Annotated in this window: 57 protein-coding genes and 1 pseudogene (2 of these 58 only partly in view); 24 read left to right on the top strand and 34 right to left on the bottom strand. The window is 48.1% G+C overall.

Annotation, left to right across the window (positions count from 1 at the left end; translation table 11 throughout):
- From B2739_RS13175 to B2739_RS13155, 5 genes are all read left to right on the top strand, one after another.
- Window positions 1-15, top strand: part of the annotated coding region (locus B2739_RS13175; protein ID WP_331346302.1) for an HAD-IC family P-type ATPase (this coding region is incomplete at its 5' end). Its footprint begins 484 nt before the window's first position; 15 of its 499 annotated nt are in view.
- A 113-nt stretch (window positions 16-128) separates the two neighbouring features.
- Complete coding sequence (locus tag B2739_RS13170; RefSeq protein WP_011919289.1) at window positions 129-1,097, top strand: arsenic resistance protein; 969 nt, start codon at window positions 129-131, stop codon at window positions 1,095-1,097.
- Window positions 1,090-3,033 carry a cytochrome c/FTR1 family iron permease gene (locus B2739_RS13165; protein WP_331346301.1) on the top strand — a complete coding sequence of 648 codons (1,944 nt, stop codon included), beginning with the start codon at window positions 1,090-1,092 and terminating at the stop codon, window positions 3,031-3,033. The genes B2739_RS13170 and B2739_RS13165 overlap by 8 nt, the downstream gene beginning before the upstream one ends.
- Before the next feature lie 850 nt (window positions 3,034-3,883).
- Window positions 3,884-4,228: a hypothetical protein gene (locus B2739_RS13160; protein WP_331346300.1), complete on the top strand. Its 345-nt coding sequence runs from the start codon at window positions 3,884-3,886 to the stop codon at window positions 4,226-4,228.
- 177 nt (window positions 4,229-4,405) lie between these two features.
- A complete protein-coding gene (locus B2739_RS13155; protein WP_331346299.1) occupies window positions 4,406-4,804 on the top strand; it encodes a Rid family hydrolase in 399 nt (132 codons plus the stop codon).
- Window positions 4,805-4,903: 99 nt separating this feature from the next.
- Here the strand turns inward: B2739_RS13155 and B2739_RS13150 are convergent, their stop codons facing one another.
- The 6 genes and pseudogenes from B2739_RS13150 to B2739_RS13125 all read right to left on the bottom strand — a co-directional run.
- On the bottom strand, window positions 4,904-5,893 hold the full coding sequence (locus B2739_RS13150; protein WP_331346298.1) for a serine/threonine protein kinase: 990 nt from the start codon (window positions 5,891-5,893) through the stop codon (window positions 4,904-4,906).
- A 12-nt stretch (window positions 5,894-5,905) separates the two neighbouring features.
- Window positions 5,906-6,322: a hypothetical protein gene (locus B2739_RS13145; protein WP_331346297.1), complete on the bottom strand. Its 417-nt coding sequence runs from the start codon at window positions 6,320-6,322 to the stop codon at window positions 5,906-5,908.
- Window positions 6,323-6,324: 2 nt separating this feature from the next.
- A complete protein-coding gene (locus tag B2739_RS13140; protein ID WP_331346296.1) occupies window positions 6,325-8,424 on the bottom strand; it encodes a hypothetical protein in 2,100 nt (699 codons plus the stop codon).
- Between the two features lies 1 nt (window position 8,425).
- Entirely contained in the window at window positions 8,426-10,393 is a 1,968-nt protein-coding gene (locus tag B2739_RS13135; protein ID WP_331346295.1) for a hypothetical protein, read from the bottom strand.
- Window positions 10,390-11,871: a site-specific integrase gene (locus tag B2739_RS13130; protein ID WP_331346294.1), complete on the bottom strand. Its 1,482-nt coding sequence runs from the start codon at window positions 11,869-11,871 to the stop codon at window positions 10,390-10,392. Before B2739_RS13130 ends, B2739_RS13135 begins: the two co-directional genes overlap by 4 nt.
- Before the next feature lie 78 nt (window positions 11,872-11,949).
- Window positions 11,950-12,054: pseudogene (locus tag B2739_RS13125) on the bottom strand (stress response kinase A); the annotation flags it as partial.
- Between the two features lie 187 nt (window positions 12,055-12,241).
- On the opposite strand from B2739_RS13125, the gene B2739_RS13120 reads away from it, so the two are divergent.
- The 3 genes from B2739_RS13120 (at window position 12,242) to B2739_RS13110 (ending at window position 15,115) form a co-directional block, all read left to right on the top strand.
- Entirely contained in the window at window positions 12,242-13,003 is a 762-nt protein-coding gene (locus tag B2739_RS13120; RefSeq protein WP_331346293.1) for a ParA family protein, read from the top strand.
- A gap of 77 nt (window positions 13,004-13,080) precedes the next feature.
- The gene (locus B2739_RS13115; RefSeq protein ID WP_331346292.1) at window positions 13,081-13,551 is read left to right on the top strand and encodes a hypothetical protein; all 471 of its coding nucleotides are present in this window, start codon (window positions 13,081-13,083) and stop codon (window positions 13,549-13,551) included.
- A 490-nt stretch (window positions 13,552-14,041) separates the two neighbouring features.
- The gene (locus B2739_RS13110) at window positions 14,042-15,115 is read left to right on the top strand and encodes a hypothetical protein (RefSeq protein WP_331346291.1); all 1,074 of its coding nucleotides are present in this window, start codon (window positions 14,042-14,044) and stop codon (window positions 15,113-15,115) included.
- Window positions 15,116-15,209: 94 nt separating this feature from the next.
- Here B2739_RS13110 and B2739_RS13105 read toward each other — a convergent pair whose 3' ends face one another.
- From B2739_RS13105 to B2739_RS13085, 5 genes are all read right to left on the bottom strand, one after another.
- Window positions 15,210-15,923 carry a tRNA (adenine(22)-N(1))-methyltransferase gene (locus tag B2739_RS13105; RefSeq protein WP_331346290.1) on the bottom strand — a complete coding sequence of 238 codons (714 nt, stop codon included), beginning with the start codon at window positions 15,921-15,923 and terminating at the stop codon, window positions 15,210-15,212.
- Between the two features lie 597 nt (window positions 15,924-16,520).
- Entirely contained in the window at window positions 16,521-16,859 is a 339-nt protein-coding gene (locus tag B2739_RS13100; protein ID WP_331346289.1) for a hypothetical protein, read from the bottom strand.
- Between the two features lie 20 nt (window positions 16,860-16,879).
- Window positions 16,880-17,335 (bottom strand): DMP19 family protein, encoded by a 456-nt coding sequence (locus tag B2739_RS13095; protein WP_331346288.1) that lies wholly within the window; start codon window positions 17,333-17,335, stop codon window positions 16,880-16,882.
- A 127-nt stretch (window positions 17,336-17,462) separates the two neighbouring features.
- Window positions 17,463-18,014, bottom strand: a complete 552-nt coding sequence (locus B2739_RS13090) for a hypothetical protein (protein WP_331346287.1) — start codon at window positions 18,012-18,014, stop codon at window positions 17,463-17,465.
- A 229-nt stretch (window positions 18,015-18,243) separates the two neighbouring features.
- The gene (locus B2739_RS13085) at window positions 18,244-18,411 is read right to left on the bottom strand and encodes an Imm32 family immunity protein (RefSeq protein ID WP_331346286.1); all 168 of its coding nucleotides are present in this window, start codon (window positions 18,409-18,411) and stop codon (window positions 18,244-18,246) included.
- A gap of 610 nt (window positions 18,412-19,021) precedes the next feature.
- Here B2739_RS13085 and ahpC point away from each other — a divergent pair.
- Both ahpC and ahpF read left to right on the top strand, forming a co-directional pair.
- Window positions 19,022-19,585: an alkyl hydroperoxide reductase subunit C gene (gene ahpC, locus B2739_RS13080; RefSeq protein WP_331346285.1), complete on the top strand. Its 564-nt coding sequence runs from the start codon at window positions 19,022-19,024 to the stop codon at window positions 19,583-19,585.
- A gap of 148 nt (window positions 19,586-19,733) precedes the next feature.
- Window positions 19,734-21,287, top strand: coding sequence for an alkyl hydroperoxide reductase subunit F (gene ahpF / locus B2739_RS13075; RefSeq protein WP_331346284.1), 1,554 nt, complete (start codon window positions 19,734-19,736; stop codon window positions 21,285-21,287).
- Between the two features lie 80 nt (window positions 21,288-21,367).
- On the opposite strand, the gene B2739_RS13070 is transcribed toward ahpF, so the two are convergent.
- The 4 genes from B2739_RS13070 to B2739_RS13055 are packed head-to-tail and all read right to left on the bottom strand — an operon-like array spanning window position 21,368 to window position 23,677.
- Window positions 21,368-21,673 (bottom strand): ATP-binding protein, encoded by a 306-nt coding sequence (locus tag B2739_RS13070; RefSeq protein ID WP_331346283.1) that lies wholly within the window; start codon window positions 21,671-21,673, stop codon window positions 21,368-21,370.
- A gap of 11 nt (window positions 21,674-21,684) precedes the next feature.
- Complete coding sequence (locus B2739_RS13065; RefSeq protein WP_331346282.1) at window positions 21,685-22,848, bottom strand: histidine kinase dimerization/phospho-acceptor domain-containing protein; 1,164 nt, start codon at window positions 22,846-22,848, stop codon at window positions 21,685-21,687.
- Complete coding sequence (locus B2739_RS13060) at window positions 22,849-23,427, bottom strand: transporter substrate-binding domain-containing protein (RefSeq protein WP_331346281.1); 579 nt, start codon at window positions 23,425-23,427, stop codon at window positions 22,849-22,851.
- Window positions 23,402-23,677: a hypothetical protein gene (locus B2739_RS13055; RefSeq protein ID WP_331346280.1), complete on the bottom strand. Its 276-nt coding sequence runs from the start codon at window positions 23,675-23,677 to the stop codon at window positions 23,402-23,404. The genes B2739_RS13060 and B2739_RS13055 overlap by 26 nt, the downstream gene beginning before the upstream one ends.
- 341 nt (window positions 23,678-24,018) lie before the next feature.
- Between B2739_RS13055 and gdhA the strand changes: the two genes are divergently transcribed.
- The gene (gene gdhA, locus B2739_RS13050; protein WP_331346279.1) at window positions 24,019-25,365 is read left to right on the top strand and encodes an NADP-specific glutamate dehydrogenase; all 1,347 of its coding nucleotides are present in this window, start codon (window positions 24,019-24,021) and stop codon (window positions 25,363-25,365) included.
- 63 nt (window positions 25,366-25,428) lie between these two features.
- Here the strand turns inward: gdhA and B2739_RS13045 are convergent, their stop codons facing one another.
- Both B2739_RS13045 and B2739_RS13040 read right to left on the bottom strand, forming a co-directional pair.
- Window positions 25,429-26,058, bottom strand: coding sequence for an alpha/beta hydrolase (locus tag B2739_RS13045; RefSeq protein WP_331346278.1), 630 nt, complete (start codon window positions 26,056-26,058; stop codon window positions 25,429-25,431).
- Window positions 26,059-26,225: 167 nt separating this feature from the next.
- The gene (locus B2739_RS13040; RefSeq protein WP_331346277.1) at window positions 26,226-26,840 is read right to left on the bottom strand and encodes a LysE family translocator; all 615 of its coding nucleotides are present in this window, start codon (window positions 26,838-26,840) and stop codon (window positions 26,226-26,228) included.
- Between the two features lie 137 nt (window positions 26,841-26,977).
- Here B2739_RS13040 and B2739_RS13035 point away from each other — a divergent pair, with 137 nt between their 5' ends.
- On the top strand, window positions 26,978-27,316 hold the full coding sequence (locus tag B2739_RS13035) for a hypothetical protein (protein ID WP_049631781.1): 339 nt from the start codon (window positions 26,978-26,980) through the stop codon (window positions 27,314-27,316).
- Between the two features lie 433 nt (window positions 27,317-27,749).
- A complete protein-coding gene (locus tag B2739_RS13030; protein WP_331346276.1) occupies window positions 27,750-28,214 on the top strand; it encodes a nuclear transport factor 2 family protein in 465 nt (154 codons plus the stop codon).
- 154 nt (window positions 28,215-28,368) lie between these two features.
- Here B2739_RS13030 and panB read toward each other — a convergent pair whose 3' ends face one another.
- From panB to dksA, 9 genes are all read right to left on the bottom strand, one after another.
- Entirely contained in the window at window positions 28,369-29,208 is an 840-nt protein-coding gene (gene panB / locus B2739_RS13025; RefSeq protein WP_331346275.1) for a 3-methyl-2-oxobutanoate hydroxymethyltransferase, read from the bottom strand.
- A 38-nt stretch (window positions 29,209-29,246) separates the two neighbouring features.
- On the bottom strand, window positions 29,247-29,930 hold the full coding sequence (locus B2739_RS13020; RefSeq protein ID WP_049631784.1) for a deoxynucleoside kinase: 684 nt from the start codon (window positions 29,928-29,930) through the stop codon (window positions 29,247-29,249).
- Window positions 29,931-29,949: 19 nt separating this feature from the next.
- Window positions 29,950-30,450, bottom strand: coding sequence for a 2-amino-4-hydroxy-6-hydroxymethyldihydropteridine diphosphokinase (folK, locus tag B2739_RS13015; RefSeq protein WP_331346274.1), 501 nt, complete (start codon window positions 30,448-30,450; stop codon window positions 29,950-29,952).
- Between the two features lie 3 nt (window positions 30,451-30,453).
- Complete coding sequence (pcnB, locus tag B2739_RS13010) at window positions 30,454-31,836, bottom strand: polynucleotide adenylyltransferase PcnB (protein ID WP_331346273.1); 1,383 nt, start codon at window positions 31,834-31,836, stop codon at window positions 30,454-30,456.
- Window positions 31,837-32,667: 831 nt separating this feature from the next.
- The gene (locus tag B2739_RS13005) at window positions 32,668-34,077 is read right to left on the bottom strand and encodes a sigma-54 dependent transcriptional regulator (RefSeq protein ID WP_331346272.1); all 1,410 of its coding nucleotides are present in this window, start codon (window positions 34,075-34,077) and stop codon (window positions 32,668-32,670) included.
- 131 nt (window positions 34,078-34,208) lie between these two features.
- Window positions 34,209-37,178, bottom strand: a complete 2,970-nt coding sequence (locus tag B2739_RS13000; RefSeq protein WP_331346271.1) for an ATP-binding protein — start codon at window positions 37,176-37,178, stop codon at window positions 34,209-34,211.
- 72 nt (window positions 37,179-37,250) lie between these two features.
- Window positions 37,251-37,433: a hypothetical protein gene (locus tag B2739_RS12995; RefSeq protein WP_049631789.1), complete on the bottom strand. Its 183-nt coding sequence runs from the start codon at window positions 37,431-37,433 to the stop codon at window positions 37,251-37,253.
- Window positions 37,434-37,497: 64 nt separating this feature from the next.
- Window positions 37,498-38,445 (bottom strand): tRNA glutamyl-Q(34) synthetase GluQRS, encoded by a 948-nt coding sequence (gluQRS, locus tag B2739_RS12990; RefSeq protein WP_331346270.1) that lies wholly within the window; start codon window positions 38,443-38,445, stop codon window positions 37,498-37,500.
- 41 nt (window positions 38,446-38,486) lie between these two features.
- Window positions 38,487-38,930 carry an RNA polymerase-binding protein DksA gene (gene dksA, locus B2739_RS12985; RefSeq protein ID WP_007645291.1) on the bottom strand — a complete coding sequence of 148 codons (444 nt, stop codon included), beginning with the start codon at window positions 38,928-38,930 and terminating at the stop codon, window positions 38,487-38,489.
- A 269-nt stretch (window positions 38,931-39,199) separates the two neighbouring features.
- Between dksA and sfsA the strand changes: the two genes are divergently transcribed.
- On the top strand, window positions 39,200-39,910 hold the full coding sequence (gene sfsA, locus B2739_RS12980; protein WP_331346269.1) for a DNA/RNA nuclease SfsA: 711 nt from the start codon (window positions 39,200-39,202) through the stop codon (window positions 39,908-39,910).
- On the opposite strand, the gene B2739_RS12975 is transcribed toward sfsA, so the two are convergent.
- Window positions 39,873-40,817, bottom strand: coding sequence for a DMT family transporter (locus B2739_RS12975; RefSeq protein ID WP_331346268.1), 945 nt, complete (start codon window positions 40,815-40,817; stop codon window positions 39,873-39,875). The two genes, sfsA and B2739_RS12975, sit on opposite strands and share 38 nt — an antisense overlap.
- 124 nt (window positions 40,818-40,941) lie before the next feature.
- The gene (locus B2739_RS12970; protein WP_331346267.1) at window positions 40,942-41,487 is read right to left on the bottom strand and encodes a DUF4136 domain-containing protein; all 546 of its coding nucleotides are present in this window, start codon (window positions 41,485-41,487) and stop codon (window positions 40,942-40,944) included.
- A gap of 148 nt (window positions 41,488-41,635) precedes the next feature.
- Here B2739_RS12970 and B2739_RS12965 point away from each other — a divergent pair, with 148 nt between their 5' ends.
- From B2739_RS12965 to B2739_RS12955, 3 genes are all read left to right on the top strand, one after another.
- A complete protein-coding gene (locus tag B2739_RS12965; RefSeq protein ID WP_331346266.1) occupies window positions 41,636-42,454 on the top strand; it encodes an undecaprenyl-diphosphate phosphatase in 819 nt (272 codons plus the stop codon).
- Window positions 42,455-42,572: 118 nt separating this feature from the next.
- Window positions 42,573-42,839 carry a PepSY domain-containing protein gene (locus tag B2739_RS12960; RefSeq protein WP_331346265.1) on the top strand — a complete coding sequence of 89 codons (267 nt, stop codon included), beginning with the start codon at window positions 42,573-42,575 and terminating at the stop codon, window positions 42,837-42,839.
- Window positions 42,840-42,841: 2 nt separating this feature from the next.
- Entirely contained in the window at window positions 42,842-43,402 is a 561-nt protein-coding gene (locus tag B2739_RS12955) for a cytochrome b/b6 domain-containing protein (protein WP_331346264.1), read from the top strand.
- Between the two features lie 5 nt (window positions 43,403-43,407).
- Here the strand turns inward: B2739_RS12955 and B2739_RS12950 are convergent, their stop codons facing one another.
- The 5 genes from B2739_RS12950 to B2739_RS12930 all read right to left on the bottom strand — a co-directional run bounded on the left by B2739_RS12950 (window position 43,408) and on the right by B2739_RS12930 (window position 48,742).
- Window positions 43,408-43,785 carry a DUF971 domain-containing protein gene (locus tag B2739_RS12950; protein WP_331346263.1) on the bottom strand — a complete coding sequence of 126 codons (378 nt, stop codon included), beginning with the start codon at window positions 43,783-43,785 and terminating at the stop codon, window positions 43,408-43,410.
- A gap of 23 nt (window positions 43,786-43,808) precedes the next feature.
- On the bottom strand, window positions 43,809-45,131 hold the full coding sequence (gene hslU / locus B2739_RS12945) for an ATP-dependent protease ATPase subunit HslU (protein WP_331346262.1): 1,323 nt from the start codon (window positions 45,129-45,131) through the stop codon (window positions 43,809-43,811).
- 114 nt (window positions 45,132-45,245) lie between these two features.
- Entirely contained in the window at window positions 45,246-45,770 is a 525-nt protein-coding gene (gene hslV, locus B2739_RS12940; protein ID WP_331346261.1) for an ATP-dependent protease subunit HslV, read from the bottom strand.
- 98 nt (window positions 45,771-45,868) lie between these two features.
- Entirely contained in the window at window positions 45,869-46,414 is a 546-nt protein-coding gene (locus B2739_RS12935) for an SPOR domain-containing protein (RefSeq protein WP_331346260.1), read from the bottom strand.
- Window positions 46,415-46,513: 99 nt separating this feature from the next.
- Window positions 46,514-48,742: a primosomal protein N' gene (locus B2739_RS12930; protein WP_331346310.1), complete on the bottom strand. Its 2,229-nt coding sequence runs from the start codon at window positions 48,740-48,742 to the stop codon at window positions 46,514-46,516.
- Window positions 48,743-48,980: 238 nt separating this feature from the next.
- On the opposite strand from B2739_RS12930, the gene rpmE reads away from it, so the two are divergent.
- Together rpmE and B2739_RS12920 are read left to right on the top strand one after the other, a co-directional pair.
- Window positions 48,981-49,205, top strand: coding sequence for a 50S ribosomal protein L31 (gene rpmE / locus B2739_RS12925; protein ID WP_331346259.1), 225 nt, complete (start codon window positions 48,981-48,983; stop codon window positions 49,203-49,205).
- Between the two features lie 5 nt (window positions 49,206-49,210).
- Window positions 49,211-50,062, top strand: a complete 852-nt coding sequence (locus B2739_RS12920) for a thermonuclease family protein (protein ID WP_331346258.1) — start codon at window positions 49,211-49,213, stop codon at window positions 50,060-50,062.
- A 10-nt stretch (window positions 50,063-50,072) separates the two neighbouring features.
- Here the strand turns inward: B2739_RS12920 and B2739_RS12915 are convergent, their stop codons facing one another.
- Entirely contained in the window at window positions 50,073-52,538 is a 2,466-nt protein-coding gene (locus tag B2739_RS12915; RefSeq protein ID WP_331346257.1) for a penicillin-binding protein 1A, read from the bottom strand.
- Between the two features lie 103 nt (window positions 52,539-52,641).
- Between B2739_RS12915 and B2739_RS12910 the strand changes: the two genes are divergently transcribed.
- The 5 genes in view from B2739_RS12910 to B2739_RS12890 are tightly spaced (at most 36 nt apart) and all read left to right on the top strand, a layout consistent with a single transcriptional unit that may run on beyond the window.
- Window positions 52,642-53,709, top strand: a complete 1,068-nt coding sequence (locus B2739_RS12910) for a pilus assembly protein PilM (protein WP_331346256.1) — start codon at window positions 52,642-52,644, stop codon at window positions 53,707-53,709.
- Window positions 53,709-54,302 carry a PilN domain-containing protein gene (locus tag B2739_RS12905; protein ID WP_331346255.1) on the top strand — a complete coding sequence of 198 codons (594 nt, stop codon included), beginning with the start codon at window positions 53,709-53,711 and terminating at the stop codon, window positions 54,300-54,302. Before B2739_RS12910 ends, B2739_RS12905 begins: the two co-directional genes overlap by 1 nt.
- Window positions 54,303-54,920: a type 4a pilus biogenesis protein PilO gene (locus B2739_RS12900; protein WP_331346254.1), complete on the top strand. Its 618-nt coding sequence runs from the start codon at window positions 54,303-54,305 to the stop codon at window positions 54,918-54,920. It begins immediately after the preceding gene.
- On the top strand, window positions 54,917-55,444 hold the full coding sequence (locus tag B2739_RS12895; RefSeq protein ID WP_331346253.1) for a pilus assembly protein PilP: 528 nt from the start codon (window positions 54,917-54,919) through the stop codon (window positions 55,442-55,444). Before B2739_RS12900 ends, B2739_RS12895 begins: the two co-directional genes overlap by 4 nt.
- Window positions 55,445-55,480: 36 nt before the next feature.
- Window positions 55,481-57,280, top strand: the 5' portion of a protein-coding gene (locus tag B2739_RS12890; protein WP_331346252.1) for a type IV pilus secretin PilQ family protein. Its footprint extends 342 nt past the window's final position; 1,800 of the gene's 2,142 nt are visible here — the first part of the coding sequence; it begins with the start codon at window positions 55,481-55,483; its stop codon lies beyond the right edge, outside the window.

Raw genomic sequence — 57,280 nt, 5'->3', positions numbered from 1 at the left:
AGGATGAAGTTTTAAAAATAGCGAGTGGTGCATCGTACTAAACGTTGTGACCGAATCCTCACTAAAACGCTGGAATTGATTACCCTGTGTTATTTAATCCACGCACATTTGACACATGGAAATAAACGATGCAACACATTCGTGAAAAACTGGAAAATCAGCAGGTCACAATTTACTTTGTTGCGATCATCGTTGCCGCAGTAATTGCATTAATGGTGCCGGGCATGAGCGTGCTGGAGCGCGCAATCAATCCCGCTCTTGCGTTAATGTTATTTGTCACTTTTCTTCAGGTGCCTGTGGCCGATTTAGGTCGCGCCTTCACTCGAATTCGCTTCCTGAGCGCATTGCTGATCACTAATTTTATTACTGTTCCATTACTCGTTGCGTGCTTAATCCAGTTTTTACCCGATGACCCTATGATTAGATTGGGTGTCCTGTTTGTATTGCTCACTCCCTGCATCGACTACGTTGTCACCTTCTCACATTTGGGGCGTGCTGACGCCCGGTTATTGTTGGCAGCAACTCCGGCACTACTCATTGCTCAAATGCTTTTATTGCCCGCTTATCTCAAGATATTTTTGGGAGAGGCTGCGGCAAATCTCGTGCAAATCGGCCCATTTGTGCACGCTTTCATCTGGTTAATTGCAGTTCCACTCGCATTAGCAGCGCTAGTGCAATTATGGGCCGCACGAAACCCTGTTGGAGAAGGCGTTTCCAATGCACTCGGCTTACTACCCGTGCCAGCAACCGCGCTGGTGTTATTTATTGTTATCGCGGCCTTAATACCTCAACTTGAAACCGCTATCGGTGCAACATTAAAAGTTATACCTGTGTACGTAGCATTCGCGGTAATTGCTCCGCTACTCGGATGGATTGTTGCTCGCCTGTTGCGACTTGAAGCAGCTGCTGGCAGAGCTGTCGCATTCAGCGCGGGTACGCGTAATTCACTGGTCATATTGCCGTTGGCGTTGGCCGTACCGGGCGCTATTCCCGTATTGCCCGCCATTATCGTGACACAAACAATGGTGGAACTTTTAAGCGAGTTAATTTATATCCATCTAATCCCCAAACTTGGAGTCAACAATAAAAGTGAATAATCAAAAGAGTCTTCTTAAACGCATCGCTAGTATTGGCGCAATATGGTTTCTGTTTACAGGCTCCGCGTTTGCGCAAACTGCCACGTCGGGAGATGTAAAACAGCTATGGCAACTGCTTGATTATGTCGCGGTCGATTACAGTGGAGCTGTCGCCGAGGGGGCCATCATTAGCGAGGCGGAATACGCTGAGATGCTGGATTTCACGGAGAATGCAGGCACGTTATTACAATCTCTTCCCGAGCATGAATCCAAACCAATTATTGCCGAAAAGATTGCCGAGTTGCGCGCAGCTGTCCTGCGTAAAGAGGCAAGCATCGAAGTTTCCCGGCTTGCACATCAGGCAAATGCATCCCTGATAACTGCTTACCCGTTTCCCGTAGCTCCAGAAACTATTCCCAACCTTGCTCGCGGACAGACTCTTTATGCAGCGCAATGTGCTACATGCCATGGCGCGAACGGCAACGGTGATGGCCCGCTCGCTGAAGACCTAGAACCCAAACCGATTGCATTTACGGATGTAGAACGTGCACGCACGCGAAGCTTGATGGCTTTATATCAGGTGATTTCCCAAGGCGTGGAAGGTACATCAATGGTAAGTTTTAAAGCTCTACCTGAAGAAGATCGATGGGCGCTCGCATTTTATATCGGTACGCTTTCCTTCAATGAATCCATGCGCGAACAAGGTAAGCAGCTTTGGAACGATGATGGACAGATAAAGGGCCGCCTTGCGGATCTGACCATGCTGACTACAGTTACCGAAGTGGCACTGGCCGAAACAATCCCAGAAAATAAGGCTCGCTCTGTCACTGCCTACTTACGAAGTCACCCAAATGTTGTAGAAACAAATAAACCTGTTGGTTTGGCGTTATCCCGATTACGTCTTGCGGAAAGCCTGACTGCCGCGCGAGCCGGAGACCGGAATCTCGCGACACGTTTGAGCCTGTCTGCATACCTGGATGGATTCGAGCCGCTTGAGCCGATAGTAAATACCCGCAACGGATCTTTGTTGATTGCCGTGGAAACCGCGATGCTCACCTATCGCTCGGCAGTCGCAAAAGGAACCATTGAGCAAGCGGAGGCTGCGGCAGCTCAATTGGAACAACTTTTTGTGCAAGTTGATGAGCTGATGCAAGAAGCTAAAGCTGATCCTACAACAACGTTTGTTGGGGCGCTGACGATTCTTTTACGCGAAGGTATCGAAGCGTTGCTGATTGTTATCGGCATGATTACATTCTTGAAAAAGACGGACAGACCTGAAGTGCTCCGCCATGTCCACAGAGGATGGATAAGCGCTTTGCTTGCTGGCGTGCTGACGTGGGTCGTGGCAACTTATCTCATCGGCATTAGCGGTGCTAACCGTGAGGTGACTGAGGGGCTTGGATCTGTACTCGCAGCAGTCGTTCTGCTTAGCGTTGGGCTGTGGATGCACCAGAAAAGTAGCGCTGGCAAATGGCAAGATTATTTGAAAGAAAAATTATCTCTAGCAGTGTCGCAACGTTCGGCGTGGGCATTGTTTGCGCTGGCTTTTATCGCGGTGTATCGAGAGGTTTTTGAAACTGTTTTGTTTTATTCCGCACTGGCAGCGGATGGTAATAGCGGCGCATTGATAGCAGGTTTTTTCACAGCCTTATTATTATTGGTAGTAATTGCGTGGGTATTGCTGCGCACAAGTGCGCGTATGCCGCTGGGGACATTCTTCTCTGTCACATCCATATTAGTGGTAGTGCTTGCAGTAGTGTTAATTGGCAAGGGCGTGTCAGCTTTGCAAGAGGCCGGATGGATAGGCGTGACTCTCATTAACATCCCGCGCGTGGAATGGCTCGGACTTTATCCAACACTAGAGACATTTATCCCGCAAATAATCGTAGCCTTTGTCGCAGCAGGTGGCTTCGGTTGGAGCTCGTTTAAAACTCGTAACAAAACGATCAAAAATTAAAAATAATTAATTTAATCTGGGAATGGGATTGCGCTTTCTGCCAGTCTTTATAGGCTATGTGATCCCCACCGCAGATAAAAAGCAAATACATGCTGCAACACACCAAATTAGGGGGATTAGAACCAATACGTAGCAACATTAAAAAGAATTAATAGAATATTGGATAGCACAGCTCGACCTAAAGGTATAGGAGGAATATTACATTCTATCCTTATCGAAAAGATCATAGTTTGATGTCAATTAGCAGTGAATAAAATACCATGTTTCATTTGAACCAAGGACCGCTTTGGGCACAATTAAGACCTTCGCCGAGTTAAGCCTATAGATGCTATGGCGTCAATTACGCTTTATAACAAACCAAGCTTTTGCCACTAATTATTCCAGTTTCAGAGCCAGGCAAACCGTTCTAAAAAAGTTGAAGTCACTTACGGTTGTATATGCTTCAGTGCTATACCGGACTGTGCCAGTAAGTTGGTACTAAACCATAGTGGAAATTATCTATTTTTCTCAAATAAGTTGGTTGTAATGATCGGAGGAATTAATTGGATTAATCAGTCGGGCAGTATTAATATAAAAAAATATTTATTTTCGATTTTGGTTGTTAATCCAGGCTAAATCTATACGATTTGCCTGCTTTTTTAACCATCGATACTTTTACTCTACCGTCAAAGTTAATGCCAGCAAACTATCTTAGTTAACAATAGGTTACCCTCTTGAAACTAGGGAGACACTTTTATTAACTCCCCATTTTCTACGGGCCGGATCGTTTCAATTTTGGGGGAATCTTATAGTGCGGTATGCCGACTTAACCTACGAGCATTTTGTTGTATCCATAGAGTGGGTTGCGAAGATGAGCCAACCCTCAATGTGGAATCTTACTGATTCGGAGGTTACAACCTTGCTGGGATTAGGCAATGTGGAAACCTACATGGAACTTCAATTGAGAGCGACAAACAAGCAACTTTTCAGTCTGCCAAACGAAGTGGTTGAGCGAATTAGTCTATTGTTAAGTATTTGGAAAGATTTACAGTTATTAGCTCCTTGCGACAGACAGGATTTAGCATGCGATTTTTTTAGTAAACCTAATTCATCTCCAATGTTTAGTGGAAAATCTATAAAAAAGTATTTACTGGATATCAACCACATTGATGCATTTTACGCTGTTAAGCGCTACTTAATAGCATCTGGTTTTTAGGTGACTAAGCCGTCAATTAGTGCTTAATCTTAAAGTGTGAAAGGCTCCTCGAAAGGTTGTTTTCGTGTTAATGCAATTCCATTAGTCAATGAAAAAATTGCCAATAATATTCCCGATGAAGAACTTGTAGATGCTTGAAAGGTGGTCTGTTTTTACTCAAAAAAGCGAGCAATTAATATGAGTGAGATGAAAATAAAATCTCCTGGTTGGTCCCGCAACTTGCTTGAAGGCCTGCCGTATCTGTCTATTCGTAGAAGTGAAAATCTGCTTTTCGTGGCGGGGATAGTTGGACATTACCCCAACGGAGCGCAAGAGCCAGATTTCGAGCGCCAAGTGGAGTTGGCTTATGAAAATCTCAGGGAGCAATTAGCGGCAGAAAAATGTACATTTAAAGATGTTATTGATATTACTGTTTTTGTTACAGACGCCTTGCGCCAAATGATGATCGCTATGAAGATACAGCAGAAGTTATTTGGCCAACGCGTAGTCCCAAACTGGTCATCGTATAGTGTGTCTTGTATCGAGGGTCTTGGTTTTGATTTTGAGATAAAAGCTATCGCTCGAATTCCAGAGTGATGAGCATAGATTGTTGCTGCTAGCCATGAGGGAATGCTCGGATGTAAGTAGAAGGACAAATCCCCCATCTTTAAGCTACTGGCATTTATCCTTCATTTATCAATAATTTCCTGTAGGTCTGGCGAGTGGGGGTTCATGAAGATTCGCAAACTGCTCACGCAACTCAAGTATGTGTTCCGCCCAGTAGCGTTCGGTATTAAACCAAGGAAACGCCGAGGGGAATGCAGGGTCAGCCCAACGCTTTGCAATCCAAGCTGCGTAATTCATCATGCGAAGTGTTCTGAGGGGCTCTATCAGCACCAGTTCTGAGTCATCAAAGTCATGAAACATCTCGTAGCCTTCTAGCAATGAATCGAGTTGATTGGTTTGATCTTGGCGATCACCACTCAATAGCATCCATAAATCTTGCACAGCAGGTCCCATCCGGCAATCATCAAAGTCAACAAATATGCCTCGATCATCCCGCCAGAGTATGTTTCCTGGATGGCAATCAGCGTGAATTCGAATAGACTTGAATTCGCATTCACTGAATCGTTGATCTATTATTTTAATAATATCTATAGAAAGCGATTCGTAAGCTTGGCGAAGACTTTGTGGAATAAATTCATTGCTAAGCAAAAATTCCCGACTCTCAATACCATAGCTCTGAATATCGAGTTGGGGGCGATGGTTGAATGCCTTTATTGATCCAATCGCGTGTAATCTACCGAGAGAGCGACCAAGTAATTCTATTGTTTCCAAATTATCTAGTTCGGGAGCATGGCCTCCAATTCTAGGGAAAAGCGCGAATGTAAACTCTCCATCTTGATGTGCACTCACTCCGTTTGTTTGTAGCGGTGCAACTATCGGCCACTCGGCTGCTGCGAGTTCGTTACAAAAGTTGTGCTCATCTGTTATCTGATCGAATGACCATCGAGATGGTCTGTAGAATTTTGCAATAATAGGGGCGGAGTCAACAATTCCGATTTGAAATACACGGTTTTCATAAGAATTTAATGCGTTTAACCGACCATCGCATTGATATCCCAAGTTCTCTATTGCGTCGAGTACTCGTTCGGGTGAAAGGGAGCTGTAGGGATGGTCTGACATAAATTGAACTCATTAGTAAGGAATATCTGTGCTGTTCGGATCTACTTGGATATCTGACACTGCGCCAAATTGTGGAACCTCTCCGCCTAGCTTGCGAATTTCTTTTGCCATAGCTGCATTAAGATACAGTAGGGACATATAACGGCTACGGGCAATATCAAGATCGCGTTTGAGTAGTTCTATTTCAGCAGTTTGATTCGGGTTGTTCCGGACGCGTTTCTTTTCTATGGGGCGAGGTTGCTCGCCTGCTGCATCGATCTCTGCAATCAGCCTCTCAAAGCCTGGTCGACTACGAATGGAGCCGCGCTTTCGTCCTGCTTCGAGCGCCACTTGATCTTTGTTTATTGGCGACGATTTGGGGACATTTATAGGGGTGTTTTGCTTAAGGCGTTCAAGCGCAGCAAAATATTCCTTAACCGTATCGCTCATTTTCATACCTCTTCAACCAATGGTTGCAAATAAGTGTGAGTCACGAAGTCAATCTCTTTAGCAATCATTTTGTAGAGGCGGCTCTCGGGCGCAAGAACCTCCATATCAAAGCGAAGGCTTTCAATGTAAGTTTCCAATTTCTCCTGTTTTAAAATTGCGTCCTTGCAACCCTTGGTGCAGGGCAGGATCAGATCGACTGCGAAATGGGGACAACTGGTTTTGAGAACACACCCCCCCACTGGGGTCTCTCTGTAACTGAGTCGTCCTTGCTTCACTGCCTTTTCAGTTAGCTCGCGGCTCTCAAACATCTTAGGCAGAGTATCATTGTCTTTCGCACGTTGAATTTCCATACCGATAGCACCGTTGAGACGGCTTTCGGATTTAATGACCTGCTCGTGAAAGCGTACGCTTGTATTGAAAGCGACCGCATCTCGGAAAGATGTTAAAACGCTGCCGTTATCAATTGGTCTTCCGTTTTCATCAATTAGAAAATTTTGGGCGTAGCTGGAGTTCTCAGAGTAAAGTGCTGTCATCACTTCGGACAAGTGCTTAAACTGCGTTTTGAGTGTTGGCAGAGATACCATGCCCGAGCGACTCGCATAGACTGCCACGGAGCGTCGAAACTGATGTGACGAAAGTGGCCAGATTTTTCCCGCCGCGAAGTTGGTGTCCTCATCCCATGTTCGAAACGCATCAAATGTTTGCAGTTCCTCAAGATCCTCTTCTTCAATCACTAATTCAAGTAATTCGCAGACTTCTCGCCAGGATGATGATTGGAATGGAGCGGTCGCTATCGGTAACTCGTAGTGATGATGAGCGTCGGAATTGTTGATACCGTCTCCGATGAATAAAGGGATGTTGGTTGGCATTGCATCTGTAGCATGATTTCTGCGGAACCATTTGAGGCGAGCAAGTTGTTGCGCGATGCTGACAGCATACAAACCGTCCTCGGACGTCGCCCATACGAGAGGGCGACTGTAGTTCCCACTTTTCGAAAACTTTTGAAGATGGGACACAAGCACAGGCAAATCCCCAAATCCCTTGGCGGTCGAATTGACAATGGGTTCAAAGGGCATCACCTGAACTTCGGATGTTCGCATCCCAGAGTAGGCATGGATAAGAAATATACACAGGATTTGCAAGTGTGTGGTGTGTAAATCAATTGATCTGAAGTGGGTCAGCCCTGCTTGTTCGAAATAAGTGGTTAAGCCAAATTGTTCAAGTGTTTTGGATCTGCTAGTGCAATGTTTTTTTGCTTCGCTCCAATTAGGGAAGGACTTTTCAGGATAGAGTGCCGTGATACGCTTAACATTGTTTCCGTAGTCTGCGGAATTGTTCGCGTACAGTCTTGGATCGACATTCACTGCCTTAAGGAAGTCCTCAAGGCCGAGCAGATAGGGCTCAACGGCAATCAGATGTTTCTTTGAGCCGATTATGATCTCAGTGAAAATGCGCGTGGGTATCAGCGGATACTGTTCACGACAATCTTGTGACGCACGGTAGTGCTTTTGGAGAAGCAATAACACTTCGTACAAATCATCCTCTGGTACGAGTCGAGGTACTTCATAATCGATCGTAGGGGCTTCATTCCAGAAGGCAGAGTCTTTCAGGAGTGCCAACAATATGTAATGAAAGGAAAATCCTTGAGCCGCATGTACTATTGAACTGCGCAATGCCACCTGAAACCGTGCCTCATTTTGAGCTTGAGCGAGCGGTATATTCAACGAATGGGCCATTTTGGCAAGTGCTCGCAAAACACTCATCACTTGATGCAAGTACCTCACTCCTCGCGAGCGTCCCGCATTAGCCGTAGTTTCGAACATGCAAAGAAAGAAGAGCGTCTTTATCTCATGTGTGATGTTGTATGCCAGCTCATCCATTGAGCCACGCGTCTTGGTATCCCACCAAGTATGAAAATTGTAAGTGCTCGTCGCACCGTAAATGCGACAGTCCCACGTAGAATCTCTAAACCGGCTAATCACATTTCCCTTTTTATCGCGAGAAATAACATACTCTGGGTCAACACCGAGTTGTGTTAGTCGCTCGGTCGAGTCAGGAGCGCGGAGTGGATTGAGATGCTCAATCTGAAGTTGAAAAGCCATCTTAGATGCCCTCCATTTCAAGTAAAGCGTTGATCTTGGCGTTCCAGTATAGGTCTCGCTCACCTCCTTCAAACCGGATCAGCGCGTCTTGCATGCGCTCGGAAATTTCTCCGTTCAAGTTTGAAATCTCCTCTGTTATTTGTTGGATGCGGTTAAGGTACGGGGCGAACTTTCGAAAATGATCATCAATATTAATGGAGCTGAGACGACTTTGAATTTCTACCCAAAGTTTGATGGTTAGTAGGCGCACTAGGTCTTCGACATTGGAATGCAGCCCGAAATAAATGCAAAATATGCAGGTAACAGGCGCGCTACAACGCGGCACAATACCAAGCTCCTCATAACCCTCGATCAACTTCGGTTCTGCCTCATGAGCGTCACAAGTACCTGAGTGTATTCGGTCACCACTTTCGATAATTCGCACGGGTCTAATACTCTTATGCCGCAGTTCCGCAGCCTTTGCTTGGGCTTCGAAGTAGTCGCCCATAACTTTTGCAGCTTCTTCGCGATTTTTGAATGCATAGTGCCGTTCAATTGTTTGTGGGGTGGCAGATTGCATCCCCGCAACCAACTGAATATTGCCGCCTGAGTCTTCCAAAAGATTCACAGTTCTGTGCTTGCGCGCAGGCCGCGTCGCAAGCGTGGGAGCGTTTTTAGGCCAAAGTGGCAGCTGAGTAATAGAGGCGCATGATAGTAGTGTGTAAGGGGCGCTGGTATTATTTCTTCCTAATAGAAAGAGCCCCTGTGTGGGGGCCGTTTCCAGCTGCTGAGCCATCCAGGTCCGTAGCCTAAGATATTGTTTCCAAGTAGTTTGCGCGAAACGAATATCAATAAGCTGTTCCTGTTCCTCGTAATTTGCCCTTCCTTTAATGGCTCGGGTTGACGCTAGTCCAAGTGCTCTATCAAGTCTTACGTTTTGGCAGTTAATATTGGCCAGGTGTGTCGTATTACCTCCTGCTTCCGAGAGTAACAGGTAACCAAAATGGCGGGTCGCATGGTTCGCCAGTTCGCGGAGGGCGCCAGAAGAAAAATGGAGATTGTTGTTCCTGATCCTGACGAATGAGGAATCGTGTGGCGGAGTGATCCCGTGCTCTGCCAAAATCGCACGGAATGCTTTGAACTTTCCTTCAAAAACTCCTTCGCGTCGGTAGAAAAAAGGCATCCAACCGTTATTGCCATAATGAGTGTTGCATTCGGCCCATCCACGGGCGTTGTTAGCGTGTTTGTGGTAATAAATCAGATCCTCAAAGCCAAGGTCAGCTAATTCGACCACTACCGGAGGGGTAGTATTATTGAGAACCGCTTGACTAAACGCATTAAAAAAACGGATGTGTAGAGCATAAGCTAAGGAATGGTCGTCGGCAGTTGTAGCCGGTGTAGGTAATTCATTCGCCCCATTTTTCTTTTGAGGGATGCGAATTGCCCAGCTTAGAACCACGTCAGTACTAAGTTCAGATGCTAGTCCACATACAACAGCCATTCCTAATTGCAGTCTTTGTGCTGATGCATAACCAATCGATTGGGGCGTATCACCGACATTAGATAGGCGCAGGCGGTGGCGCAGATGATCTGTATAGTCACGGTAGATTTTGCGAGCTCCCTCAAGGGTATGCAACTCTGCCGAGCGAGCTTCCATGTCTATCCAATTGATTGCACACTCAATAAGGTTAAAATGGGGAATGCCTGAATGTCCCTCTAACAATCCTTTAATAATTGGCTGAATCATTGCGACTCGTTTAACACATAGACTGGACAGTTTGACTTTGTCTCGCTCATTGCGCGATGTAATGGATGGATCAAGAGAGCGGCGCTCTAAATAACAAAGGCGGTAGATCCGTATAAAGCGGCGTGGGCCAGATAAAGCTTCCAAGACTGTCAATTCAGGTTGGAACTCCGGTGCCGTATCATAAGCGTTAATGGGAAATATTTGGAGATCAGGTAAGGTGTAGCTTTCTTCGCTGACTATCAAGGGCGAAACCCCGCGATAGCGCGATTTAATCGGCTGTGATGGTGAGCGATAGCTGTCCTAACCATCTCATTACTTTGATCAAAATTCAGGTAACTTTGGGTTGTATTGAAGCTCGAATGTCCCATGCGCTGTTTAAGCTCCTCGCGGATATCTTTAGCCCCAGAAGCATCGGCATCTCGGACAAAGTTCATACCAAATGTCGCCCGTAAGTCATGGAAACGAAAGAGATTGAAGTCAGGGTGTTTCAAGCGGATATCGCGTATTAGGCGGCTCAAGTAGTTGCGCACTGCATTGCCTTCTTGGAGCGTGAATGACACTCGATCCTTGGCGGAAATTCGCTTGCTGAACTTTCCCTCTTGACGATCAATTATCTCGGAGGTGCTCGTGTAGTATGGTGATCCATTTGATGTGAGAAAGACGTAGTTTTCATCGCTGTCACCATAAAAGCTAAGTGAGCGGCGTTGCTGGTACTCCTCTGATTTCAAGTAGTCATACAGCATGCCAACCAATTCGATAGGAATGTGTAGCCTATATCGCTTCTGGTTTTTGGTGTCTACTCCCGTACCTTGTCCGATGGGCAATAACACTTCTCCGTTCTTCGAGCGCTTCTTTAGAAGATTGTAAATGTCCTTCACTCTGAGGGTGCAGACGGTTTGGATGCGGGCGCCAGTGTAAAGAGTCAGCAGGCACATCATCTGGAAGGTTCGATTACCGCTTACCCGCAGCTGTTCCAGTATCACCAGCTGCTCATCCTCAGTTAGAGGTCTGAGGGTCCCGCCATCTTTGATCACGCCCAAACGTTGACGCTCCGGCTTGGGGATTTTAAAGTTTGTGGTCTCGACAGTTTTCATGATCCGAATACCCACCGAATTCACAATGGGTATTCCGATAATCGTGCTTTTGTAAGCAACATTTTCGATTGCAGATTCCTTAATCAAATCCCATTTCAAAAGCCCACGATAAAAGCCAATCACAGCCTGCATACGAGCCCTGGCTACGCTTAACGAAATGGGTTGCTCATCCTTCTGCCGTAGGAGTCTTTTTAGATATCGGTAGTACGCCCAAGTGACGCGCTTCTCTTCCTCCCTAGGAAAATACAGTTCATGAATATCGTTCCCTTCCGCACGCAGGTGCTCGATCCACCGCAAATACATGACTAGATGTTTCGCGGTTGAGATAAGCGTAGCTATAACTGGGGGGGCAAGCTTCGCCATTTCTGTGAACTTACCCATCAGGTACAAATTCCCTAAGTCCCACGGGGTGCCGTCGCCACGAATTAGGACTGGAAAGTTACGAATCACACCGTCTTCAATCGGTGACAACTGAAGGGACAGGTCGGTGTATTTCAATCTTGAAAAGTGCGCCACTCTTTGATTGTTCTGCTGGTCGAAGGCAATTTGTGCAGGGACAAAAACATCGATGTAGGAAAGTCGCGCCGTTGAATTTAGCGCCTGTTTAGATTTTTTATCTTCTCGCATTTGTGATCTCCTGCAACAGCCCTGTACATACATTCAATCACGTTAGGGTATTCATGTCTACATGTGCACGTTAAGGGTATCGTAACTATTGAGTGCGAGGATGCGGGCATCACTCAGCAGGCCGGTGCTCTCGATTGCATCAAGTACCAGATCCGGTGTGAGTTGTTCATAAGGGTGTGTCATAAATTGGGGTTCGCAATAGCAGCCAGTGAGGCGATGGGGGCTGAGTGTACCTGTCGACGCCCGATTGCGCCTTAGTAAACACTTTTTCGCGCAAATCGCTGCATAAATTTTGAAGGATTCGGTTAAAAATGCTACAAGTTAATATTCAGGCTGGTCGCTCGGTAACTTCCTAAAAGACGGAATCCTTATGATAAAAATCGCGTTTTACAACCTCAAAGGTGGTGTAGGTAAAACTACGACGGCAGTCAACATGGCCTATATGGCCGCGGCCGCGAAGAAAAACGTCATTCTCTGGGACTTAGACCCGCAAGCGGCAGCCAGCTGGTTTTGCCAACAGGAGCCGGAGACCGCCAAGGCGATCAAGCTGTTTAGCAAAGGCAAATCGATTGGCGAGATGGAGCTGTACAGCCCTTATCCGCGCCTGATGTTAATTCCTGCTGATCTGAGTTTGCGCAGTTTGGACAGCGAATTCGATGAGCTCAGCAAAGACAAAAAATTCCTCAAGCAACTGCTTAAACCCCTGAGCGATAAAGCCGACATTCTGATTTTTGACTGCCCGCCGACACTCTCGCCCAGCGTGGAGCAGCTGTTGATGGAGGTGGATATTTTGCTGATCCCGATGATCCCCAGCCCTTTGTCCATCCGCGCAATGGAGCAGGTGGTGGAGTTTTTAAAAGGCAAAAAGTCGGCCCCCGAGCGCATCGTCGGCTTTTTCAATCAGGTGGATATGCGCCGCAGCTTGCACCGCGAGGCGATTGAAAACAGCAAGAAAATGCCGGTGCCCATGCTCAAGACGTACATCCCCAATGATGCCGCCGTGGAGCAAATGGGGCTGCGCCGTGCGCCCCTGACCAGCTACAATCAGCGCAGCCGCGCGGCACTGGCGTATCTTGATATGTGGAAAGAAGTGGCGCGCCTGCTAAAAGCGGCGGCGAAAGAGAACGACTAAGTCGCCACCGCTCCCTTTGTCGACCTCAATCCATCGCACCAGAACTCCTTAGTAGAGTTATTTAAGAGTTATTTACAATGTCTGTATCGATCCGTTTATTGGCGCGCACCTGTGCCATCGCAGGTGTGCTCACCATGGTTGGCTGTTCTACCCAACCACAAGCTCCACAGCGCCCCGCGCCGGTTATTGAAAAACCCGCCGTCACCAAGCCCGCTGAACCTGTCGTTGTGCAGCCCCAGCCCGGTGTAGTGCCAACGCCAGCGACACCGCCAGTACAAGCCCTGAACCCGGCAGCGTTGAGCCTGGCCAGACAGGCGCACAGCCAATATCTGCAACAGGATTATCAAGGTGCAATTGCGACTGCCGAGCGTGGCCTGCGTATCGAGCGCCGCGCAGCAGATTTGTATTTGGTGCTTGCCCAAGCCTACGCCCAATTAGGCCTGTCGCAGAAGGCAGATATGTTTGCCCAACAAGGGTTGCGCTTTGCGCCCCAAGGCTCGGAAGTAGCTGAGAAGTTGTTGCGGGTGCGTGAGTTTGTGGGCAACTAGCCCTGATGGATTTTCTGTAATAAACAATGCGATAAAGAATGCGGTAAACAAAAAGGGCGCAATCATTGCGCCCTTGTCTCCAACCTAAACATAATCAAATTCTAAAACTCGCGATGCGCCTGCTCAGCCTGCTTGGCTTTTTTCAATTGCTGCTTTTCTTTCGCGGTATGTTTTGCAGGTTTCTTACTTTCTTTACGTTTATCTTGCGATTTGCTCATCGTGCTCACCTCCTGTTTATCACTATCGGTAACGCTCTTTAAGCTTAGGCGGTGTAGTGGTATTTACCAGCGCAAACAGGATTAAAAAAATTATCGTCTGACTGCGGCCACACAATTCAACAGTTTAGGGGCAGATAAACAAGCGCCATCTGTGCAAAGGACGTTTTACCGCATTGCTTGGTGAATATTTCACAGCCGTATTCGATGGTTCTGGATATGCTGGCTCTGCGTGACAAAACATTCATTCAGTTTTATTTAAAAGGAAATTTAAAATGAAAGCACATCATGGTTTTACTCGTTCACTCGCTATTGCCCGTTCATTCATTGCCGTTTCTGCAGCACTGGTCTCTATCGCTGCTACAGCAGGGGATTTCCCGCTGCGCGCTGATGACATCAACCTCAACTATCGCTACACCACCAATACCCATTGGTCTGGCGGCTCGCAGGCTCATGCGTTGGATATAGTTGCCCGTCGCCATATTGGCAGCGGTAAATGGTCGCAGCTAAAGACGGATTCATCCGCTACCAATCTCAACTCCAGCTACATAATCTACGGTGCAAAAATTCGCGCAATGGATGATGGTGTCGTCGTAAATTGCTGGCGCAACGCACCGGAAAACACCCCTGGTTCCAATCACAGCAAAGTCACCGACGGTTATATCTCTTACGCCGGTAACTATTTGTATGTGCTGCAAGATGACGGCAACTACGCCCTCTATGCGCACGCACAACCGGGCACCATTCCAAGTAACCTCTGCCCCAAGACGGCAACCTACAGTTCAACCGCCAAGCCGGGTTATGTACTGAATGCCGACGGCGCAGTGAGCGGCGGTGCGCGTATAACCAAAGGCCAATTTTTGGGTAACGTGGGTAACGTAGGAAATTCATCCGGCCCGCACCTGCATGTGCATGTACAAACGCCGGGCGGTAGCGCAGTGAAGTTGAAATTCGACCACGGCCAAACCACATCTTTTGCCAATCAAACTGCATCGGTCAATGCGACGTGGAATCTGTTGAGTGGCAATGCATTACCAACCGGCGAGGTCATGGTGTGGGCACCGCATTCCGTAGGTAACTGGACAGTGAACAACATTCCCGCTGCGCGTATGCAATCCTGGTTCAACCACTTTGCTGATTCAGGCGAAATGCCAAATACCTACGCCTGCACCGACAGCGGCCAGATTTACAACACTGGCTGGGTTCCATCGCAAGGTGCATGGGTTGCCTACCACGGCATGAACCTGACTACCTTCAACAGCAAGCAAGCGACTTTATCCAGCCAAGGTTTCTACCTGCACGGTTGGTGGTATTGCGGTTCTGTGTACACCGGAATCTGGCGCAAGTAATTTACACATTTAATGTACGAAATAAAAAAGGCAATCGCGTAGTGCGATTGCTTTTTCGTTTTCAAATTTAATCGAGCAAATAAAAATTTTTATGTTAAGAATATTGGAGAGTGACTGCACTATAAGCATCTATAGTTGGCTGTACCTCGGCACCGCTCTTTAGTTGTTTTCGCTGGTAATGTGCGAGCGTTTTGTTCAGGTAGCCAGACGCAAGATTAAATTCATCCTGATTGTGGCATTGCCAAATTGAATGGCCGACGGGACTTATAATTGAAACGCCCTTATTTTTAAGGGGAGATGCCAGGATGATTTCATAATAGCGACGGTTTTCAATCATCAAGCTTTCAGCTTTCAAACCAAGATCGAGCGCAATTAATTGTTGCCTTAACGTGTATTGGTGGTGCACAGGGCACAAGAGAAAATCTATGTCGGCAGCAGCATTGTTTTGTGCAATTGCCTTAACCATCGCACTCATTAAATCACCGCCCACACCCGCAATAATGACTAAATGCTTTCCCTTAAACTCCTGCAATTGCAACTGACATAAATCCATACAATGCACTTGCCATTTCGAATAGGAAAGAGAGTGAAAATTTGCTTCTTCATCAATTGGAAAATAGCGCTGCAGTTTATTTTCCAGCTGATCCATAAGCTCAGGTACAAGATCCACAAAATGCACATAAGGCGCAGCCTTTCTGGCCACCAACTCTGCCCCCAATAAACCATGGTCACAACAACAATCCCAAATATGATCGTATTGTGAACTCACCATGGATTCGATTTGTTGAAGTCTTTTACTGAGTTTCAATTAGTTGGCTCTTACTGTAGGTTGGGCAGTCATGCCCAACATTTTTGGTTATTGAATAGATTTGTTGGGCATTGCTGTCCAACCTACGTGATAAAAGTGGAAACTGATGGCGGGATGCTCTGCTAGCGATCAGAGCTATTTTTGATGCCGTGCTTTTCTAATTTTAACCGCAGTCGCTTGTTATGCCATTTTTATGAATTTGACTAACTGCAACTTAACTATTTTTCAAAATAAAACTTTAGCGCGAGTAGTAAAAATGATAGAACGAATAGCCCAAAAGCTAAACAGTAACTAGATTTACATTGTTTAGCTAAATTTCGTAAATTTTCTTGCTTTATAGATTCTATGTTTTCTTTTAGTAAGCGAAATACGAACGATTGATTATTTACTAATAATAGCAGATTAAGATATTTAAATTCCGAGAGCCATGAGGATTGGCTTATAGTAGTTTTTTTAAGCTCTTCATTGAGCTCGGCAACTTTTGAAAAATAATATAGATAAGCCAAGCCGGACGAAGCAAACCAAACGAAGATAAGAAAAGTTTCCATAGAAAAATTCAACAAATTATTCAATTTCGAATTGCTACGCTTGTTATGCCTATAGATAAGGCAGCAAAACCACTCCACTTAGCAGCATGAAAAGCGAACCAAAAAAGTATAGCCTTGCCAGAACGTATTCTTTAGGGTTTTTGGATTTGCTAAGCATACTAGATATTTCCTCCACTGCTTTAGCTGCGCCAAGCTGAAATAATTTTCTCTCCATAAGCATCATGACAAGATTAATTGCCAAAAACATATAGGCTATTAGAAAGCAAACAATTATCCATATCCTGGCCGTTCCTACATAAGTTACCAAGGCTACTTCTCCATTTTGCATTACGCTGAGCGCAGGGACAGTTTGTAAGTTGTGACTTTGTGGAATACTTTTGCGCAGCAAAACCACAAAACTGCGATTTGTTATAAGCTTTTTTCTTTGCAGTATTCAATTGCCAAGTGCTCTAACCCGCCATTTTCTTCATAAAGAAGATTACAAAACTCTTCATCAAGTGAACCGAATAATTGCTCAGGATCAGCATGGGAGGCCAGCACAGATGCAAGAATACTGTGTCTTAGTTCTCTATTGCGTGGATATTTTGAACCAAAAATCGACATTGCTTTTTCTAAGCTTTGCGCCAGCTCTGGTGCGTTTAAAGCATAAAAAGCTTGCACTGCTTCAGGTGCTAGAACTCCAGTGTCATTAAAAAAGAATTGCTCTAGTCCTCCATTTAAAACTTCTGCTTGACACCACCACGCACAAAATAAATTACGCTCTTTCTCTATACAATTTTCGTAATCAGATAGAAATTTAGATTCACCTTCATAGAAAGAAATCTCTTCGTGTGTTGTGTCACTAAATGGCCAGTATTTTTTCATGCTTTCTCTTATGTCGCCGCGATAAGCGGTGGAATTTAAGTTGTACTTTTTCCATAAAATGGAGCTTAGCGGAATGGCAAAAGTACAACTTAAAGGTCATCCGCTTGATTGCTTGTAGGCATGCGTACTACGCACAAATAATTATTGCAATTATTGCAAATGCTGCAAATAAAATGTGTGCGAGATTTGTATATAACTGCACGCAAAATAAATTTACCAATCGCTTGTCAGCTGTTAAATAGTCTTTAATACCCGCATTGCCGGATTTTTGCATCAGTGTTGATAGAGACCACCAAAATGGTTCTGCTAATTCCTCAGCTAGTTGCTTTGATGTTATTTGCATTGAATCCATTAAGCCTTTCCCTGCGGGAGATGATAATTGAGATTCGATGTCGTTAACTAGATTAATGGCTGATAGCAATGCCATGCCACACATTTTACTAATGACCCCGAATACCAATGACGCCACAAAAAAGAATATGGAATACTTTAGCGATGAAAGTGATATTACAGAGTTAATAGACCCGAGATTACTAATTGTTAAACCTACCAAGGCTGCACAACCGGTAATTGTCCATGTGGTGAATTTTTCCATGCTTTCACTAATTGAAATAGATTGCCGCCAAACCTTTTTTTTAAAGATCTGTTCTGGAGTTATTTCTTTTCCTTCGTCACTCATTTCTCGATTCCCCAGTTCCTAACGCTAAGTGCAGGGGCGGTTTGTAAGTTGGAACTTTGTGGATTACTTTTGCGTAGCAAAACCACAAAGAGCCGACTTACAAACCGTCCAGCCCGCGAAGCGGGCGAACCTGGCACGATTTGTTATGACTGACCTTTTTCTTGCCAGCCGTAAATTATTAAGTGGTTAATAAGCGAGTGAGACTCAGCTTTTCCTTTAAGCTCACTGCTTAGTTCATTCCGCCCCACACAGAAGTCATGAAATGATCATGGGAATTCCCGTGAAGTTCTGCATAGTTCGCTATGGATTCTAACTTTGCAGCAAGCCAGCGCAACTTCTCAGGAGAACCATGAATATAAATTTGCTCGCCTTTTATGTCTTTTTCTACAGTAAGCATTTTGTACTCAATTTGGTCATAACAATGTAATTAGATGGAAAATTTCCGCATTTTGAACCGGAATTTTTCCGTGTAAATTTTTAAAGAATATTTCATAACATATCTTTCAAGACCTCGCCATTACTGGCTTTCAGTCGTGCCATCCTTTTCTGATAAGGGAGCGAAAGGCGGAACATTTCCGCCTTTAAAATTCGTTGGGGTTCGCAAGCTCACCGCCAACCTACGTGTGCTCTCCATCTGCCAGTTGGTGCCATGAGCCAGCGGGTAGAAAAACAGTTGAAGACCATAGCAACATTCCATACCAATTCAAATTACACCGCCTGACACAGCGCATAGCACTGACACGCTCCCTTGCCATTCCGGTAGTGAGTCTGCAATCCAAAAGCCGCAACCCCAAGGGTGGGATGCGGCTTTTTTGGTGCTTACGATGATAGTTAATATGAATCTATTTTTATCTATCGATAAATTTTGCATATCGCCTGTATGGCCATACTCAATTGGCCGGTTGCCGTCTGAGCCCTTACTCTGAGTCCCGTAACGCAATTAACCCACGGGCTTAGCCCATACAGACCCCAAGGGCGTAGCCCGCATAGACTTAGGAGTGTGACTCATGGCAACTATCAATTCAGAAATCAAACCTTTTAGCGCTCAGGCTTACCATCAAGGTAAATTCGTTCCAGTGACTGACGCTGACCTTAAAGGTAAGTGGTCTGTAGTGTTTTTTTACCCAGCGGACTTCACCTTTGTGTGCCCCACTGAATTGGGCGACTTGGCTGATAACTACGCTGAATTCCAAAAAATGGGCGTAGAAATTTATTCGGTATCGACCGATACCCATTTCACCCACAAAGCCTGGCACGACAGTTCTGAAACCATCGGCAAAATCCAATACCCGATGATCGGCGACCCAACCGGCACTATCACCCGCAACTTCGGTGTGATGATTGAAGAAGCTGGTTTGGCAGATCGCGGTACGTTTGTGATCGACCCACAAGGCAAAATCCAAATCATCGAAGTCAACGCTGGCGGTATTGGCCGCGATGCATCTGAACTGTTGCGCAAAGTGAAAGCCGCGCAATACGTTGCTGCGCATCCAGGTGAAGTGTGCCCAGCCAAGTGGAAAGAAGGTGAAGCGACACTGGCTCCATCTCTGGATTTGGTTGGCAAGATCTAATCGTTTGTTACAAAGCTCAAGCAACCGCTAGTCAATCCCTCCCAGTCTCCCTTTCTCAAAGGGAGGAGCTCAAACATCCACATTGTTCAGGCTCCCCTCTTTGAAAAAGAGGGGCTGGGGGAGATTAAAAATTTTTACGGAGAGCACCATGTTAGATGCCGCAATCAAAGGCCAACTCAAAGCCTATTTGGAAAAACTGCAACGCCCCATCCAACTGGTAGCAAGTCTGGATGACAGCGCAAAAAGTCAGGAGATGTTTAGTCTTCTGCAAGAAATTTCTACGCTTTCCGATAAGGTGAGCGTGAGCGATCAAGGTAATTCAAACTATCGCCCTTCATTTGGAGTAGCAACTCAAAATGAGCTTCCGCGCATTCATTTTGCGGGAATTCCGATGGGGCACGAATTCACCTCGCTGGTATTAGCCTTATTGCAAACCGGCGGCCATCCACCAAAAGTGGATGCAAAAACCATCGAACAAATTAAAGCGATTGACGGCCAATTTCATTTTGAAGTGTTCGTTTCGCTCTCCTGCCACAACTGCCCGGATGTAGTGCAAGCAGTAAATTTATTGGCAGCGATTAATCCGAATTTTTCAGCCACTATGATCGATGGCGCACTCTTCCAAAGTGAAGTGGAAAAACGTCAGGTGATGGCTGTGCCCAGTGTGTATCTGAACGGCGAACATTTCGGTCAAGGCCGTATGACACTGGAAGAAATCATCGCCAAAATCGATACCGGCGCTGCCGAGCGCGATGCAAAAGCATTGAGCGAAAAAGACCCATTTGATGTGCTAGTGATCGGCGGCGGCCCCGCCGGTGCAGCGGCGGCAATTTATTCTGCGCGCAAAGGTATTCGCACTGGCGTTGTCGCTGAACGTTTTGGTGGACAAGTATTGGATACCGTATCGATTGAAAACTTTATTTCGGTAAAAGAAACCGAAGGCCCGAAATTGGCGATGGCTTTGGAGCAGCATGTTAAAGAATACGATGTTGATGTCATGAATCTGCAAAAAGCGGTAGAAATTATTCCTGGCGATCTGGTGGAAGTAAAACTCGCGAGCGGCGCAAGTTTAAAAAGTAAAAGCATTATTCTTGCGACCGGTGCGCGCTGGAGAGAAATGAATGTGCCCGGTGAAAAAGAATATCGCGGCAAAGGCGTTGCCTACTGCCCACACTGCGATGGTCCTTTATTTAAAGGTAAGCGCGTTGCGGTAATCGGTGGCGGCAACTCCGGTGTAGAAGCAGCGATTGACTTGGCCGGTATTGTTGCGCATGTCACTTTGGTTGAATTCGATTCCAAATTGCGCGCCGATGCAGTATTGCAACGCAAATTATTCAGCTTGCCCAACGTAACCGTGATCACCGAGGCGCTGACGACGGAAGTGATCGGCAACGGTGAAAAAGTAACGGCACTGAAATACAAAAGCCGCAATACCGATGAAATAGCGACAGTAGAACTGGAAGGTATTTTTGTGCAAATCGGTTTATTGCCCAATACCGATTTTCTTAAAGGTACGGTGCAATTAACTAATCGCGGTGAAATTGAAATTAATGCGCGCGGTGAAACTTCTGTACCGGGTGTGTTTGCGGCAGGTGACTGTACAAACGTTCCTTACAAACAAATTATTATCGCAATGGGTGCTGGTGCAACAGCATCGCTCGGTGCGTTCGATCACTTGATCCGTACCAGCACACCGGCTTGATAATATATGAGTTGATGTTGATTTGAAGGAGCATGAATGCGCGCGACATTATGTCGCGCATTTTTTTATAGCAATAACAATTATTTTGCAATTGGCAGACTAAACCAAAATACGCTGCCGCCATCGTCGGATCGTTCGTAACCGGCTTCGCCGTCCAGTGCGTGGGCAATGCGTTTAACGATCGAGAGGCCGAGGCCGTGCCCGTCGGTAGATTTTTTATCAAAGCGTACAAATAAATCGAATAATTCAGATTGCTGTTCGTTGGTTAGTCCGGCTCCAAAATCCTTGACCCAGCATTTCACTTTTCCCTCTTTGGTAATGTCAGCTCCCATCACAATCAGCGGTGATGGGCCGCCGTATTTGATCGCGTTGGATAAATAGTTCACCCATACTTCTTCTACCCATTGTTCATGACCGAGTGCGGTTGGCCAGCTTTCTTTGAATTGGATGTTGGCGTGGTGTTTGTCTGCCAAAGGTTGCAGCGGTTGCAGGCTTCATGTGCGATCTGGCCAATATCTAATGGCTTGCGCTGGATTTTATCGGCTTGGCGCACACTGGCTAATAACAACAATGATTCAATAATCGCCTGCATTTTTTGCGCAGAGCGTTGCATTCCTCCCAGCAGGGTTTTTTTCTTGTCGTCGGGTAGCGGTAGGTTTTCGGCATTGAGTAGCGTAGTGCTGGCGACCATATTGGTGAGCGGTTGTTTTAAATCGTGCGCCACAGTGTGGGCATAGGTATCCAGTAAATGGGTTTGTTGGCGCAAATCTTTGGTGCGCTCATCTACTAATAATTCAAGTTGCTCGCGATGGCGGGTTAGTTCCTGCAATAGTTTATTGCGTTTTTCCACATCGTCACGGATGCGGATGCGCATGTGGTTAATGGCTTCTGAAACAAGATCCAGTTCATCCGGTTTATGGTTGCGCGCGCGGTCCAGTACTAGCGGTGTATCGAGTGTTGTTAAATCCAGTGCTTTGGCGTAGCGCGCCATTTTTTCCAAGTGACGACTAATCCGGAAATGGATGATCAATAAAATAAATACTGCGCAGATCAGCAGGGTGCCAAGTGTGGAGAGCGCGATGCGCTGAGCGGTACTCTGCAGGTTTGCAATAATGTGTGTGTTGACTGTTTCGGCATGCAAGACACCGAGTAAAAATGTTTCGCCATTATCGTCGTAATAAATAGGAAATTTTGTGCGTGCGAGTGTTGTGTTTTGGGTAGGCGAGTTTCGCTCCCATATTGTGCCTATATCATCTTCCAGGGTTACCCTGCCGATATGTGGCATATGCGCAATACTGTTGAGTAGTGCATCAATGCGCGGCTCATCCACTGACCAGAGTGCAGCGCCCAGTAATGGCAGATAATTTTTTTCGATGACAAGGGTCTGCGCTTTTGCATCGGTGACAGTAGCTTGATACGCGCGATAAATCAGTACGGCGGAAATCAAACTGGCAAACAAAAGTGTACTGGCGAGCACGACAAACACAATGCGAAACCCCAAGCGATGCTGCTGTTGTACTTGTGATGATGTGTCGTTCCGGTTGAACCAATGGAGCGGCATTTAAAAACCTCGTGCAGGGGAATACCAAAGCGCAGCATTATCCAGCGGAGTATCTGCGGAGAGTAATGGGTTATCCAAGAGGATCAGCTCGCGGTGTTGCAAATCCAATTGGGTGATGTGTTCGGAAAAGTGCTGATTAAATAAGGTTTGCATGCTGCCATCGGCAATCGCTATCAGAAGGCCCTTTTCAATGGCAGCAGCTAATTCCGGGCGCTGCTTGTTCACGAAAAAATAGACCGGTGCCGGGTAATACAATGCCCAGCGTGGCGCTATTGCCATGGGCAGTTGTGGGTGTGCATGTATTTCCGGAAGGATTTCTGTCGCTGCGCGCGGGAAATAGCGAATGCGCCCGCGCTTGAGCATGAGGAACAGCCCTTCGTAATTGGTAGTGGGCGTTACTTTGAAATTATTGTGGAGCAGGATTTTATAATCCGGCCAATCCTGTTCCTGGCCTGCGAGCAGTTGTTTGATCTGCTGGGCACTGTTAATCCCCGCAAAAAATTTCACATCGGATTTGTTAATGAGTAGCAAGCGCCAGCCAAGTAAACCGCGGTCAATGGGAATGCGGATTGGCAGCAAACGGGCTTCGCGTTCGGGGGGTGGTGAGGGTCCAGGTAATATCCAGTTCGCGCTGTAATTCTACATGGCGCAGTGTGCGGTCCTGGGTTAAATCATGTTTGGCAGGGCGGGGGTCATAAGTTCCGCCCGCTTTTTGCAGCGCCAATGTCAGTAGCGCAACAGGGTAGTGCCCTCGCTCGTCTTGCGCGCGTGATTCCGCCCAGGAATAAACGACCTCTTCCGCTGCACGTGCTGGCAAAGCCAGCAGCATGAGCGCGCGAGGGTAACGGTTCCGTAGCGGCAAGCATTCCCTGCAAGATAGTTTAAAAGCAGGTGTTGCATAGAGAGGCTCGTGTGTAAAGACAAGAGGGCAGCGCGCCCCAGCGGCAGGCTACAGCAGGCGGGCGGTGGGGGTTACTGAAAAGTATAGACACTTTTCATACTCGTCGTGAGCGGCACTATTACTATGCTAAAAATCAAAGTTGCGCTTGAATAATTGCTGTTTTTGCACTGTTTTGGGTCTTTTTTGTTGACTATCGATGGTCTATGGTGGAAATTGTCGCCCCCCTTTGCATCGAGCTGGTGCATTAAATTCAGATCAGGATAAATTCGATGAGTGATGTGAATACACGTTTGGAGCAGATTTTTCAGCAAGTGGTGCGCCGCAACCAAGGCGAGCTTGAATTTCATCAAGCCGTAAAAGAGGTGGTTGAAACCCTCGGCCCGGTACTGCAAAAGCACCCTGAGTACGCTGAACACAAAATTATTGAGCGTATCTGCGAGCCAGAGCGCCAAATTATTTTCCGTGTACCTTGGCAGGATGACCAAGGTGAGGTGCAAATTAACCGCGGTTTCCGCGTGGGTTTCAACAGTGCGATGGGCCCTTACAAGGGCGGCCTGCGCTTCCACCCATCGGTATCGCTGGGCACCATCAAATTCTTGGGCTTTGAGCAAACCTTTAAAAACGCACTGTCTGGCATGCCTATCGGTGGTGCCAAAGGTGGTTCGGATTTTGACCCCAAGGGCAAATCCGACAGCGAAGTGATGCGCTTCTGTCAGAGCTTTATGACCGAACTCTATCGTCACATAGGCGAGTTCACCGACGTACCTGCCGGCGATATTGGCGTAGGTGGCCGCGAGATTGGCTATTTGTTTGGCCAGTACAAGCGCATCACCAACCGCTACGAATCTGGCGTATTGACCGGTAAGAGCCCAAGCTGGGGTGGTGCACTGGTGCGCCGCGAAGCAACCGGTTACGGCGCAGTGTTCTTCGCGGAAGAAATGCTGAAAGCGCGCGGTGACTCCATCGAAGGTAAAACCTGCGTGGTATCCGGTTCCGGTAACGTAGCGATTTATGCGATTGAAAAGTTGCATCAGCTCGGCGCCAAAGTAGTTGCCTGTTCTGATTCCAACGGTGTTGTGTACGACCGCGATGGCGTCGACCTTGACCTGCTGAAAGAAATCAAAGAAGTGAGGCGTCAGCGTTTGAGCGAATACGTGAAGTCACGCTCACAAGCCGAGTACATCGAAAACGGCAATGTGTGGGATATTCCTTGCCAGCTCGCCTTCCCATGCGCCACTCAGAACGAATTGGATGAGGCCTCTGCCAAAGTATTGGTTGCCAATGGCCTGATTGCCCTGAGTGAAGGCGCTAACATGCCAGTGACTCCTGGCGGTATTAAAGTGCTGCAAACTGCAGGTGTTTCCTATGCGCCGGGCAAAGCGGCTAACGCCGGTGGTGTAGCAACCTCTGCGCTGGAAATGCAACAAAACGCCAGCCGCGATGCATGGTCATTTGAATACACCGAAGAGCGTCTGCACAAAATCATGTGCAACATTCACCGCGATTGTTTTGAAACGGCCAAAGAGTACGGTCAGCCGGGCAACTATGTTGTTGGTGCAAACATTGCGGGCTTCCGTCGTGTTGCAGAGGCGATGGTCGCCTTTGGTGTGATCTAATAGGTGTGATCGAATTGGTGTAATGTAATTTTTATCACCAGTTAAAAATCGCGCGGTGTTTTGTTACGCAGCGCGATTTTTTTTGTGCGCAAACTCATGTTGCTGCGCGCTTGCCAAGCCTTTGCGTAACAAACTTTGCAATTCATCTGCCCCCTCTTGCCACACACCTAAATGTGATTCACTGTTGATGTGCCCCACATTTTTCAAGCGTAAAAAATCAGTTCCCCATACCAGTGCCCAGTAAGCGGCTTTACTTTCGCTGAGCCAGGGATCATTGCTGCTGGCGATGATTTTGCCCGGCACATTCAATGGCTGCTGGGGCAAGTGTTGCGCCAACTGAAATTTATCCGGGTCCGCTGGTGCCACTAAAAAGAGTGCGGCAATTTGCGCCGGGTTTTCTGCTGCGATACTGGCGCTGGCCAGTGTGCCGAAGCTGTGTGCAATGATTATGGCGGGTTTATCGCTGTTGTTTACTTCAGTGCGGATGGCGGCTTTCCATTTGTCCAGATCCGGCGTTTCCCAATTATCCAACTGGATGCGTTTGCTGTGTGGCACTTGTGCTTGCCACAGGCTTTGCCAGTGATGTTCATCGCTGTTGCGCAAGCCCGGCACAATGATCACAGAAAATTTTTCCAGTTGATGCGGCAACCTTAGCGGCTTACCTGAAAAAATGGTTTTTTGCTGGGGGCTCACGGTGCTGCTCCTCTGGAGGAATTGGGTTTATGAATTCCGTGGTTGGATCCATCGTTGAATGAGCGCAGCTTAATGGCAGGTGATTTTTTTTAAAAAGAATACTTTTTTCTTTGCTTATTCCTAAATGAATGGCAGCGATGGATTGCCGCAACCAATGACTAATCAAATCAGAGCTTGGTAAATGCCAATGCGCCGCCTGCGAGTATCAATGCACCACCGGATATCCAGTTAAACCAGTGTTGATGTGCGGGGGATTTCAGCCAGCGCATGATGCTATGCCCACCCACGGCGTAGATCGTCATCCAAACCAGATCCATCAATAAAAAAATGATGGTGAGTAAGGCAAATTGCGGCGGCATGGATTTATTGATGTCGATAAATTGTGGAAAGAGCGCGCCGAAATAAACCAGGCCTTTGGGGTTGGTGACGGCAACCATAAAAGCTTTGCCAGATAAGTGATGGCTGCGCACATTGCGTGCGTGCAGATCGGGGCTCAGCGGTGGTGCCCGCAGCAGCTGGATTCCCAAATATACCAGGTAGGCAGCGCCGATCCATTTAATGGTATGGAATACCGCTTCGGCCTCTTCGACCAATAACCCCAATCCCAGCGCCGAGAGCAGCATCAACACCAAATTGCCTGCGCTGGCACCGAGCATGGTGTAAACCGATTTGCCTATGCCATAACGCCCGGCATCGATCATACAGGCGAGCATAACGGGGCCGGGGCTGGCCGATAAAACCAGGGTGATGGTGATGAAAAGCCAGAGTTGTTCGGCGGGCATAATAGGGTCCACGATGATGTTGTTACCGCATGGTGCAGGCGCGGAGTTTAACAGGCTCATCCGGCAAGCTGGATAAAGTCTTCTATACTCCAGTCATTCACTATTAGAACCAACTATTGAATTGAAAAAGGTGTTTTATGCCGAACAACAGTATCTCCTGTGCGATCAAAATTCTTGAAGACTTGCTGGCAGGTTTAAGTCAGGCCTATTGGGAGGCCAACAGTCTGGATCGCAAAGATTTTTTCTTTGATTTAATCAGCGCCCTGCATGCTGAGTTATCCGAATTGGGCAAGCTGAGTGTGCAGGATCACGATCTTGATTACGAACCAGTAACAGAAGAATTCCGTGCAGTGCGCCCCAAGCTTAGCCGTTTGCGCAAACTGGTCGACGATTTCGCTTTGCGTTCAACCACCGCCGTGCGTTTGGAACATTTGATCAATGAATCGATGGTGTTGATGGGACGCAATGGTTCGTAAAAGGTTAAGAGGGAATTAACGTTTTTATAGCCATTCTTAATCAGGCGTGTGGGGTTATCGCCAAATAATTTAACTAACGCGATAAAAAAACTGGCAACGCCTGAAAACTGAACAATACTAAAGCTACCGGTAACGGTTTCTTCCTGTAAGTCCAAGGGTGCCTGATGGTAGTCAGGTATATGTTCAGGTAACAGTTTGCTTGGCTTATCGATTTAGGGAGGCAGTACCTTACCGATGGGTTTTTTTAGCCCAGTTTGGAACTCCCCTTTATTTGTAATCTAGTATGGTCTTGGCCGGCATCTTGTGATGTCGGCTTTTTTTATATCCCTTTTTTGCCATTCTATTTTAATGGCCAGTTTTATGATCTGTTTTATGGCTCGCTTTATATAAGATGTTTTGGCGAGCTTCAGGTGATTTTTATGGTGAGTGAGCAATGAAAAAGTGTGTTGTTATGGCGGCATATTTGAGTGTTTTTCTGGCTACTACGGCAGGGGCAGCCAGTTGTCTTGATACAGAAAATATTGTGCAGCTGGATTTGCAATACGAGCACGCTTTGCAAGTTGGCGATGTGACATGGTTGGATAAATTGCTGGCACCAGAGTTTTATTGGGTGCATAACCTCGCCAGTATGAAAGAAAATAAAGATCAACTGATCGCACGCGTACAAAAACCGGAACAAAAAGCCCATGCGCGCCGCTCGCATGATGTCAGTTCGCATCGGCTAGGCAATACGGTTGTACTGCAAGGGTTGAGCAGTGTCGATAAATTAAATCCAGATGGTAAAACCTTGCGCACTTATCGTTATCAATTTATGCGTACTTACGTAGAGCAAAAAGGTGATTGCAAATTATTGGCCGTACAGACTATGAAGGTGTGGTCGAGTGAAGAGGATAAATAAAGACTGGTAGAGACATCAGTAAATGCGAACCTATAATCCATCTCTCATTTTTAAATGCAGAGATGGATTCGGTATAGGTTTTCAGAAGGCGGCAGAACGGCTAACAAGTGTTTATTCGGGAGCAGTACTGCTTTGTTGCACGTTTGGTGAAGCATTAGTTAAAAATATTATCGTCACCAGGAAAAATACCGGCTTTTACATCAGCGACATATTTTTGCATCGCGCCGGGAATGTCGTTAGCTTCGAGTAAAAAGTTTTTGGAAAACTTGGGGGGCTGCTCGGTCAATCCGAGAATGTCATTAATCACTAGCACTTGCGCATCCACATCGCGCCCGGCACCAATTCCAATTGTCGGAATGGGAATTTCACGCGTGATTTGCGCTGCCAGTGCGGCGGGTACACATTCCAAAACTAATAAGTCAGCGCCTGCATCTGCCAGTAATTTCGCATCGCTGAGAATTTTGTCAGCACCTTCCTGATCGCGGCCTTGCACACGGAATCCCCCAAATTTATTGACGGATTGCGGCGTTAAACCCAAATGTGCGCACACAGGTACACCGCGTTCGGAAAGCATGCGCACGGTGTCGGCAAGCCAGGCTCCGCCTTCGAGTTTCACCATCTGCGCACCAGCTTGCATAATGCGCATGCAGTTGCGCATGGCATCTTCAGGTGTTGCGTAGGTCATGAACGGCAGGTCGCCAATAATCAGCGATTTTTTATTGCCGCGCGCGACGGCTTCCACATGGTAAATCATCTGTTCCATGGTGACGGGAATAGTGCTGTCGTAGCCGAGCACGGTCATCCCGAGCGAATCGCCAATCAATACCACTTCTACGCCACAGCGCTGTGCCATTGCCGCCATGTGTGCGTCGTACAATGAGATCACTACAAATTTTTCGCCACTGCTTTTTAATTTATGCAGTGTGTTGATGGTGACATTTTTAGTCAGAGCCGTGTTCGCTGTAGGGGTGCTATTGATCGTTCCGTAAGGCATGGCTAGGCTCGCTCTCAATATTCATTCAGGATTAACGATTAAAGTGCTGGCACCGGATTGTAGTAGTGACGGCCGCTCTTGATGGTGAGGATATATTCCACCAGCTGTTTGAAATGATCGCGATTTTTCGCCAGGTTTAAGTCCTTGGCGTTGACGATCAACAGCGGTGCGCCATCATAAAAATGAAAAAATTCGGTGTAGGTATCGTTGAGTGCTTTTAAATAATCGGCGCTGATGTATTGCTCAGCACTAATGCCACGTTGGCGAATGCGTTCAAGCAATACATCCAGTGGCGCCTGTAAATAAATTACCAGATCAGGGCGCGGTGCGTTGATGACGAGTTTGTCGTACACCTGGCGATATATATTCAGCTCGTCGTCGTCGAGTGTCACCTTGGCAAACAGTTGATCTTTTTCTATCAAAAAATCGGCTACACGCACGGGTTCAAAAATATCGTCCTGACGTAAATTTTGCAGTTGGTTTGCGCGCTGGAATAAAAAGAATAATTGTGTCGGCAGCGCGGTGGATTTTGGATCGCGATAAAAACGTTCCAAAAAAGGATTTTCCTCCGGTTGCTCCAGCAGCATGTCGTAATTAAACAGACTGGCAATGTTGCGCGCGAGGGTTGTTTTGCCCACGCCGATACAGCCTTCTACCGCGATATAGCGCGGCAGTCTGGTGTTGGTAAGGTCGAGACCCAATTCTTCAAATACAGCGTCCACGATAACTCCTTGCGGCCGGTTAGCGATGGTTCGGCAAACAGTTGTCCGGCAATTGCACCAAGCCTTCAAACGGACATTGGTGCAGCAGTGCCTGTAACGTTTGGCCATCCGGCAGTTGTAAATTCGGGCTAATATCTGCCAAAGGATAAAGTACAAAACCGCGTTGGGTGAGATAAGGATGAGGTACCGTCAGGCGCGGGTGTTGAATGATCTGGTTGTCGTAAAGCAGGATGTCCAAATCCAGGGTGCGCGGCCCCCAGTGCTGGATGCGAACCCGTTGATGCGCTTGCTCTATCGATTGTAGGGCATCCAGCAGCGCCAGAGGTTTCAGTTGGGTATCCAGCAGTGCCACTGCGTTGATGTAGTCCGGCTGCTCGGGGCCTATTGGCAGGCTTGAATAAACAGGTGAGCGTGCAACCAAAGCGGTGTGCTCCAGTGCTGCCAGCTCATCAAATGCGCGCGTTACCTGCGCCAGTGGATCTTCCAGATTGCTTCCCAGACCGATGTAGGCCAGCGCCATGGGTTATTCGTTCCCACCGGGAGCTGCATCGCCCCTTGGTTTACGCGGTGAACGGCGGCGGCGCGGCTTTGCAGCGCCGCCGGTTTTGGATTGCCGTGCAACCTCTTTCACCATTTGTTCGCGTTCATCTTCGGTGGCGGTTTGGTAATTGGTCCACCATACGCCCAATCCATCCAGCGCTTCGCCAGCGGCTTCCCGCATCAATAGAAAATCATAGGCTGCACGGAAACGAGGGTGATCCAGTGTGCGCAGTGCGCGCATTCCCAAACGGCTTGGCAGGCGCTGCTGCAGATCCCAAATCTCGCGCATGGGTATCAGGAAGCGTTTCGGGATGGCGGTGCGCGTCAGCTGCAAGTTGATGGTGTTGGTTGCGGCTTGTGTCCAGGCCTGTGTTGGCGTCATCTTTCCGGAAAGCAGATGGAATTGATGCTGCAGTGCAGGCCACAAGAGTGCGGCATAAATAAATGCAGGCGTAACCGTTTTCTCGGCGCGGATACGCTTGTCGGTATTGATCATGCACTGTTCAATCAGGTTGGCTCCGAGGGTATCACCTGCTTTGAGCGCTATATCAGTACCGGGGAACAGGTGTACCAGAAGGTCATATTCCCGCATCAAATTAAATGTGGCGGTCGCAGATCCCCCCAAAAACAGCTTGAGTACTTCCTCAAACAGGCGCGCATCAGACACGTTCAGCAACAAACTGCCTAGTTCGCGGATAGGTTTGGCAGTTTTTGGCTCAATTTTAAAACCCAGTTTGGCGGCGAAACGAAGCGCCCTCAGCATACGTACCGGGTCTTCTTTGTAGCGGGTTGCCGGATCGCCAATCATGCGCAGGGTACGGTTTTTAAGATCGTCCATGCCTTTGCAGTAGTCGATCACCGAGAAGTCTTTCAGGGTGTAGTAGAGCGCGTTGACGGTGAAGTCGCGACGCATGGCATCGGTTTCCAATGTGCCATAGACATTATCGCGTAACAGCATGCCGTCTTCGCTGCGTGAGGCATGTTGGGATGTATCTTCGTGATGTCCGCGAAAGGTGGTGACCTCAATCACTTCACGTCCCATACGGACGTGCACGATTTGGAAGCGGCGGCCAACAATGCGCGCGCTACGGAACAGGCGTTTTACTTCCTCGGGGCGGGCATTGGTGGCGACATCGAAATCTTTGGGGTGATTGCCGAGCAGCAGGTCGCGCACACCTCCACCCACCAGATAGGCAGAAAAACCGGAATCTTCCAACTGCTTAATAATTCGGATCGCTGCCTGACTGATATTTTTGCGGGAAATATTGTGTTGGTCGCGCGGAATTGAAATCGCGCCATTGGGAGTGGCACCTGATACTTTGCTGGAATCTTTTGACGTAAAGAGGTTAAGCAAGCGTTTGAGCATGTTGTCTCGCTGGTGTTTGGGCAGTCAGTTGCAAGGAAGCGGCGAGTTTAGCAGAAGATCGGGGTTTTTTTCGACAGACAGCCCTGCGTGGAATTGGTATCAGCGATCAGTTTTTGGTTCCCTGAAAAGCAAAACGGGAAAGCTTTCGCCTTCCCGCTGGAGGGTAGCACCAAGGTGCTGCATTCTGGCATCTTAATGGGTCGCCTCCGTGGCAAACATCCAATCTCGCGTGCTATCCCATCCCGTGCCTAGTCAGTTGTCCGCTTTATTTTACTGTCTTATTGCTTTTGTCTTCTAGCGTAGGTCAATCTAAGTTATTGTTTTCGTTATTGTTATATGCATTCTATTGTTATTATTTCTTGTTGTTATTATCTATCTTTTCAGTTTCTTATTGTTTCTTGTTGTTATTCGTTTTTTCAGTTTCTTATTGTCTATTGTTGTTATTTTTAAGTTTCTTCAGTTTTTTATTGTTTCTTGTTGTTATTAGATTTTCACATTTAATTCTTATTGTTTGTTTTTGTTATGGCGCTCTAAAAGCAGTAGTTGTGCCATATTTGAAATGTTCAATTAAAACAATTAGTTAGGTTTTTTGTGTCGTCTCTTATTCTTTTTTGTTATTTCGAACAGTTACATATTTATCGCTTATTTGTTACGTATGACGATTACGGTAACAGTATTTGTGCGGTAACACTCTCGTGGATGGGGGTAACGATTTGGCGTTCTTTACAACAAAATTGGCGCGTTAATGTAGAAAAATGTCACTGAAAATAAAAAATCCCCGATTGCTGGAAGGCTAATCGGGGATTTTTATACGAGAAACGCTGATAAATATTATTTGGCGCTACCGACAGCAGCAGAGGATTTTGACCGGGGAATGCCGAGACGTTGACGGCGCTCCCATAGGCACTTACGGCTAACACCCAGTTTGCGTGCCAGTTCTGTTTCGCTCATGGTGTCCTGATGTTCCAACACAAAACGTTGGAAATAATCTTCCAGCGACAAATCTTCCGATGCTGTACCTGCGGAGCGGTTGGCAAGGCGTGCGGGTTCCAAAACAGAACTACCGGTGTTGTCATCCAGATCATCATTGTTGTCCATATCGATAGAAAGCAGATGGTCGCCAATTTCGGAGCTGTCCTCACACAGGATAACGGCGCGCTGCATGGCGTTTTCCAGCTCGCGCACGTTGCCTGGCCAGTTGTAGCTCATGATGGCATCCATCGCCGCTGAGGAAAGTTTGAGCTGGGGTTTTCCAAACTGTGCGCAATAGCGCTGCAGCAGGGATTCGGCAATATTGATGATATCCCGCCCGCGCTCGCGCAGCGGCGGCAGCTCCAGTTGCACAACGTTGATACGGAAGTAGAGGTCTTCGCGGAACTTGCCTTCTTTGGACAGCTTGCGCAAGTCGCGGTGGGTTGCAGCTACGAGGCGGACATCGACTTTGCGTGACTCAACCGAGCCGAGTGGGCGCACCTCACCCTCTTGCAGTACACGCAACAGGCGCGCTTGCGCTTCCAGTGGCAACTCGCCAATTTCGTCGAGGAACAAGGTGCCGCCATCGGCTGCTGCAACCAGGCCTTCGCGATTGTTGGCCGCACCGGTAAATGCCCCTTTTTCGTAACCGAAGAGTTCTGATTCGATCAGCGTGTCGGGAATGGCGGCGCAGTTAACAGAGATCATCAAGTGGTTATTACGGTTGCTTTCTTCGTGCAGTGCGCGGGCGACCAACTCTTTACCTGTGCCGGTTTCACCGTGGATTAACACGGTGGCATTGGTGGGGGCTACTTTATGGATGCGGTTATACAAATCTTGCATGACATCGCTAGCGCCGATCATGCCGGCGATAGCTGTGCTTGCGGCGACAGTACCAGGGGCGGCTTTGCTGACTGCCTTGGCTTTGCCGATCACGCGTTTTACCGCATTCACCATTTCATCGTGATCAAACGGTTTGGCGATGTAGTCAACTGCACCCATGCGCATGGAATCTACTGCCGAGCGCAGGCTGGCGTAGCTCGTCATAATAAGAACGGGGGTGTCGCCTGCCAGCTTGATCAAATCCGTGCCGGGCGCGCCGGGCAGACGGAGATCGCTGATAATCAGGTCAAAATCCTTCAGTTGGAATTTGGAGGTGGCCTCTTTAACCGAGGGGGCCTCGCTGACTTCGTACTGGTTGCGCTCAAGCAGCTTGCGCAGGGCATTACGGATGATGGTTTCGTCTTCAACAATCAGAATCTTACTCATAGCTATCCGGGTCTTGCGTTAAGTGTTGCTGGTCGATAACCGGCAGCTTGCACCTGCCAGTCGCGGATCTTTTTGTCTTTCTGTTTCTGGTTTTTGCTCTGGTTTTCACTATTACACCCAGTGGGTGTCGGTTACGCATCCATAAATGAATCAAGATGCCGCGGCAATGTAATAACGAACTTGGCGCCGCGATTGTTGGCGGTATCGGCTGGGCTGATGATGTCCATGTGGCCGCTGTGGTCTTCGATAATGCTATAGACCATTGCCAAGCCCAAGCCGGTGCCTTCACCCGGTTCTTTGGTGGTAAAAAATGGTTCAAGAATCCGTTCGATTAACTCAGGAGGGATGCCGTGCCCCTCATCGGTAACATAAATTGTTACCGAATCCTCATCTTCGTTACTTTCAAGCATAACACGGCCTTGCTCCGGGCTGGCATCCCGCGCGTTAGATAAAAGATTTATAAAAACCTGAATTATGCGCTGCGCATCGCCCGCAACTATGGCGGTTTTGGGGATGTCGTTGCAGAACAGCACCTGGGTTTTCTCTTTTTGCAGCGATAGCAAGTGAATTGCTTCGTTGGCGCAGTCACGAATAGAAACAGCTTCGAACTCGGTTTTGCTGGCGTGACCGGCATGGGAGAAACTCACCAGTGACTGCACGATACGCCCGACACGGTCGGTCTGGCTAAGGATTTGTTCGGCTGTTTCCAGCACTTCGGCCGGGTCGCTGGAATCGTATTTCAGATTTTGCGCGAGGCAGGCGATACCGGTAATCGGATTGCCGATTTCATGGGCAACACCGGCAGCAAGTCGGCCGACGGAAGCGAGCCGCTCCGAGTGCACCAGTTCCTGCTCCAGTAGTTGGGTTTCGGTCACGTCTTCCAGCAACATTACCTGGTCGTAAACGCCAGCGGTAATAGGGCCTTCGATGTTGGCTTTATGCAAACTGATCCAGTGAGGGCGATTATTCAGTTCGATTTCGCGCCGGTAAAAGTGAGGTTCTTTACTTTGGCTGAAATCGATTAGCAGGCTGCACCAGGGCTCGGGAATGTCTTCCAAATAAGAGCCGGTAACATCCTCGCTCGGGGTTTGGGTGAGTTGTGCCATGGCGCGGTTCCACATCAGGACTTCCATATCGCGCCCCAGTGAACAAACCGCCATTGGCAGTTCTTCCAGTGTTTTACGGTGATACAGGCGAAGTGTGTTGAGTTCGGCTGCCATACCGGTCAGGTGGTCGCGGTACTGGGCGAGGCGGTTTTCGATCAGGTTGATGTCCACCGTGCTTTGGGTTTCAGCGGTTACATGGGGAATGTGTTTGTCCATGATCTCGCTGGCGACGTGGATTCCCATCAGGCTGGAAAGGTTACCTTCAATTTGGTCGCGCAGGCGGCGCAATGCATAGGGGCGGCGCTCGTCAATTGTCAGGTTCAGTTCTTTTAAGGCGAGATCAACTTCGCGGCTGGCGGTTACCTTGCCGAGAGGCTTGGCCAGGCGGTGTTTGAATTCCGAAGCGGAATGTACATCCAGCGCCTGACGTACCGGATGGCTGAGCTCATCAGCGGCGCAGAGATCGGCGCTGTATTGTTCATCTTCTGTTTGGCGGGTGAGCAGTGAAATCAACACAAAGCAAAAGGTGTTAAGCCCGAGTGAGATTAGCGTCACTTCGCTCCAGTATTCGATCCCTACCGGAATCGTCCAGTTCAGCAGCGGCAGCTGGATGTATTCCATGCCGGTCAGGATGGGCAGTAACAATCCGATCGCCCAGATACTGGTACCAACCGCCAAACCAGCGATGATGCCGCGCTTGTTGCCTTTACTCCAAAACACAATCGCAAATGTTCCGGGCAGGAATTGCAGGGTTTCGATAAATGCTGTCATCGCCAGATGGGCAAGGCTGAAGCGGTTATCCAGTATCCAATACAGCAGGTAACCGCCGAAGAAAATAGCGGCAATCAGGATCCGGCGCAGCCAGATCAGCTGGCTGTAGAGATCGATGCGGGTGCGTAATTTCAGGCTGGGCAGCAGCCAGTGGTTCATTACCATGGTGGAGAGCGCGAGCGAGATCACCACCATCGCCCCTGTTGCGGCTGAAAGTCCACCGATAAATGCCAGCAGGGTCAGTCCGGGTGAATCGAACAGAATCGGTACACCCAGTGTGTAATATTGCGGTGGCAATGGGACCGAAAGTTCAGTGCCAGCCCAGAGTATCGGAAAAATCGGCAGCGCCATTAACAGTAGAAACAGTGGGAATGCCCAGGTCACTGTGTGCGAGTTGCGCATCAAAGGGTTTTCAGCGAGTCCCAAGTGGAAAATGTGCGGCATGGTGACGGCGGTAGCGACAAATACCAACAGTAAGGTGTGGGCAGAATCGGTGTGGATAGGCGTGTGCAGCAGCGCCAGATTTTCAGGGTGATCGAGCAGCCATTGATCCAGCCCTTCCAATCCATCAAATACCCCAAAAACAGCGACCAGCCCGACTGCACAGAGTGCGCAGACTTTGATCAGGGATTCGAATGCCATGGCAGTAATCAGCCCGCGGTGTTGCTCGCGATTGGCACCGAAAGAAATCGTGAAAAACGCCAGAATAAAACAGTAACAGAGCGCCATTAGGTCTTTGAAGGTGAGTCCGGTTCCCGCCAGAGGCAGGGAGGGATTACCGCTTACCGTGAGGATGTGCATGGTGTCGGCAATCGCCTGGATCTGTAATGCCATCAGGGGCAGGATGCCGCACAGCATGCAAAGGGTAGTCAACGCGCCCACGCTGTGGCTGTGGTAACGAAATACCAGTAAGTCAGCGAGCGAGTGCACTTGGTGTCGCCGTGCCAATTCTGCCAGTGGTGCCAGGGCGACAGGGGCGAACAGGAAGAGCGCTCCGGTGCCAATATAATAGGCGAGCGCACCGTAACCGTATTGGAAGGCGAGGTCGATTACACCGTAAAACGCCCAGGCGCTGGCAAAAATACCCAGCGACAAAATATAAGTAATGGGGTGCGATGTGACCGCCTCGGGAATCCAGCCCCGCTCGGTTATGTAAGCGATACCAAATAGCAGCAGTAAATAACTGATACCGATGAGTGCTACCTGGCTGAGATCAAAAGTCATGTTGTTTTTTTATCGGTCTTTTAGTGGGAGTAGCCAATAAATAATTGGGGTGGCGGTGTCGGGGCGATGTAATCAGTCAAACTCATGATAGTTCTTGCGACGCACTTGCATCACAAAAGCGACAACAATGACCGCAATCCAGACAATAAACGGCCGGTACCAAGCGCCTTCGGGGTTGAGTATCCAATTGAACAGGCTGGGCGAGAAAATGTAGGCTACCAACAGTAGCAATATCACCAGACGTTGGTTATTCATAAACTTTATTCCCCTTTGGTGCGGCGAGTTGAGGGTTGTTATTGTTCTATGTAGTTGGCTGATCTCAGTCTGTATATAAATGGCTAAGCCCGGAAATTGCGTGGCGTTGCCAGTGCTGTACAGCCCAAGCCAGTATCTCAGTGGTTGATAGTGCCGCCAAATCAACCGGGGGATTTTGCCCTAAAAACGCCAGTCCACGCCACAGGTTCTTGCTGGCATCTCCGGCTTCAATAGCTTTTGCATGGTTTTGTTTGCTGAGCTTTTGTCCATTGGCGTGAACTGCCAGCGGAACATGGCCAAACCTTGGTAATGGCGCACCTAGCAATTCAAAAAGAAACAGCTGTCTTCCGGTGACTTCCAGCAAGTCGCTCCCGCGGATGATGTGGGTGATGCCTTGGGCAATATCATCGACAACCACTGCCAAGGGGTAGGCAAATAAGCCATCGCGTCGTTTCAGGATCTGGTCACCTGCCTGGGTTCGCAGATTTTGTATTTGTATGCCTTGGATAAGATCTTCAAACCTGATCAGGTCGCTGCTGGGGTGATCAGGTAAATCATAGAGTTTCAACCGCAGCGAGCATGCTTGCCCGGGGCTTATCGGATGAGTGCGACAGTGGCCGTTGTATATTCCCCCCATGCGTGCCAAATCCTGACGGGAGCAGGTGCATGGGTAGATCCAGTTTTTCTCTAACAATCTATCCAGACATTCCTGATAAGCCTGATGTCGCTGGCTTTGGTAGAGAACGTCGCCATCCCAATGCAGTCCGTGGTCTTCAAGGCTCTGCAATATGCTGCGTGCTGCTCCAGGTTGTTCACGCGGCGGATCGAGATCTTCCATGCGCACTAACCATTGACCGTTGTTGGCTTTGGCATCCAGATAGCTGGCCAGCGCACTAACTAGCGAACCAAAATGCAACGGACCGGTGGGAGAGGGTGCAAAACGACCGATATATCCTGAGCAATCAGAACCGGGTAATGGGGGGGAGGTAGGTGTGTGAGGTATTGCTGACATGATGAAAGAGGCGAGCGCTGCCCGCCTCGATCAAACCGGCATTAGCCGCCGATTTGCTTTTCTTTGATCTCTGCAAGAGTTTTGCAGTCTACGCAGAGTGTCGCTGTTGGACGTGCCTCAAGACGACGGATACCAATTTCAACACCGCATGCATCGCAATAGCCATAATCATTGTTTTCAATCAGCTCCAGAGTGCTGTCGATTTTCTTGATCAATTTGCGCTCGCGATCACGGGTGCGCAGCTCAAGGCTGAATTCCTCTTCTTGGCTGGCGCGGTCAGCTGGGTCAGGGAAGTTAGCCGCTTCGTCTTTCATGTGGCTTACGGTGCGGTCTACTTCTTCCATCAACTCTGAGCGCCAGTTAAGCAGCAGCTGCCGGAAGTGCAACTTCTGGTTGTCGTTCATGTACTCTTCGCCTTTTTTCTCCACGTAAGGAGTGAAAGGGCGTAGTGCGAAGGTTTCAGTAGAAGGTGATTTTTTCGCCATAGGTAGCGCCTCGTAAGACTTCCTGGATCAGCTTATAGTGCTGCACCGCAGGGCGGGGCAGAATTAGAAGGGGGAGCAAGCTATCAGATAACAAATGCGAGTGCTAGCGTTTTTGCTGCATTGCGCGTAGCTGCATATCCCCAGGACGGTACTTCAATTTATTACAAACCCATTGCAAACCTATTCCAAACGAAAACTATAGCCCCAAATTGGCGCAATTGTGCTTCAATTTACGCCTTATCTGCCTTCGTTATTATTGTGATTCTTTTATGTCCACCTTGTTTCCCGCACTGTTACTTCGCCGCTACAAACGGTTTCTGGCCGATGTTCGTTTGCCGGATGGGAGTGAAATCACTATTCATTGTCCTAATACCGGTTCGATGAAAAATTGTGTTGTACCAGAAAGTCCTTGTTGGTATTCCCTGAGCGAAAATAAAGCGCGCAAATATCCACAAACGCTGGAATTGGTCACCACACCTGGTGGCCACCTTGCCGGTATCAACACCGGACGCGCCAATGATTTGGTGGAAACCGCAATTCAAGCGGGTGTCATCACTGAGCTACAAGGTTATGGCTTGTTCAAGCGCGAACAGATTTATGGTGAAGAAAAATCGCGCATCGACTTTTTATTAAGTGACAAGCAGGCAGATGCGCGGCTTTGTTACCTTGAAGTTAAAAATGTCACCTTGATGGAAAACGAAGGCGAGGGATTTTTTCCTGATGCAGTGAGCGAGCGCGGCAGTAAGCATTTGCGCGAGTTGATGGCAATGCGTGCACAAGGGCACAGGGCAGTGTTGTTATTTTGTGTGCAGCACAGCGGGATATTATCGGTGCGCGCTGCGGCGCATATCGATGCCATTTATGCCGCGACGCTGGCCAGTGCACATGCAGCCGGGGTTGAGGTAATTGCCTATGGCGTGACTATCCAACCTGAGCAACACCTTATTGCGTTGGATCGTCCGTTACCGGTTTTGTTGTAGTCGTTTTGGTTGTGGTGAAGTTGACCACCGCGACGGCGCCCAAAATTAAAATAGTCGCACTAAATTCCGGCCAGCCGGGTTGTTCGCCCAATAATAAAACTCCCGACAGTACGCCAATCAGCGGTGTAATTAACGATGAAAGAGAAGATACGCTGACGGGTACCAAGCTGACCAATCGCACCCACGCCCAGTAACAAAACATAAAGGCAATAAACACGTTGTAAAGTACGCCCCAGAGTGCAAGTTGCGATGGTATTTTTTGTGGCAAGCCATCAACAAAAACTGCGGCAATCAATACGGGAATACTGGCCAATAATAGCAACCAGCCGGTGAGCACTACGGTATTCATCGGGATTTTCCAGCGCTTCATCATCACAGTTCCCAGTGCCCAGCACCAGGCGGCGATAATCATCAATATCGCACCAAGCAATAATTCATGGTTGAGTGGACCACCAAACCAGCTAATCAATGATTCGCTCATCAAAGCCAGTACACCTGCCGTGCCCAACAGAAGGGCGATGCCTACGCGCAAAGTGAATTTATCTTGCAGCACCCAAATGGATAGCAGTACTGTCCAGATGGGCATTGTGTAACCCAATAAAGCGGAACGCCCTGCGGGTAATAAGCTCAGTCCGTACGTCGCCAGCACATTCCAGGCGATAATATTAAACAGGCATACCCAGAGAATTTTTTGAACAAATCCGCGAGGCATTTGTAGCGATAGCCCGGAAAAACGCGCAATCGCCAAAATTCCCAAGCCGCCTAAACACAAACAAAAACCGCGAAATGTCAGCGGTGGGATTTCGTTGATGATGAATTTCATAATCGGCCAATTAATTCCCCAGCCAATTGCCAGGCCGATCAATAACAAAATACCTTCCGTAGAAAGTCGATGTGAGTTGGGCATTACGTTTTCTTCTTGTGTGGGGATATTTGCGTGGGGATTGTAGCCGTCAGGATGCGGGCAAATTAATCGCCCGCTCTCACAATAAATCTATGAATTGAATCTCATCAGAGCATAGCTTAAAAAATTAATTTACCGTGCTCGAAGGCGGAAACGGTTGCAACAATTGCGTAAAACTTTCTCGCATTTTTTGTTCGGCTTTCAGTGAGAAATTGATTAGCGGTATACCTTCGGCGTTACCGCGCCATATCAGGGTATTGTTATTTGCTTGGGTGATGTCGATAACAATAACGCCTTCCTGTTTTCCTTGTCCCAGTGTTTGGCCTGTGCCCAATCCAATATTGCCGTGCCGCCCAACCGGTAGGTCAATCCCTATCCCGATGCTGGTGTTGCCTCCGCGACTGACGCGGGAAAATACTTGCATATCGATAAGCATATCGGGATTGCTCTCGACAGGAGTGAAACCTTGTGCGCGCAGTTGTTGGTCGGCCAGCTGCTGCAAGACATTTTTCTCGATACCGCCAATATCCAAGGTAATAGCGCGCCAGCTGTAGGTTTTTAAATGGCTGAAGTCTGTCCCGGTTTTGTAATCATTGCCGTATTTGATATTGGTACAGGCGCCCAGCAGTAAAAACATTCCGGTGAGCAATAAGATTGAAACAAAAGGGCGCATGTTGTGTCTCCTATAAAATCCTGTGTCGCGAGTATAGCGCTATATAGACATCGGGTATGGGCACAGAGTTTGCAAACACGAAATAATTGCCGCAGACTTGCGCTGCCGGGCTATTGCACGACTATTATCGTTTGACTAAGGAGTTGTTGTGGATTTATTGCTGATTTTCAAAGCCATCATTATGGGATTGGTAGAAGGGCTAACAGAGTTCTTGCCGATATCGAGTACCGGGCATTTAATTGTTGTCGGGGATTTGATTAATTTCCATAACGACGGTCGGGTATTTGAAATTGCGATCCAGTTGGGCGCGATTTTAGCTGTAGTAGTTGAATACCGGCGCAAATTTACCCAGGTTGCATTCGGCATGTTTAGCGACCCGCAGGCGCAAAAATTTATCATCAATCTGATCATTGCATTTATTCCCGCTGCCATTGTGGGGGTGTTATTTATATCGTTGATCAAAACCTATTTATTTAATGCATTGACCGTTGCCACTATGTTGATTTTGGGTGGTTTGGTAATTCTGTGGGCAGAGCGGCGAAAGCACGATATCCGTGTCACCGATGTTGATGACATAGGTTGGCGGGATGCATTAAAAGTAGGTTTATTCCAAGTGGTGTCGATGATTCCTGGCACATCGCGCTCGGGAGCTACCATTATTGGTGGTTTATTTATCGGATTGGATCGCAAAGTGGCTGCGGAATTTTCATTTTTCCTCGCTGTGCCCACGATGGTTGCCGCCACCGTTTACGATATATATAAGCATCGTGATTTATTGGAAATGGGCGATTTCCCGATGTTTGCCGCCGGTTTTATCACCGCGTTTATCAGCGCCTGGATTGCTGTGCGTACGCTTGTGCGTTTTGTTGCCAATCATAGCTACGAGATTTTTGCCTGGTACCGAATTGCGTTCGGGTTATTGATTTTGATTACAGCCTATACCGGCATGGTGAGTTGGTCTATGTGACAGAAAGACTTATTTAATCTTTCTTTACACGGCAATACTTGAGTCTTGTGGGTGGATATTTTGTAATCGTCCTGCGTTTAATACCAATCATAAATTACTCAACCAGAGGAACACTCCAATGCGCAAATTACTCCTGACATCAATTGTATTATTGAGCCCATTCGCTGTTGCCGGCCCTGAGTGCACAACGGTAGAAAAATCCCAGTGGTTGGATCAAACTAAATTTCAGGATGACTTGAAGGCTAAAGGTTACGAAATCAAAGTATTTAAAGTGACCGATGGCAATTGCTATGAAATTTACGGCTGGAACAAAGAAAAGCAAAAAGTTGAAATTTATTTCAATCCGGTGACTGGCGAGATCGTTAAAGAAGAGATCGAAGACTAATTATGTCACCTGCAACAATTACACTATGGGACCCGCTTGTGCGGGTTTTTCATTGGTCGATAGCCATCATTTTTGTGGCCAATATGTATTTCAATGAGGCGGGTGATGATTGGCACCAATGGTTAGGTTACACAATGGTGGCGTTGTTGCTGGTGCGCTTTGTATGGGGTTTTGTGGGTAAAGGGGCTGCGCGCTGGGCGGACTTTTTCCCTACGCCAGCGCGCCTCTCTGCGCATATCGGTGCATTAGTGCGCGGTCAGGCATACCATCGTATGGGGCATTCACCTTTGGGTGCGTTAGTAATGATTTTGATGATGCTGTGCTTGTTGGCGCTGGGTGTTACCGGTTTTTTGGCGCAAGAGGTGGATTATTTCTGGGGGGAGGATTGGATCATTGATCTTCACGATGCCATTGCCAACAGTTTATTGATGTTGGTATTGCTGCACATTGCTGCAGCCTTGTTTGAAAGTTATCGCCTCAAGGAAAACTTGCCGTTGTCGATGATGACCGGCAAGCGCCGTATGGGTGAATCGGATTCGCAGCGTTCACATACCCAAGATTAAAAACACTACACAAACCGCACAATGCTGGTGTCGCGTTCCCGACTTTTTCCGGCATTGTGCAATTTGTTCTCATACTCTTGCCAGAGAGACTTCTGGTTTTTTGCCAGCTCGTAAAAATAATCCCAAGTGTAAATACCACTGTCGTGACCATCATCAAAAACCAGCTTGAGCGCATAGTTTCCTGCGCGTTCAAGCTGGGTGATCCGCACATCTTTTTTACCAAATTGCAGGATTTCCTGGCCTGCACCATGACCTTTTACCTCGGCACTCGGTGAGTGCACGCGCAAAAATTCGGCGGGCAATAAAAACTGCTCGCCGTCAAAATACAGCTCCAGTTGTTGCGATTGTTTGTGCAGCAAAATTTTTCTGGGAATTTTGGTCATAGTGTTTTTACAACATGTAATGCTTACAGAATAAAGCGGCTTAAGTCTTCGTTTTTCGCAAGTTCGCCCAGATGTGATTCTACAAAAGACGCATCAATTTCCACTGTGCGATTACCATCACCGGCGGTGAAAGAAACATCTTCCAGTAAGCGTTCAAGGATGGTGTGCAAGCGGCGCGCGCCAATATTTTCAGTGCGCTCGTTTACATCAAATGCGGTTTCCGCAATACGCCGAATGCCGTCTTTGGTAAATGTGATTTCAACACCTTCGGTTTTTAGTAACGCTTCTTGCTGTTCCGTTAGCGATGCTTTGGGTTCGGTGAGGATGCGTTCAAAATCATCCGGCGTTAATGCCTGTAACTCGACGCGAATAGGTAAGCGCCCCTGCAATTCCGGGATTAAATCCGACGGCTTGCTTAAGTGAAATGCACCTGACGTAATAAATAAAATATGGTCAGTTTTAATCGAACCATGTTTGGTGGTCACTGTGCAGCCTTCAATTAATGGCAATAAGTCGCGCTGAACGCCTTCGCGTGATACATCTGCGCCGGTTACATTGCCACGGCGTGCAACTTTGTCGATCTCATCGATAAACACAATACCGTTTTGCTCGGCAGCTTCAATCGCTTGCGTTTTGATGTCTTCGTCGCTCACCAACTTTGCAGCTTCTTCATCTTGCAATTGTTTGAATGCTTTTTTCACTGTCATCTTGGCTTTTTTGGTTTTGTCGCGGCCGAGCGATGAAAACATGCTTTGCAATTGGTTGGTCATGTCTTCCATGCCTGGTGGTGCCATGATTTCAACACCAACACTTGCTGCTGCAATATCAATTTCAATTTCTTTATCGTCCAGATCGCCTTCGCGCAATTTTTTGCGGAAGATTTGGCGAGTGCCGGATTCATGTTTGTATTCTTCAGAAGATAAATCGCGCGCTGGAGGTAAAAGTGCATCCAGAATGCGCTCTTCTGCGGCTTCGGCAGCGCGATGCTGTACAGATTTCATCGCTTGCTCGCGGCACATTTTGATAGAGACATCGACCAGATCGCGAATAATGGATTCAACATCGCGCCCCACGTATCCCACTTCAGTAAATTTGGTGGCTTCTACTTTTATGAACGGCGCGTTGGCGAGTTTTGCCAGGCGGCGCGCAATTTCGGTTTTGCCGACACCGGTGGGTCCGATCATCAAAATATTTTTGGGTGTAATTTCATTGCGCATATCGGCGGGCACTTGCATGCGACGCCAGCGATTGCGCAGTGCAATTGCCACAGCGCGTTTTGCATCGGCCTGGCCGACGATATGTTTATCTAATTCATGCACGATTTCGCGCGGAGTCATGGAGGACATAAAAAACTCTTAAGTAGCCCGCATGGAGTGGAGCGCAATGCGGGGATGGTTTATCAAATGACTTTTTTAAATCAAGGCTCCGTATTTCGTCAGGCTCCATACGGGCTACGGTTATCAATATTCAAGTGTTTCTATGGTGTGGTTCTGGTTGGTGAAAACGCAAATATCGCCCGCTATTTTCAGCCCTTTTTCAACAATGCTGCGCGCATCCAGCGAGGTGTTTTCCAATAGAGCGCGTGCAGCAGCTTGTGCGTAATTGCCGCCGGAGCCAATCGCAATTAAATCGTCTTCGGGCTGGATGACATCGCCATTGCCGGTAATGATGAGTGAGGCGTCTTTATCGGCAACCGCGAGCAGAGCCTCCAGCCGGCGCAGGCTGCGATCAGTGCGCCAGTCTTTGGCTAGCTCAACGGCGGCGCGGGTAAGTTGGCCGTTATGGGCTTCGAGCTTGGCTTCAAAACGTTCGAACAGGGTAAATGCATCGGCAGTGCCGCCTGCAAATCCAGCGATAACCTGATTTTTGTAAAGGCGGCGCACTTTGCGTGCATTGCCTTTCATGACGGTGTTGCCGAGCGAGACCTGGCCATCGCCGCCGATTACCACTTGCCCTTCACGGCGTACAGAGAGAATTGTAGTCACTGGACTTCCTTTAAAATTGACATCACAGAAGCCAGAAAAATGGGGGCACACATACCTTTTTCAAGGCATGTGCATCAAGCAGATAAAGGGAGTGGGGCTTACTTGGTTTTGGCGCGCTTGAGTACCAGCGCATTGTATTGATTGTTAACCAATTGGGAGCGCGCACTTGTCAGTGCAGTTTGGGTGGCAAATGGGCCAACCACAACGCGATGCCAGATTTCCCCTTTGCGGATTTCCACGGTTTCTATGTGTGCATCGAGATTGATCAAAATTAATTGCGCACGCAATTTATCCGCATCATCCGCGCTTGGGAAAGAGCCAACTTGCAAAATGTACTCGGTTGCCTGGTCTTGCGCGGGTTTTTCTTCGTTGATCGTTTCGCTTGCGGGCACAATAGTTTCACTTTCCTGCAGCAATTTGTAGAAATCAAAGCGCGGTTTGGGCGTTTTGTTTTCTGTTACTTTCGGTTTTGGCTCTTCTTTGGGCGCAGGTTCAGTCGCAGGATTTTTAATGAAATAGAGGCTCGCGGCAAAAGCACCTAGCACCAATCCGGCAATAAACCACACCCAAGGCGGCGTTGCACTGTTAGTGGAGGATGTTCGGCGCGCGGGTGCGCGGCCTTTTTTGGCGAAATCTCTGCTCATGTAAATCGTATATCCAGATTGAAACGAGGCGCGATTGTAAACGGGTGATAGGCGCGAGTCACTAATCAGCGTATATGACCGCGTGCGTAGGCAGTTGGTTTAACCCATGTCTTGTGGATCGACATCAATTGACCAGCGCACACGTTTGGCTTGTGATGCAGCTTCCAATTGTATTGCCAACTGACTTAACAATTGTTGCAGTGGTTTGCGCTGGGCGCTGTTGATTTGTAGTTGGTAGCGGAAACGGTCACCGCGCTTTTCCATCATCGCGGGCAGTGGGCCGAGATACTGTAATGCAGGATTAGGTGCATGTAACTGCTCTGACAGTTGGCGTGCTTGCATCAAAAAATCCACTGCTGCTTGCGCATATTTGCTTTCGGCGCGGATCAGCGCCAAATGGCGATAGGGCGGTAATTGAGTGATGTGCCGCTCCTGCAATATTAAATCAGCAAGTGCGTGATAGCCTTGCTGTACCAGTGTTTGCACGAGCGGGTGATCTGTATGGTTGCTTTGCATGATGACCCGTCCGCGTTTTTGTTCACGCCCTGCGCGCCCCGCCACTTGCAATAATAATTGCCCCATTCGTTCGGCACCGCGAAAGTCGGTGCTGAATAAGCCGGCATCGGCGTCGATAATCACCACTAGAGTCACATCGGCAAAGTGATGGCCTTTGGCGAGCATTTGGGTGCCAACAAGAATACAGGGTTCGCCACTGTGGACATCGACCAACAGCTTTTGCATTCCGTCTTTATTGCGCGTGGAATCGCGGTCAACGCGGATAACTTTGTGTGCGGGGAAGAGCTGTTGCAATACGACTTCGCTGCGTTCTGTGCCCTGGCCAATAGGTTGGACTTTGCTGCTATTGCAGTTGGGGCAGCGTTTGGGAATGCCGCGTTGGTGATCACAGTGGTGGCAGTGCAGGTGACGCGGATTCTGGTGTACGGTCATGCGCGCATCGCAGTGATTGCAGTTGGCCAGCCAGCCGCAATCATGGCATTCCAGTGTGGGTGCATAGCCGCGTCGATTGAGGAACACCAGTACCTGATTGCCTTTGTCGAGGGTGTCACCTATGGCATCGATACTGGCTTGAGCAAAACCTTCGTGGAGAATTTCACCGCGAATATCGAGCAGCTGAATTTCGGGTGGTTTGGCGTTGCCGGCACGTGCTTTGAGCCGCAGGTGGCAGTAGCGGCCTTGCTGCGCATTGTGCAGGGTTTCCAGTGAGGGAGTGGCCGAGCCAAGTATTAACGGAATTCCCAATCGATGGGCACGCACTGCTGCAAGGTCGCGTGCGGAATAGCGGAAACCATCCTGTTGCTTAAATGAAGCATCGTGCTCCTCATCAATAATCAGAATTCCCGGCTCTTTGAGTGGTGTAAACAGCGCCGAGCGGGTGCCGATGATGATGCGCGCTATTCCATCGCGCGCGCGCAGCCAGGCTTCCAGCCGCTCGCGGTCGTTAAGACCTGAATGCAGTGCAACAATCGGCAGGTTGAAACGGCGTTGGAAGCGCTCAAGGGTTTGCGGCGTGAGACCAATTTCGGGCACAAGCACCAAGGCCTGTCTCCCTTGCCTGAGGGTCTGTTCAATTGCTTGCAGATAAATTTCAGTTTTTCCACTGCCGGTAGCGCCATCGAGCAGGTAGGTTTTAAAGCTGCTGTAGTCGATCTGTGCAAGCGCGGTTTGCTGCTCATCGCTCAATACCAACGGTTGTTCGCGCAGCAGCTGGGCCGGTTGCGGCTCTTGGCTGGGCACTATTTCGTCGATACGCACGAGGCCTTTATCGATCAGATTTTTGGCAATGCTGCGCGGAATATCCAGCCGGTCGAGATCGCTGCGGCTTAGTTGATGGCGGGCTTGCAAAGCGGCTAGCAGCGCGGCTTGTTTTGGTGAGCGCTTGAGTGCTCCTTCCGGCAACCCTTTACCTTCGGTGGTGAGCTTGAAAACGGGCTCGCCCTGCAACTTGGCGGGTTCGCCTTGACGCAACAGTGCAGGTAAAGCAGTTTGCAAAGCTTCACCTGGAGCACACTGGTAGTAATCGGCAGCCCAGAGACAGAGTTCCAGGAGTTCGCCATCAAGTGCGGGGCGAGTGTCGATAATCGCCAGGGCAGAGCGTATCTTGCCCACGTCTTGCGTACTTTCTGTCTTGATCTTGATTAGTACGCCGACCAACTCCCGATTACCAAACGGTACCCGCACCAATACACCGGGTTGCAGGGTGCTGGCATCCTGCCCGGGCGGCAATAAATAGTCGAAACAGCGCCTTAACGGAACAGGAAGGGCTACTTCGAGTAGTGCTGGGTTTTGGGGTGATGGATGTTGGGTCATAGATGGCAACAGCAAATAACAGATGGCCAGCATAGCCTATATCAGTTACTGGATGCGCAGGCTGATTGTTGGGGGCGCGCATGTTGGTGGCGGTTTTTTATCCAAAACGGTGGTTTTCAGTTGCGTGTCAGCGGTTTTCTGGTAGTATCGCCGCTCCCAAAAAACGCCGTTTTTTTTAACCTATGTGCGGTGCCTGGCAGGTGATCAGGTGGCGGCACAGACTACGAAGGCATTCATCATGAAAGCAGACATTCATCCAAATTACGTTGATGTAGCTGTAACTTGCAGCTGCGGCAACAACTTCAACACCCGTTCAACATTGGGCAAAGCCCTGCACGTTGACGTATGCGGTGCATGCCACCCGTTCTACACTGGCAAGCAAAAAATTGTTGATACCGGTGGCCGTATCGATCGCTTCACCAAGCGTTTCGGCAGCCGCATCGGTGGTGCAAAGAAAGACTAATTGTCTTGTTTCGCACACCTCTGGCATCGCTAGTAAAAACGCCGGGAATGAAAATTCCCGGCGTTTTTTTATGCCTGTTAATCTCATCGGGCTTTATTGCGTGCCCCGCGTTTGCTGAATGTGGTTTGCCTTCCGGGGATAGCGTCCAGGTTGTACGGGTATCTGACGGTGACACATTAAAGTTACAGGATGGGCGCTCGGTGCGGGTACTTGGGATTAATGCGCCGGAAATCGCACACGGCGGTATAAAGGGGCAGCCTTTTGGCCGCGAGTCCAAGGCTCATGCTCAGCAGTTTATTGATGCAGCCAAAGGGCGCATCCGGCTCGGTTTTGAAAGGGAAATCAAAGACCGTTACGGGCGGTTTCTGGCTCATGTTTACGATAGTCAAAATCGCAGTTTGGCTGCTGAGCAATTGCGAGCGGGTATGGCGCTGCAAATAGCTGTGCCGCCTAATTATTCGCAAATGGATTGTTTGCTGCCGCTGGAGAATAGTGCTCGCGAAAAAAAGCTGGGGCTATGGCGTTCGTCCTATTGGCAGCCAGTGCAGATTACATCTTTGCAGGAAACCGAAACGGGCTTCAGGCATGTGCGCGGACGTATTACGAAAGTCAGCATCAATTCCGCAATTTGGCTGGAATTTGATGGGCAGCTGGTGGCGAAAATTGCCAAAAAAGACTGGCCATTATTTATGGGGAAATCTGGGGCTTATAAAAAAACCGATTGGTTGAAGCTAAAAGGCAAAGAAGTTGAGTTGCGCGGTTGGATTACCCGGCGTAAGTCCAATCCGGCGCGACAATATAAACCCCTGGTCTTGCAATTGCGTGCACCCTCATCCCTGAGGGTGATCGATCGTTGATCGGGGAAAGCTAGAACAATTCTTCCGGTAAGGTTGCCTGTTCGCTGGACTCATTGCCAGCCGCTGATGTGCGCCCGGTGTCTTCCCCTAAAAACACTTCAAAAATAGCATCCGGATCGCCTGGCATGGCGGGTTTGCCGGTGTCCGGATTGATCCGCACAGTAACTATTCCCTCCGGTTGGCGTGGCAGTTGGTCTGGAACGCCTTCCAGCGCTGTGCGCATAAAGTCGATCCAGATTGGCAAGGCTGCTGAGCTGCCGAACTCTCTGCGCCCCAGTAGAGTGTTTTGGTCAAAGCCGGCCCAAACTGTTGTCGCTATGTTGGGGTTGTAGCCAGAGAACCAGCTGTCACGGGGGCCATTGGTCGTGCCTGTTTTACCTGCAATATCGTTCCGCCCCAGCTGCTTGGCCAAGCGCCCGGTACCTTTGTCGACGACATCGCGAAGCATGGAATCAATTATGTAGGCGATTCGTGCATCAATAATTCTGGGGGCTCGCTGGCTGCTGTCCATATCCGGCATCGGCGGAAGTGGAGTTCCATCATCGGCGTAATTGACCTGATTGTTTTCACACTCCTTACATACGCGTTTGGGATTGGCCTCGTACACAACTTTGCCTGTGCCATCTTCGATACGAGTGACGAGGTATGGGTCTATCTTGAACCCGCCATTAGCAAAGCTGGCGTAAGCGGTGGCCATTTGCATCGGGGTCAGTGCATGGGAACCCAGGGCTAATGTTAGGTCGCGCGGGAATTCTTTCGGATTAAAACCAAATCGCGCGAGGCTATCCAACGCAGTTTGCATACCAATACTGCGCAGCAAGCGTATGGATACCAAATTGCGCGAGCGGTACAGGGCTTGGCGCATACGCATAGGGCCGACGAATTTCCCATCATCGTTTTCAGGACGCCAAGCGATACCGGTGCTGGTATTCTCAATCACTATCGGGGCGTCGTTGATAATAGAGGCGGGAGTAAATCCGTTTTCGAGTGCGGCAGTATAAATGAGCGGTTTAAAGCTGGAGCCGGGTTGGCGCGCACCTTGTATAGCGCGGTTGTAGTGACTTTGATTGAAGTCGAATCCCCCCACCAATGAGCGTATTGCGCCATCGGTTGAATCAAGGGAAACCAGTGCGGCCTGAATCGCAGGAACCTGGCTAAAGCGCCACATATCGTCATCATCTTTAATTATGCGCACCACATCGCCGGGCTTTAAAAATTCGGTCGCCGCTTTATAGGCTGCGCCTCTGGAGTCCTCGGTGATGTAGGGGCGAGTATTTGCAAGGCCTTGCTCCCAGCCCAAATCGATAAGATCGCCGTTGCTCATAATGACCCGGATGGATTTTTCCTGTACATCCACAACTGCGGCGGGTTCAAGACCCCCAAGGCTGGGGATGGATTGGAGTTGGTCTTGCCAATCGATCAAATCAGCATCTACTGAAGGTTTCAGTCGCAGCTCGGGGCCGCGATAACCGTGACGTTGGTCATAGGCCATGAGGCCCTTTAGCACAGCTGCCTGGGCGGTAGCTTGCATCGCACTATCAACACTGGTGTAGACCTTGTAACCCTCTATATAGGCTTTGTCGCCGAAAAGGTTAAGAGCTTCTTGGCGCGCCATCTCAGAAATATAGGGGGCTTGCACATCAAGGGTCGTGCCGTGGTTGCTGGCGGTATTGGGTTCGTTGATAGCGGCTTCATAGGTTGCATGGTCAATATGCCCCAGTTCATACATCCGGCCGATAATCCAGTTGCGCCGAATCATCGCCCGTTTGAGGTTTGCTAGCGGGTTATATGCTGAAGGTGCTTTCAGTACACCTACTATCATGGCGTATTGGGCGACACTTAACTGATCAATGTCCTTGCCATAATAGATTTGTGCAGCAGCTTGCAATCCATAAGCGCGGTTGCCGAAGAACATTTTGTTATTGAACAATACCAGGATTTCTTCCTTGGTAAATTTTCGTTCAATTTCAAGGGATAAGAGTATTTCGTTAAACTTACGTGAGAAGATTTGTTTGCGAGTGAGAAAGAAATCACGCGCCAACTGCTGAGTAATAGTGCTTCCGCCTGATTGTATGGCGCCGGACTTTAGAATTTGTGATGCGGCGCGCAACATGCCTTTCAGAGAAACTCCATGATGCTCAAAGAACTCTGCATCTTCTGCGGAGAGGAGTGCTTTTATATAAAGAGGCGGTATTTGATCATAGGTGAGTGGAGTGCGACGCTGTTCGCCAAATTCACCAATGAGTTTTCCGTCGCTTGAATAAACCCGTAAAGGGGTCTGTAATTTAACTTCCCTCAACGAATCAACTGACGGCAATTTAGGGCTCAAATAAAGATATAACCCTGCAAATGTCACCAAGGTAACGCTGAAGCCAGCCAGTAACAGCCAGAAAATAATACCGAAGAAGGATTTTTTGCTGAACATTTTTTCTATGTGAATTAATGGGTTAGCGCGATTGCCGCAGGTGGCGGGCATTATACGGGCTTTTTACTTGTTTACATATTCATCGGTTTGTTGCAGGCTTAAGTTAAAGTGCTATAACATAAACAACGTCTAAGTTACGGATATAGATAGAAAAATGGGCATTTTAAGTTTCCTCGAAAAGAAGGCAAAGCCGGTAATAGGACTGGATATCAGTTCTACTTCGGTCAAATTGCTTGAACTCAGTCGCAGCGGTGATCGTTACCGCGTCGAGTCCTATACCGTAAAAGCGCTACCCCCGAATGCGGTGGTAGAGAAAAATATTGCAGACCCGGTCGCGGTGGCCGAGGTTATTCGCTCCATGGTCAAACAGTCCAAAACCAAGCTCAAGCATGCGGCTGTTGCTGTAGCTGGTTCGGCAGTAATCACCAAAATGATTGATATGCCAATGGATTTGAATGATGACGCGATGGAAAGCCAGATCGCTGCAGAGGCAGATCAGTATATTCCCTTCCCATTGGAGGAGGTTGCTCTCGATTTTGAAATCCAAGGCGTCTCTCCTCGTAATCCAGATCAGGTTGAAGTGTTACTCGCGGCTTGTCGCCGTGAGAATGTTGAGGTTCGTCAGCAAGTTCTTGCTGATTCAGATCTCATTGCAGAGAAGGTTGATATCGAAGCCTACTGTATGGAGCGCGCTTTTGAATTGATCGCTGAGCAATTGGAGGATCAGGAAGGACAGGTCGTTGCGATTATTGATATAGGTGCAACCATGACCACACTGAGCGTGTTGGTGGATGGAAAAACAGTTTATACCCGCGAACAGTTATTTGGTGGTCGTCAGTTAACCGAAGAAATTCAGCGTCGTTATGGTTTGTCCCGTGAGGAAGCTGGTCTTGCTAAAAAGCAAGGTGGTTTGCCTGATGATTATGAATTGGAAGTGCTGGCTCCCTTCAAGGATGCCGTTGTGCAACAAGTCACCAGATCGCTGCAATTCTTTTTCTCGGCCAGTCAATATAACGATGTTGACTACATTATCTTGGCTGGCGGGGTTGCATCACTTGAAGGCTTGGTTGGATTGATAGAAGAAAAATTAGGCACACAAACTGTTGTTGCAAATCCATTTGCGCGCATGTCGGTTTCATCAAGAGTTAATGCTGTTTCTCTGGCAAATGACGCTCCTGCGCTGATGATTGTTACCGGCTTGGCGATGAGGAGTTTTGACTGATGGCCAAAATTAACTTATTGCCTTGGCGTGAGGTCTATCGTCAAGAGAAGAAACGCGAATTTCTGGGGATCATCGCTGGTATCGGTTTGGCTGCAGCATTCTGTGCCTATCTTTGGGTCTCCAGCGTTCAATCAGCTATTGAGAATCAGAATGCTCGAAATCAACTACTTAATCAGGAAATTGCCAAACTTGATGCGCAAGTAAAAGAAATTAGTGAAATTAAAAAGGTTCGCGATGATTTGCTGGCGCGCATTAAAGTTATTACTGATCTTGAGGGAACCCGTCCCGTTATTGTTCGTTACTTCGATGAACTCGCAAGAGCTATACCTGATGGTGTTTGGATCAATTCTGCAGAGCGTAAAGGCAATATAGTGACTATTGAAGGTGTTGCTGAGTCCTACAATCGAATTGCCAGTTTTTTACGTAATCTCGAAGCGTCTGACTGGTACGCATCGCACAATCTAATCTCTGTTGATGCGGCCCCCGAAGAGGGCGAAGATGCCAGCAAGTTCAAGATGACAGTTGAAACTTCTGCTCCTGCTGATGAAGTTGTAGATACTGAAAAGACTAGTGCAGCTGGAGGGGTAAAATAAATGTCATTTCAAGACACTATTGACCAGCTAAAAGATTTTGATGTTAACAATATTGATTTCGAAAAAATTGGTGTTTGGCCACTGCCCGCAAAAATATTCGTGTGTGTGTTGTTGGTTGCTGTCGTTTTTGCCGGTACGTACTACTTTAAAATCAGCGGCTTAAATCTGCAGTTAGATAGGGTTGTTGCGCAAGAACAAACTTTACGCACTACTTTCGAAAAGCGCAGTTTTGAGGCTGCCAATCTCGACGCATATAAAGCGCAAATGGAAGAGATGAAAGTGACTTTTGACTCTTTGTTGTCTCGTTTGCCTGCAAAAACAGAAGTGCCAGGCTTGTTGGAGGATATTGGTACACGTGGCAGCGAAAGCGGCCTGACAAATATCAATATCAATTTCCAGCCGGACGTAGTTGCAGAGTATTACATTGAGGTTCCTATCACTATTTCCGCTGAAGGTGGATATCACGATATGGGAGGGTTTGTTAGCGGTGTAGCTGGGATGCCGCGTATTGTCACTTTGCATGACTTTAAGATAACTGCATCAAAGCAAAATAGAGCGCTCAGTATGACCATACTGGCCAAGACCTATCGTTATAAATCAGTGGAGGCTGCTAAATGAAACGGCCGTCGTTATTGATTCTGCAATTGTTTTGTATTTTGGTGCTTTTTGGCTGTGGGCAAGCATCGCAGCAGGATTTAGTTGATTTTATGGAAGAGACCAAACGCAGGCCGAAAGGACAAATTGAGCCTCTGCCGACGTTTAGTCCATATCAACCATTTACTTATAGCGCAATGACATTGCGTAGCCCATTTGAAAAGCCTATTCCATTGGATGAGTCTGCCGTGAAAGGTGGGCGTGCAGTGGCGCCAGATTTGACAAGAGAAAAAGAGTTTCTCGAAGGTTTCAATATTACTGCGCTTAAAATGGTTGGCACTATTAGTAAGAAGGGGCAGTTATGGGCTCTCATTGACGATGGTGTCGGCAGTGTGGTGCCTGCAACAGTTGGAAACTATATGGGGATGAATCACGGCAAAATAATCTCCACTAGTCCATCGCAAATTGAGGTGATGGAAATCGTAGGTGACGGCTCTAATGGTTGGGTTGAGCGTCCTAGAATTATTAAATTAGAAGAGAAGGAATAAGCGGATATGCGTGCTCTATTCACTCCGGGGTTGAATATGCGTAAATTTTTCATGGCATTGGTTGGGCTGATTGTATCGCCGTTGACGTTTGCGGGGACTCTTACCGAGATTAATTTTTTCCAGTTGCCCGGTGAACGCTTTGAGGTTCGCATGTCGTTCGATTCTCCACCTCCAGAGCCCAAGGGCTACACTATAGAAAAGCCTGCGCGCATAGTGTTGGATTTTCCTGATGTAATTAGTGGGCTTAAAGAGCGCCGCTTTCCTCTGGCCGTCGATAATGGTCAGAGTGCCATGATTCTGACAAGTGAAGGGCGTACCCGTCTTATTTTAAATCTTAATGATTTGGCTGCGTATTCGACTCGTACAGAAGGCAATAGTTATATTGTTGAAGTGGGTGCAGCGAAAAGTAGTGATGCAGATCAATCTGCTCGACCATCAATAGATGTTGCGCAAAAATCTCAATACAAAAAAGATGCAATTGACAGCAATAACAAAATTACCGATATCGATTTTCGTCGTGGTGCATCAGGCGAGGGGCGCGTGATTGTCACCTTATCTAATCCTAAAGTAAGTGCAGATATGGTGGGTACTGGTACAGGTGTGCGACTGTCTTTCAAAGATGCGTGGTTACCGCCAGAGTTGCGCCGACGCTTGGATGTGGTTGATTTTGCAACACCTGTTTCGTTGGTAAGTGCTTCCCAGGAAGGTGAAAGCTCTGTGCTAAATATTAGTGCGGGCGGTGACTTCGATTATCTCGCTTACCAAACCGATAATGAGTATGTGGTTAGTATCAAGCCGCTTACTGCGCAAGAAAAGCAGGAGAAGAAAAAAGATTTTGAGTACACAGGCGAAAAGTTATCTCTCGACTTTCAAGATATTGAAGTCCGTGCGGTGCTGCAGATTATTGCTGACTTTACTGAGCTAAATTTGGTGGCAAGTGATACCGTCCAAGGGCGCATAACTTTGAGGTTGCAAAACGTTCCTTGGGATCAGGCACTGGAGATGGTTCTGAAAAATAAAGGATTAGACAAGCGCCAAGTAGGGAATGTGTTAATGGTTGCTCCAGCTGCCGAGATTGCAGAACGTGAGCGTCAGGAAATCACCACCAAGAAGCAATTGGAGGAGCTTGCACCACTGAGAACTGAATATATTCGTGTTCGTTATGCCAATGCCAAAGAAATGTTTGAGCTTTTTCGTGGTGAAGGTAGTGGTGGTGGAAGTGGCGGTGGTCAAGGCGGTAGTCGCGCAACCGGTAGTGTGTTGTCTGAACGAGGCCAGGGTGTTGTGGATGAGCGCACCAACTCAATCATCATTACCGATACAGCAGAGCGTATAGAAGCCTTTAAACGTTTGGTTGACCAAATTGACATTCCAATTCGTCAAGTAATGATTGAGGCGCGAATTGTTATTGCAAATACCGATTTTGAGCGCGAGCTAGGTATTCGTTGGGGGGGGGTTGGTTACAATGCCAATAGAAATCGAGTTATAGACTTTGCCGGTTCTCAGGATGGTCTCGATGATGAAGATGGTGCTCGTCCTTCTCGCTGGTTCAACCCAAGTGCGGATGACGATGACAATACGCTCAATTTAACCGAAAATAATGTTGTTGATTTGGCTGTTGGTAATCCCTATGCCAGTGCTGCAATTGGTATTTTGACTGATAGTACCTACTTGGATTTGGAGCTAAGTGCGCTTGAGAATTCGGGTTACGCTGAAATTGTGTCACAACCCAAGGTTATTACCAGCGATAAGCAACTGGCGATAATTAAATCAGGTAAAGAGATCGGGTATCAGGAAAGTGCTCCAAGCGGTGGCACAACCACAGGTTTCCGCGAG

It is taken from the genome of Cellvibrio sp. UBA7661, assembly GCA_002483365.1.
GTDB lineage: Bacteria > Pseudomonadota > Gammaproteobacteria > Pseudomonadales > Cellvibrionaceae > Cellvibrio.
This window is presented reverse-complemented; position numbering and strand designations above follow the sequence as displayed.

Excerpts from the sequence above, each read along its gene's own strand:
- B2739_RS13170 (WP_011919289.1), top strand. The coding sequence starts at position 129 with ATGCAACACATTCGTGAAAAACTGGAAAATCAGCAGGTCACAATTTAC.
- B2739_RS13160 (WP_331346300.1), top strand. The coding sequence starts at position 3,884 with ATGAGCCAACCCTCAATGTGGAATCTTACTGATTCGGAGGTTACAACC.
- B2739_RS13155 (WP_331346299.1), top strand. The coding sequence starts at position 4,406 with ATGAGTGAGATGAAAATAAAATCTCCTGGTTGGTCCCGCAACTTGCTT.
- B2739_RS13150 (WP_331346298.1), bottom strand. The coding sequence starts at position 5,893 with ATGTCAGACCATCCCTACAGCTCCCTTTCACCCGAACGAGTACTCGAC.
- B2739_RS13145 (WP_331346297.1), bottom strand. The coding sequence starts at position 6,322 with ATGAGCGATACGGTTAAGGAATATTTTGCTGCGCTTGAACGCCTTAAG.
- B2739_RS13140 (WP_331346296.1), bottom strand. The coding sequence starts at position 8,424 with ATGGCTTTTCAACTTCAGATTGAGCATCTCAATCCACTCCGCGCTCCT.
- B2739_RS13130 (WP_331346294.1), bottom strand. The coding sequence starts at position 11,871 with ATGCGAGAAGATAAAAAATCTAAACAGGCGCTAAATTCAACGGCGCGA.
- B2739_RS13120 (WP_331346293.1), top strand. The coding sequence starts at position 12,242 with ATGATAAAAATCGCGTTTTACAACCTCAAAGGTGGTGTAGGTAAAACT.
- B2739_RS13115 (WP_331346292.1), top strand. The coding sequence starts at position 13,081 with ATGTCTGTATCGATCCGTTTATTGGCGCGCACCTGTGCCATCGCAGGT.
- B2739_RS13110 (WP_331346291.1), top strand. The coding sequence starts at position 14,042 with ATGAAAGCACATCATGGTTTTACTCGTTCACTCGCTATTGCCCGTTCA.
- B2739_RS13095 (WP_331346288.1), bottom strand. The coding sequence starts at position 17,335 with ATGAAAAAATACTGGCCATTTAGTGACACAACACACGAAGAGATTTCT.
- B2739_RS13090 (WP_331346287.1), bottom strand. The coding sequence starts at position 18,014 with ATGAGTGACGAAGGAAAAGAAATAACTCCAGAACAGATCTTTAAAAAA.
- B2739_RS13085 (WP_331346286.1), bottom strand. The coding sequence starts at position 18,411 with ATGCTTACTGTAGAAAAAGACATAAAAGGCGAGCAAATTTATATTCAT.
- ahpC (WP_331346285.1), top strand. The coding sequence starts at position 19,022 with ATGGCAACTATCAATTCAGAAATCAAACCTTTTAGCGCTCAGGCTTAC.
- ahpF (WP_331346284.1), top strand. The coding sequence starts at position 19,734 with ATGTTAGATGCCGCAATCAAAGGCCAACTCAAAGCCTATTTGGAAAAA.
- B2739_RS13065 (WP_331346282.1), bottom strand. The coding sequence starts at position 22,848 with ATGCCGCTCCATTGGTTCAACCGGAACGACACATCATCACAAGTACAA.
- B2739_RS13055 (WP_331346280.1), bottom strand. The coding sequence starts at position 23,677 with ATGCTGCTGGCTTTGCCAGCACGTGCAGCGGAAGAGGTCGTTTATTCC.
- gdhA (WP_331346279.1), top strand. The coding sequence starts at position 24,019 with ATGAGTGATGTGAATACACGTTTGGAGCAGATTTTTCAGCAAGTGGTG.
- B2739_RS13040 (WP_331346277.1), bottom strand. The coding sequence starts at position 26,840 with ATGCCCGCCGAACAACTCTGGCTTTTCATCACCATCACCCTGGTTTTA.
- B2739_RS13035 (WP_049631781.1), top strand. The coding sequence starts at position 26,978 with ATGCCGAACAACAGTATCTCCTGTGCGATCAAAATTCTTGAAGACTTG.
- B2739_RS13030 (WP_331346276.1), top strand. The coding sequence starts at position 27,750 with ATGAAAAAGTGTGTTGTTATGGCGGCATATTTGAGTGTTTTTCTGGCT.
- panB (WP_331346275.1), bottom strand. The coding sequence starts at position 29,208 with ATGCCTTACGGAACGATCAATAGCACCCCTACAGCGAACACGGCTCTG.
- folK (WP_331346274.1), bottom strand. The coding sequence starts at position 30,450 with ATGGCGCTGGCCTACATCGGTCTGGGAAGCAATCTGGAAGATCCACTG.
- pcnB (WP_331346273.1), bottom strand. The coding sequence starts at position 31,836 with ATGCTCAAACGCTTGCTTAACCTCTTTACGTCAAAAGATTCCAGCAAA.
- B2739_RS13005 (WP_331346272.1), bottom strand. The coding sequence starts at position 34,077 with ATGAGTAAGATTCTGATTGTTGAAGACGAAACCATCATCCGTAATGCC.
- B2739_RS13000 (WP_331346271.1), bottom strand. The coding sequence starts at position 37,178 with ATGACTTTTGATCTCAGCCAGGTAGCACTCATCGGTATCAGTTATTTA.
- B2739_RS12995 (WP_049631789.1), bottom strand. The coding sequence starts at position 37,433 with ATGAATAACCAACGTCTGGTGATATTGCTACTGTTGGTAGCCTACATT.
- gluQRS (WP_331346270.1), bottom strand. The coding sequence starts at position 38,445 with ATGTCAGCAATACCTCACACACCTACCTCCCCCCCATTACCCGGTTCT.
- dksA (WP_007645291.1), bottom strand. The coding sequence starts at position 38,930 with ATGGCGAAAAAATCACCTTCTACTGAAACCTTCGCACTACGCCCTTTC.
- sfsA (WP_331346269.1), top strand. The coding sequence starts at position 39,200 with ATGTCCACCTTGTTTCCCGCACTGTTACTTCGCCGCTACAAACGGTTT.
- B2739_RS12975 (WP_331346268.1), bottom strand. The coding sequence starts at position 40,817 with ATGCCCAACTCACATCGACTTTCTACGGAAGGTATTTTGTTATTGATC.
- B2739_RS12970 (WP_331346267.1), bottom strand. The coding sequence starts at position 41,487 with ATGCGCCCTTTTGTTTCAATCTTATTGCTCACCGGAATGTTTTTACTG.
- B2739_RS12960 (WP_331346265.1), top strand. The coding sequence starts at position 42,573 with ATGCGCAAATTACTCCTGACATCAATTGTATTATTGAGCCCATTCGCT.
- B2739_RS12955 (WP_331346264.1), top strand. The coding sequence starts at position 42,842 with ATGTCACCTGCAACAATTACACTATGGGACCCGCTTGTGCGGGTTTTT.
- B2739_RS12950 (WP_331346263.1), bottom strand. The coding sequence starts at position 43,785 with ATGACCAAAATTCCCAGAAAAATTTTGCTGCACAAACAATCGCAACAA.
- hslU (WP_331346262.1), bottom strand. The coding sequence starts at position 45,131 with ATGTCCTCCATGACTCCGCGCGAAATCGTGCATGAATTAGATAAACAT.
- B2739_RS12935 (WP_331346260.1), bottom strand. The coding sequence starts at position 46,414 with ATGAGCAGAGATTTCGCCAAAAAAGGCCGCGCACCCGCGCGCCGAACA.
- B2739_RS12930 (WP_331346310.1), bottom strand. The coding sequence starts at position 48,742 with ATGACCCAACATCCATCACCCCAAAACCCAGCACTACTCGAAGTAGCC.
- rpmE (WP_331346259.1), top strand. The coding sequence starts at position 48,981 with ATGAAAGCAGACATTCATCCAAATTACGTTGATGTAGCTGTAACTTGC.
- B2739_RS12915 (WP_331346257.1), bottom strand. The coding sequence starts at position 52,538 with ATGCCCGCCACCTGCGGCAATCGCGCTAACCCATTAATTCACATAGAA.
- B2739_RS12910 (WP_331346256.1), top strand. The coding sequence starts at position 52,642 with ATGGGCATTTTAAGTTTCCTCGAAAAGAAGGCAAAGCCGGTAATAGGA.
- B2739_RS12905 (WP_331346255.1), top strand. The coding sequence starts at position 53,709 with ATGGCCAAAATTAACTTATTGCCTTGGCGTGAGGTCTATCGTCAAGAG.
- B2739_RS12900 (WP_331346254.1), top strand. The coding sequence starts at position 54,303 with ATGTCATTTCAAGACACTATTGACCAGCTAAAAGATTTTGATGTTAAC.
- B2739_RS12895 (WP_331346253.1), top strand. The coding sequence starts at position 54,917 with ATGAAACGGCCGTCGTTATTGATTCTGCAATTGTTTTGTATTTTGGTG.